Raw genomic sequence first — 57,671 nt, 5'->3', positions numbered from 1 at the left:
CGACAGGCGCAGGGAATCGATTCCGTGGCACGGCACGTCTCGAGTACCAGCCTGGCGAACTGATGGCAATCGGCGTCGACGCGGAGAATCGGTCGGGACGTCACGTCCTGCGGTCAGCGAACGGTCGACGTCGACTGGAAGTGCGCCCTGATCGTGTTGAGCTTCTCGCTGACGGACGGGATATCTCGTTCGTCAACATCGAGGTCGTCGATGAACACGGTGTCGTTGACACGTCCCAGAACCCAGTGGTGGCGGTTGAGGTAGACGGACAAGGCGTGCTTCAGGCACTCGGTAGCGCTGCCCCGGCGACCGACGAGTCCTTCGTCGACAGCACGCACACGTTGTTTGAAGGCCGAGCGCTCGCCGTGATTCGAGCGGTCGACACAGGTCGAATCACGCTTCGGGTCGCCGCCGACGGTTTCCAGACGGAGGAGGTGACCCTTACCGTACGGGACTGATCGCCCTTTCCGGTTAAAACGTACGTCGGCCACGGTCTCGATGGGGTCTTTGCGCGCCATCGGACGAGGACGACGTGCGTCCGGCCGGCTCCCGTCAGACTGCCTTCACCCTCAGCGCGATATGCGGTCGCGCCGGCAGGTCGACCCGGACTGTGCCTTCATGGGTTCCGGGCACGGCGTCGACCGTCATGTTCCAGGCGTCGATGATCTCGATAGTCCCGCGAACGCCTTCGGGGAGCGTGACATGGCGGAATCGTGGCCGGTGGCGGCCGAAATAGATGAGAACGTACTCGTCCTTCACGCCACCCCATGTGGCATCCCAATCCGACGCGAGTGGTGCGAGCCGGCCCGTCGGTGATTGCTCGACAATGCCGCGGAGGAATGCGATCCGGGCGACGCTGTCGCCGATGAGGGTTCCGCCTTTCGACCACCAGATGATCTCGTCATCCCGGTAGAACGTCTCGCCGTGGCTCAGGTAACCGCCGCGGAGCATGCCAGACCAGAACCGATCCACGACGTCCTCTGAGGTCAAGTTGCCCCAGCCCTGGTCGAGGTCGCCGTCGTAGCCGAACTCGTCGACCAGGACCGGCTTGCCCCAGGCATGGCGCCACTCGTCGATGCGCTTGCCCATCTCGGCGTCGCCACGCTGAATGCTGGCATGGGTGGCCCAAGGCGCGGAGTAGTCGAACAGGTCGGACCAGTTGTGGATCGAAAGGAGGTGATCGGCGTGGTCTTCGGCTTGGACCAGTTCGGCCAACCGGTTCCAGTCCTCTGCGCGCTTGCCGAGGAGGAGGTCGTACTCGTTGGCCATCGACCACCACACATTGGGGAAGCTGGCTAGCCTACGCACGACGTAGCGCACGTAACGGTCGTCTGCGGCTTTGCCGAGCTTGGCGAAACCCCAGCGGTCGTAGGGGTGGAAGAGGATGATGTCGGCCTGGATACCGAGATCGTTCAGTTGCTGGATCCGCTTTTCGAGCTTGCGGAAGTACCCGGTGTCGAATCGCGTCGTGTCCCAACTACCGTCCGCGTTCCCAGGGAAGACGTAGTCGTCGGGCTCGTTGGAGTTGTAGAGGAAGTCCTTCGGGAACAAGCCCATGCGGATCTTGTTGAACGGCGCCGATGCCAGCGTTGCCAGAGTCTGCTCCTGCAGTTCCTCGGGCTGATGAGTCCACGCATATGCGGTGGTTCCGATGGGGACGTACGGGGTGCCGTCGGCATGCGCGAACGCGAATGAGTCCACGACTCGCACCGGGCCCGGCTCGGTGCTTGCCTCGACCGCAATAGTCCCGCGAATCCCGTTCAACGAGCGTGCGTTCGAGCGCGTGACGAAGGTCCACTCGCCATCGCGCGGGGGCAGGAACCGCAAAACGTAGCGGCCGACGCCGTCATAGAAGCCCCCGACATTCAGTCGGGTGTCTTCGAGTACGAACTCTGCAGTGAGATCGACATCGACGAAAGGATTCCCGTGATCAGGCCCGATCAGGGTGAGATCCGCCGGGCGGTGTGCGTACGCCGTGTCAGGGAACACGACGCTCGCGCTCGCTTGCTCGACGTCAGAGAGTTCGTAATCAGGCCGAGGAAGGATCGGCTCCGGCTCTACTGGTAGGGGAGCGGTGTCTTCGATCCGGGAGAGCTGGTCGAGCAGCGATTCGATCTTGGCGGTATCGGGCGCGAGCGCAAAGCGGAGAAAGCCACCGAGCGGGAATCCCCGGAGGGCAGTCGTCAGCGACGAATTGAGAATGTCCGGGATGGAACGCTCGAGCAGATCTCGAGCCTCCTCGTTGTCGAGCGCATCTCCAAAGCTGGCGTACTGGTCGAACGTCCGCACCGTCACGTCTCCGTTTCTTGTAGCTCGCCTTCGTGGGGCGACGTTTGTGATTACGAACTGAATGAGTGCCGCATCCGACTGGTCGCTCATGGACTGTAGGTCACTCCCCATTCGCGCCGAAAGCTATTTGCGCAATTCACCTGTCGATGATCCGAAAACCGGCCGCCATATGGCACAATGAATGGAATTCTACTACTGAATAGCTATGCACGATTCTTGAGGACCAATGAAGCGCCGACTAATCATCAACACCGATGCCAAGAACGAGGCCGACGATCAGTTCGCGATCGTTCATGCGTTGCTCTCCCCTTCACTGCAGATCGATGGGGTGATCGCAGCGCATTTCGGCGAACATCGGACGACTCGGAGCACCGAGGAGAGCCGGGAGGAGATCGACCTCCTGCTGCGCCTGCTGAACCTCGAGCACCCACCAGTCGTTGCGAATGGCGCGGAGCGCGCGCTGGCGAACGCCGAAACTCCCCAGGATTCGGCCGGCGCCCGACTCATCGTCGAGGCCGCGCATCGACCCGGGCCACTTTTCGTGATCTTCCTCGGGCCGCTGACGGACATGGCGTCAGCCCTTCTCCTCGACCCGACGATTGCGGACAACCCTGACCTGACGGTCGTGTGGATCGGCGGGACACCCTACGACGACATCGTGGGTGGCGAGCACGGAGAGTTCAACCTGTCCAATGACATCGCTGCCGCGAACGTGGTGTTCCAGTCGCGGCTGCGTGTCTGGCAGATCCCCATGAACGTCTATCAGATGGTCTCGGTCGGTTATGCAGAACTCGACGAGAAGGTCGCACCTGCAGGCGAACTCGGCGCGTATCTCGTCCGTCAGCTGAAGGAGTTCAACGAGGCGCACATCGACGTGGAGCTCGAGTACCGCTCGCTGGGCGACTCACCCGCCGTGAGCGTGGTTCTCAACCCTCTCGGAGCTGTTTGGCGCGACCGGCCCGTCCGAGTGTTCGACGAGAACGCGCGTATGACCAACGTCTCAGTCGAAGGCCGATCGGTGCGTGTCGCCGACAGCGTCGACGTGCGCTACCTCCTCGAGGACATGTTCGCCAAGATCTCTGCACACGCCCGGAGAGAAGAACGATGACCGCCGTGCTGAACCCACCACCCCTCACCGTCGACCAGGACGCTCGCAGCCGTTGGTTCGCGGCACGCATCGCGATCGCCGGAGCCGATCCCGCAACGAAGGGCGAGTTGCTGCGCCAGTGGGCGAACGGCATCCGCCGCTCCATCGTGACGATGATCGACCGAGCACAGCTGGGCCACATCGGGGGGGACTTCTCCGTCACCGACATCCTGACTGTCGCCTACCTCTCCGCGCTGAACGTCGATCCCGCTGAACCCACCGCCCCCGACCGTGATCGATTCATCCTGTCCAAGGGCCACTGCTCGGCGGCCCTCTACTCCACGCTCGCATATGCCGGTTTCTTCTCCACGGAACGCCTGTCTTCCTTCATGGAGCCTCTCTCGCCCCTGAACGGCCACCCGAACCGAAATAAGGTTCCCGGCGTCGAGACGAACACGGGGCCCCTCGGTCACGGCCTGCCAGTCGGCGTGGGTGCCGCGATCGGGGCCAAGCTCAAAGAGGACGGCAGCCGGGTGATCGTAGTCACCGGTGACGGAGAACTACAGGAAGGCTCCAACTGGGAGGCGTTCATGTCCGCCGCGCACTTCGAACTGGACAACCTCACCGTGGTGGTCGACCGCAACCGCCTGCAGCAGGGCGCCCGCACGGAGGACACCAACCGGCTCGATCCGCTCGACGCCAAGCTCGATGCTTTCGGCTGGGAGGTCCGCGAGATCGACGGCCATGATTACGCGCAGCTGCTTTCTGCATTCGGTCCTTCGACCACCGGCAAGCCGGTCGCGGTGATTGCGAACACCATCAAGGGCAAGGGCGTCTCGTTCATCGAAGACCGGGTCGAGTGGCACCACAAGGTGCCGTCGGCGGAACAGGTTCAGCAGGCATTGGAGGAACTGTCATGACCGTCACCACTGACACCACCGTTCCGACCTATGACAACCGCGTCGCGTTCGCGGACGAACTGATCGCGCTCGCCCACGTCGATGAGCGGATCGTGGCCGTCTGCAACGACTCCGTCGGCTCCAGCAACCTCGGCGGATTCCGCGAACGATTCCCCGACCGGCTGATCAACGTCGGCATCGCCGAGCAGAACATGGTCGGCGTTGGTGCCGGACTGGCCAACGCCGGGCTCATCCCCTTCGTGTGCGGCGCCGGCCCGTTCCTCACCGGCCGCGCGCTCGAGCAGATCAAGGCCGATGTGGCCTACAGTCAGCTCCCGGTCATCCTGTGCGGAATGAGCCCTGGCGTCGCCTACGGCGAACTCGGCCCGACCCATCACTCCATCGAAGACTTCTCCTGGCTCCGCGCCCTGCCCGGCCTGGACATCGTGATCCCGGCCGACCGCAGCCAGACCCGGGCCGCGATCCGACAGGCCGTCGAGAACCCTCGCCCCACCTACATCCGCGTCGGCCGGTTCAAGGTCCCCGACCTGTCCACGCAGACCGACACACTCGAACGCGGCAAGTTCCAGCAACTCACCAACGGCAGCGATGTCACCATCATCGCGACGGGGACGACCGTCTCCCGTTCCCTCGAAGCCGCCGCGGCTCTGAACGGAGAAGGCATCTCCGCTCGAGTGCTGAACGCCGTCTACCTCGCCCCCTTGGACGAGAACGCAATCTCCCGTGCCGCTGCGGAAACCCGCGCGATTGTGACGGTCGAGGAGGCCAACGTCGCCGGAGGCCTTGGTGCGGCAGTCGCCTCCACCGTCTCGGCCGGCAGCCATCGAGTCCCGGTGGAGATCCTCGGCTTCCGCGAGTTCGCACCCACCGGCGGTGCCTCATTCCTGCTCGAGCACGCCGGGTTGACCGCCCCTGCTATCCGCGCCGCCGCCCTGCGAGCATTGTGGAGATGAAAGCACTTCGGGACGGCGTGATCTTCACCGTCGACCAGGGGACCGGGTCGACGAAGGGGCTTGCGCTGGACAGTGAGGGTCATGTCCTGGCCACAGCAAGCATCCCGCTCAGGCAGACTCATCCGGAGCCAGGGTGGGTCGAACAAGACGCACTGGAGGTCGCCAGCTCGGTCGAGTCGGTGCTCAGCACCCTCCGTGATCAGGTCGATCTCGCCGTTGCGGGCGTGGCGCTCAGCACGCAGCGCGAGTCCGCCGTCGCCTGGGACACCGAGACCGGAGAGCCTCTCAGCCCGATCCTCGGTTGGCAGGATCGCCGGACTGCGTCGGTCGCGGAGCGATTGAATACTTCGATGATCGGCCAGGAAATCCGGGACATCTCAGGGCTGCCCGTCGATCCCATGTTCTCGGCGCTCAAGTTCGCGTGGATCCTCGACCGGATCGACCCGGACCGCCGCCGCGCCGGCAACGGTGAGATCACACTCGGCACCGTCGACGCCTGGCTCCTGCACCGACTGACCGGCGAACGTCGCATCGAACGCGGCAATGCCAGCCGGACGCAGCTCCTGGACCACCGCTGTGGTGAATGGAGCGACATCCTCCTGGACGCGTTCGGCATCCCATCCGCCGCTCTCCCGCCGGTCACCGACTCCGACGCCGCGAGCGCCCCGATTCGAGGCCTCGACCTCGGTGGATCAGCCGTCCTGAGCGTCCTCGGCGATTCGCACGCCGCGCTCTTCGGCCACGGGATCCGCGAAGCCGGATCGGTCAAGGTCACCTACGGCACCGGATCGTCGATCATGGGTCTGGGCTCGAGACAGTTGGTCACCGGCCTGACGGACACGATCGCCTGGTCGCGCAGCGGCCGCCTCGCGCACGCATTCGAGGGCAACATCCTGTCCACCGGTGGAACACTCATGTGGCTGGCCGAACTCCTCGGCACCGACGCAGCCGAGATCGTGCGTCTCGCAGAGAACGCGGCCCCGGCGGAGGTGGACCTCGTCCCGGCGTTCGCGGGACTCGGGGCACCCTGGTGGGACGAGCACGCCGTCGGTGTCGTCAGCGGGCTGACCCTCGGCACCGGCCGTTCGCAGTTGGCGCGCGCGGCCGTCGAATCGATCGCGCTGCAGATCGAAGACGTGCTCGCCGCGGCAGACGACGGAGCTGAGTCTCGTATCGAGCGGGTTCACGTCGACGGCGGCCCAGCAGGCAACGACTTCGTCATGCAGCTGCAGGCGGACATCTCCGGACGCAGCATCGTGCGGCCACAGCACACATCGCTGTCCGCACTCGGCGCCGCATGGCTTGCCGGGCAGACCGCCGGGATCTGGGGCGAGGAAGCCCCGCCCTGGGGAGGACGATCCGTCGTCTTCGAACCAGAGACCCTCTTCGCCGAGCGAAGAGCTCGCCGGGCGCGATGGCATACCGCTGTCGACCGTGCGCGACGACAAACCACCGACCGTCCTGACTTCACCCACGACACGCTGAAGGAGATCCCATGAGCAACCAGAAGTACGGTGCCGGCATCTGGCACTTCGCCACTTACGTCGACCGTTACGCCACGGACGGCTACGGCGAGCCGCGCACCATTCTCGACGCCATCGACTTGGCCGGGCAGGTCGGCGACCTCGACGTCGTCGACCTGAACTATCCGTTCTTCGGGGGCGACTTCAGCAACGAGCAGATCAAGGAGGCGCTGGACCGCAACAAGCTCTCCGTCATCGGCATCACGCCCGAGATCTATACCCGCGTCTTCGCCAAGGGGTCCTTCACCAACCCCGACCCCGGCGTCCGCCGGCTCGCGCACGAGCTGATCTCCGACGCCGCGAACCAGGTGCGCGCGTTCGACGCCGACTACGTGAAGCTGTGGCCGGGCCAGGACGGCTGGGACTATCCGTTCCAGGTGGACCACGGCGCGTTGTGGAAGGCCTCCCTCGACGGCGTCGGGCAGCTCGCCTCCGAGAACCCCGACCTCAAGTTCGTCATCGAGTACAAGCCCCGCGAGCCGCGCGTGCACATGAGCTTCGACTCCGTCGCCCGTACGCTCCTCGGCATCGAGAAGATCGGGCTGCCCAACGTCGGCATCCTTCTCGACTTCGGCCACGCCCTCTTCGGTGGCGAGTCGCCGGCGGACTCCGCGCAGCTCGCGATCGACTACGGCCGCCTCTTCGGGATGGACGTCAACGACAACCTGCGCTCGTGGGACGACGACATGATCGCCGGCACGGTGCACCCGATCGAACTGTTCGAGTTCTTCGTCACGCTTCGGAAGAATGGCTGGGAGGGCGTCTGGCAGCTGGACCAGTTCCCCTTCCGCGAGGACTCTGTCGCTGCAGCGAAGTCAGCGATCCGGTTCCTGAAGAAGGCGGAGCAGGGGCTCGACCGGCTCGACTTCGCCGCGCTCGCCGAAGCGCAGTCGCGGCAGGATGCCGTGGCGGCGATGGAGCTCGCCCAGGATGCGCTCTACGGCTGGTGAGCCCGCCAGACGCCTGGCACTCGCCGGTTAGAGTTGGCGGCATGACCGAACCGGCGAGCCCCGCCTCCAGTGCGCTGTCGTCGCCCGCTCTCAGGACGGACGAGCGGCTGTCGCTCGTCACCAAGGTGGCCAAGCTCTACCACGAGGCCGGGCTGCGCCAGCCGGAGATCGCCGAACGTCTCAACCTCTCGCAGTCCCGGGTCTCCCGTCTCCTGAAGCAGGCGACCGAGTCCGGCATCGTCCGCACTGTGGTCGTGTCGCCCGAGGGCCTCTACTCGGATATCGAGGAGGCCCTCACCGAGCGGTACGGGCTCATCGACGCCGTCATCGGCGAGCCGATCGCCTCCGACGAGCTGTCGCTGCTCGCCGCGCTGGGCTCCGCCGCGGCGGTCTACCTGGAGAACACCCTGTCTCCCACGGAGCGCATCGGGATCTCCTCCTGGTCGCAGACGCTCCTGGCGACGGTGAACTCGATGGCGCCGTCGGCACCGGTGCGCGCCGCGCGCGAGCTCGTCCAGGTGCTCGGCGGGGTCGGGCGTCCGGAGGTCCAGGTGCAGGCGAATCACCTGGCCGATCAGTTCGCCCGTGTCACGGGAGCCTCGCCGAAGTTCTTCCCCGCGCCGGGCATCGTCGGTTCGAAGTCGGCACGCGACGCGCTCATGGACGATCGCTACCTCGGCTCGCTGGCCGGGGAATGGCGCAACCTCACTCTGCTCCTCGCGGGCATCGGCACCCTGGAGCCCTCCGCGCTGCTGGCCTCGTCCGGCAACGCGGTCGACGAGTCCGAGAGCACGGTGCTTCGCGCGGCCGGCGCAGTGGGCGATGTCTGCCTGCGCTTCTTCGACGAAGCGGGGCTCCCCGTCGCGACGGACCTCGACGACCGGGTGCTCGGCGTCGACCGCGACACCCTCCTCACCATCCCGCGCCGGGTCGGCGTAGCGGGCGGAGCGCGCAAGTACTCCGCGATCCGCGGAGCGATCACGGGTGGCTGGATCAACATCCTCGTCACGGACCGGGCGACGGCCCTGCGCCTCATCGACGACGCGGACGTTTTGCGCAAAAGCTGAGCGCCCGTTTGTCGTCGCCCCTCCGGTTTCGTAGGTTCGAAGCACTCCGCCGGTGTCAGGGCAGCCACGAAGGCGCGCCGGCTGCGGCGGTCGAGTCCGAGTGGATTACTCATGACCCTCACCTCAGAACATCTCGACGCCCGTCTGCCCGCCGAACAGCGGGCCAGCGCTCTGCTGGCCCGGCTGTCGATGCGCGAGAAGTGCTTCCAGCTCGTCTCGGTCCCCGTCTGGTGGCTCGTGAAACCCGACGGATCCGAGCCGGCCGAGCGCGCGGACATGCTGCTGGCCGGTCCGGGCAGCGTCGCCAACTTCGGCGTCGACGACCCGGCGACGATGGCCCGGATCGTCGGCGACCTCCAGCGCACGATGATCGAGGGCACACGCCACCGGATCCCGCTCCTCGTCCACGCGGAGGCGCTGAACGGCGTGCTCGCCGGCGGCCACATGGTCTTCCCGACCGCCGTCGGCCTCGGTGCAACGTGGAGCCCGGACCTCGTCGAGGAGATGGCCGGCGTCATCCGCGCACAGCTGCGACGGGTCGGTGTCCGGCAGGCGCTGTCGCCGAACATGGACATCGCCCTCGACCCGCGTTGGGGTCGTTTCCACGAGACATACGGCGAGGATCCGTACCTCGCGGCGGCGCTGAGCGTCGCCTTCACACGCGGCCTGCAGACGGGCGACCTGGCGGACGGCGTGCTGGCAACGGCGAAGCATTTCATCGGCTATTCCGCTCCCGAGGGCGGTGTGAACCTCTCGGCGTATGAAGGCGGCCCGCGCCGCACCAGGGATCTGTTCGCCTTCACCACCGAGGCCGCCATCCAGGTGGCGGGCCTCGGCTCGGTCATGAACGCGTACTCGGACGTCGACGGCGTCCCGGCGGGCGGCAACAGGCAGATCCTCACCGAACTCCTGAGAGGGACACTGGGCTTCGACGGTTTCGTCTCGTCGGATTACATGACGCTCGAGCACATGGTCACGCGCCAGCGTGTGTCCCGCACCCCTGCTGAGGCCGCCCGGCTGGCGATCCACGCCGGTCTGGACACCGAGTTCCCCACGCCCTACGGTTACGGCGACGTGCTCGCGGCGGAGGCGGAGGCCGGCCGGGTGGACGTCGACGACATCGACCGGTCCGTGCACCGCGTTTTGACTGCGAAGTTCCGCCTGGGGCTGTTCGAGAACCCGTACCCGCAGGAACGGATCGACGTGGCCGCGGTCGCGATGGAGGGGCGCGAGCTCTCCCGCGAGCTGGCGAACCGATCGGTCGTGCTGCTGAAGAACGACGGGATCCTCCCGCTGGCCGAGCGCGACCCGAGCGTGGCGGTGATCGGCCCGCATGCCGACGCGGTGAAGCTGCAGTTCCCGACTTACACGTACCCGGCGTTCCGGGACATGACGGTGTTCATGTCCTCCGGAGGGATGGGCAACATGGTCGGGATCGACCCGGGCATGGCGGAATGGAACTCCGCCCTTTTCCCGCAGACGCCCGTCGAGGATTTCGTGCGGACCACGCTCGGGGCCACGTCCCTGATCGACGAGATCGCCTTCCGTTCCTCGAACGCCGCGGCGTTCGAAGGCAGCACTCTGACCTGCGACTTGGGCGACGATGAGCTCGGCGCCGCAGTGGAGGCCGCACGTGCCTCCGACGTCGCCGTGCTGGCACTGGGCGGTGCGAGCCTGTGGTTCAACGGGGAGCGCACGGAGGGCGAGGGCAGCGATTCGGCCGACATTGCGCTCCCGGCTGCTCAGCGGCGCCTTGTCGAGGCAGTCGCGGAGACGGGGACCCCCCTCGTCGTCGTGCTGTTCCAGGGGCGACCGTACGCGCTGCCGCCCGCGGTCCTCGACGCGGCCGCGATCGTCGTCGCGCCCTACGGTGGTCCGTTCGGTCCCGCCGCCGTCGCGGACGTCCTCTTCGGCCGTGTGAACCCGAGCGGGCGGTTGCCGTACAGCATCCCGCGGCACTCCGGGCAGATCCCGGTGTACTACCACCAGAAGGCCGGGACCGGCCACCGGAACCCGTTGCCGCCGGACGTCGCGACGCTGTATCTCGATATGCCGGCCACTCCACTGTTCCCCTTCGGGGCAGGAGAGTCGTACACGACGTTCGATCTGTCGGACCTCGCGAGCGAGCACGCGACGTCGACGGACGGCGTCTGGCGGGTGTCGACCGCCGTCAGAAACTCGGGGGAAAGGAACGGTGTCGCAACGGTCCAGCTCTACGCGCGCGTCAATGCGTTCGGCGTGACCAGGCCGGCTGAGCAGCTCGTCGGCTTCGTGCGCGTCGAGCTCCCCGCGGGCACGGGCGGTCGCGTGGAATTCACGGTCGACGCCACCCAATTCGCCTTCACCGGTCTCGACGACCGGTTCTCCGTCGAGCCGGGGGAGGTCGACTTCTTCATCGGGTTCGACTCCGACGACCGACGGCAGTCCGGCTCATTCGAACTGCAAGGGGAGCGTCGGGTGGTGACGTCGGCCGAGCGAGTGTTCTTCGCGGAGGTCGCGGTCACGGTGTGACGACGGAGCGGCCCTCCCCGCCTGGGGAGGGCCGCTCGCTCGGTCGGGCCCGGATCAGCCGTTCCGTTTGCGCCCCGATCGTGCGAAGGGAGCGTTCCGCTCCCTCCGCACCACGCGGACCGCCTCCGTGCCGGTCAGCGGCGCTCCGGCGATGACCGCCGACTCGACCAGCACTTCGCGGCGCGCGAGCACGTCGGCGGTGATCGTCTTCATGTTCTGCTCGAGGCGGTGGTAGCGCAGGGCGACGACGCCGGTGGCGACGGCGAAGATCGCGGGGATCCAGCTGTTCAGGGCAATGATGCCGTGTACGGCCGTCGCGCTCTGCGTGTTCGCGGCGCCCGAATACCCCGTGACAGCGAGCACGGAACCGAGCACGCCCGCCGCGATCGCAGCGCCCACGGTGCCGGAGAACGAGAACAGCGCGCCGCCGACGCTCTCCAGCCGGCGGTTGCCCTTCCACTCGTTGTAAGTGGCGTTGTCGATGATGAGGATCGGCGCGAGGAAGTTGATCGGGAGCGCAGCGAGGCCGGTGAGCACAGCGGACGCCATGATCAGCGGGAGGTTCGCGCCGGCGAAGAGCATCACCAGGTAGCCGACCGCGCCGATGAAGCTGGAGACGGCGATCATGCGGGAGATCGAGAACTTCCGGATCAACGCCGGGAAGAAGAACATCAACGGGATGAGGGCGACGTAGGAGATCGCGACGATGCCCTGCAGCCCGATATTGCCGACGATGTAGCGGAAGTAGTACGCGCCGGCCGCGATACTGCCGTACACGCCGACGAGGATGGACATCGCCGACAGCACCCAGATGTATGGGTTGCGCCGCAGCGTGCTGAAGATCTCGCGCATGCTGACGCGTTCGGCCTGGATCTCAGCGGCCTCGGGGGATTCGCGGAAGACCCAGAAGCGGATGAGGCCGATGAGCGTTGCGGGGGCGGCGATGCAGATCGCGACGAGCGACCATGCCGCGGGGTCCTTGCCGGCGGCCTGGATCGCGATGGGCATCCCGACCGTGATGATGATGGCGACGAGGACGGTGACGAGTCCGGTCTTGGCCGAGACGTCGCTGTAATGCTCGCGGCGGGGGAAGACGCGGGCGGTGAAGAGCGGGTTGTTGGCCTGGTAGAGCGGCATGAACAGGGCCGTCAGCAGGATGTATGACGAGAAGATCCAGGCGTACTTCGCGACGTCGCCGAGGCTGCCCGGGGTCGAGAACAGGAAGGCGGTGGCGGCCCAGCAGGCGATGATGATCAGGTCGAATGGGCGGGCCTTGCCGAGCTTTGTCTCGGGCGCCCGGTCGACGATCCAGCCGGTGAGGAGGGCTCCCGCGGCGTCGAGGATCTTGCTGACGACGAGGAGACCGCCGACGATAGCGGGGTTGAGCTTGAGGGTGTCGGTCGCGTAGATCGTGAAGTAGCCGGTCATCACGATCAGCGCGTTCATTGAGAACGAGTGCGCCGACCACGGGATCACCCGCCAGATCGAGACGCGGTCGCGCTGCTTCTCGGCTTTGGCCTCGGCCCGCTGTTCTCTGGTCGGCTTCTCGGCCACCGGTGCTTCCTTCGTAGACGCCATCGTCATCGTTCCCTGCATTATCGGACGCCGAAGCGGCGCGTGAGTCTGTGGTGAGAGAACTGTACGACCGACCCAGCCCCAAAAGCAAGCCGAAACTTGAGTGAGGTGGGGTTTTCATTCGTCCGAGGACATTCCGGCGGGGCAAGGTGGTACGTCGCTGCGCTAATCGACACGCAAAAATCGAGCACACGAGAGTATTTGGCCCCTTCTTCGTCAGCTCCGAAAGTTCGGTCGGTAAAGTGATCGAATGAGCAACCCGGGTGCGAAGCGCGGCCCATACGCGCGATCTCGTCAACGCCGCGAGGACGTCGCCACCGCCGTCCTGGAACTGATCGACGAGGTGGGCCACGAGGGCGTCACGACGACGCTCGTTGCGGAGCGCTCCGGCATCAGCGAAGCGACCGTCCTGTACCACTTCCCGACCAAGGACCACCTTCTGGTGGCGGCCTTACAGCGAGCGGACGAGCTGACGGCCGCCGAATCGGGTGTCGCGAACCACTTCAGCGGTGAGTTCGAGCCGGATCCGAACAGCCTCGAACTCTTCGAGGCGACGCTCGCCGCCTCTCGCGGGATCGACACGAGCCCGCGCGCCCGCCTCCTGTATATGCTGCGCGGGCAGGCGGCGACGCCCGGCCATCCCGCCGCGGAGTATTTCGAGGAGCGCGACGCGCAGGCGATCGGCATCTTCGCCAAACTCATCCAAGCCCGGCAGGAGATCGGGCTCGTCCATCCGAAGATCGACCCTCGCGACGCCGCGACGCAGTTCGTCGCCATGTGGAACGGACTGGGCGCGATGGCCTACCTGCACGAAGACATCGACGTCAACCGGCTTCTCCTCGCCGGGCTGCGTCTCCTGATCGGCGAGCAGGTGATGGCGGCGCGGGCGCAGCTGGACGAGCTAGAGCTCTGAGCCGTGCACGCGCCGCCGGATGCGCGGTCAGCTCACCACGATGCGCACGCGGCCCAGGTTCTGAACACGGGCAAACGGACTCGTCGCGTCTCCATCACCCTGCGCGGTGACCCGAGCGGTCACGAAGTAGGTGCCGGGGGAGTCGAAGGCGAACGACTGGCGGGACGTGACCATCTCGGCCGCTGCCACTGGCTCCGCGTCCACGAATGCACCGCTGCCGTCGAGGTCCCAGGCGAGTTCGACAATCGCGCCGGAATGAGGCGGGACCTTCGCGGTGGCGGTGACCGTCACGGTCTGACCCGCGGCGACGTCTGCACGGTCGCTGCCCGCGACCACGAGCTCGATTGTCGGTTGCACGCCGCGGCGGTCCGCCGCAGCGGCCGGAGCGACGATCTGCCCATCGTCGACGCGGTAGTGCGTCGAGGACGCTGGTGCGATGCCCTCTTCCGCCCAGCGGGCGACCTGCCGCAGGGCGATGTGGAGCGCCCCGAGGTAGGACACGGTGTGCGTCGGGTGCTCCTGCTCGCCGATATCGGCGTGCAGAGCGCGGTCGATCATCCAGACGCGCAGCTGGTCGTCGGTGGCATCGCCGAGCCGTTCGCGGACTTTGCCTGCGTACCAGTCGGCCTGCCAGGGGAAGGCCTCACGGTCGTGTAGAGCCTCCACGATGATCATCTTCCCGGCGATGTCTCCCGATTGCAGCGTTCCCGAGGCGCCCCGGGTCATCAGCGGGCCGACGAGGACGTCGCGCTGCGGGAAGATCGGGTCGCCACCCGCGTCGCGGAACTGATCCCACACGGCGAACTCCGCCGCGGGAACCTGATGGCGATGGTAGGTCTGGGCGGCGAGGAAGTTGCTGTTGTCGACGGTGACACGGTCCCCGGGCCGGAGTTCGCGCAGCGCCGGGTACAGGTCGGGGAAGTCGACGACGGCCAGATCGTCGGTCACCCGCTGGAGGTTGGCGCGTGTCCCGGATGCGGGGCCGTCCAGCACGGTCAGGATCGCGTTCGCCGGGTCGGTGCGGGGTGCGTCGGCGAGGCGGACGGCCACGACGATGTCGCCACCGGCCCGTGGGCCCTTGAACGCCTCGTCGACACCGCCTGACGGGCCTTCGGTCGCGGACTCGCCGAGCAACCCGAGGCGACCGGCCTCGGCGCGGGTGTAGGTCTCGGCAACACCGGTTGTGAGGATGACTCGGTCGCGGTGCACGGAGGAGTCCGGGTCGGCGCCGAGGTAGCCCGGCACGCTCCAGAAGTCGTCGAAGTAGGTCGGATCGATGGCCTCGAGCGATTGGTAGAGCACGCCGAAGGCCTGCGTCCCCATCGTGCGGTGGCCGTGCCACGCCCGCGGGGGGAACCCCATCCTGGTGACTTCGGCCAGGGCCGCGCGCTGTTCGGGATCCAGTCCCGCGTCGATCGCAGATGTAGCTCCGGGCTCTGTCGCGTCGACGATCCCGTCGAGCACGTCGCGCAGCACGCGCATCGCGTGCATGCGCACGGTGAAGACGTTCGGGATGGCGACAGGGCTGCCGATCACGTGCGGCACGAAGCCCTCCCACGCGCCGCGGGTGTTCTCGGCGCACGCAATAGTGCGGAAGCCGCCGCCCGAGCCGCCGTAGGCGTAGCCGAAGGTGCGGTGCTCACCGTAGATCTCCTGCGCCAGGATCTTTGCGTAACGGGCGACCGCGGCGTTAGCGCGGTAAGCGCCGATGGTCGGGTCGGTCTCCAGCTGCGGGCGGGAGAGGTCGATCGCGCCGCCCCCGTTCGTCTCGACGAAGAACGCGCCGGAGCTGAAGGCGAAGCCGATCTTGTCCTCGGCTCCGCTGAGCCCGAGGGCGAGATGCTCGCTCTCGGGGACGGGTGTGATGTGCTGGAAGAAGCGGCCTTCATAGGTCTGCTCGGGCGGCAGGTAGAACGAGAAGCGCGTCTCGGTGCCCTCGAACCCGCCGTGCACGTAGCGGTACGGATACGGTTCGGTGCGTTCCTCGTCGACGTCGACATACGGTCGATCGAAGATGGTGTCCTCGAGGTCGGTTCGAGTGATGGTGTCGGACATGGATCCTCCCTGCGTCGCGTCGTCGCGTGAGGGACACTGTACGGCGAAACTTGAGTGAATACCAAGTTTAACCGGTTCAATCGCGCACTTACCAGCCCAAAACTGACCAGCGCACTGTGAAAATGAGGCGACCGGCGCAGTTCGCCGGGTGTCATGGCGCAGTCAGATCTCAGCGCAGATCAGCAGGACCCAGTCACCGGCAGTCGGCGCGAGGGGAATGGCGATCGCACCCGCCTCGGGATGCACGGACCGCGCGGCCTCCAGCCGCTCCCCGGTGCGCGGGTCGAACCAGGCGACCGTGAACGGCTCCTCCGGGAGGCCGGTGATCCACGCGCTCCCCTCGTCGTGACGGTAGGTCTCGCCGAAGTAGACGACGACGGTCGTGCGCGCCGGGTTCGTGGAGACGAGCGGTGGGTAGAAGTACTCGTTCGTCCAGAAGTCGGTCCGGTACGCCTCCGGAGCCGGCCTCAGCGTCCACCACTCCAACCCCTCGTAGAACCGGCGGAGGTGTCCCAGCTGGGTCGCGCCGGGGAGCTCGACGCCGTCGAACCAGGGCAGTCCGCCCCACATCGACGTGCTGTCGCGCCCGTCCCAGGCGCCGTTCCAGATCCCCTGGCCGCCGTATGAGTATCCGCAGCACCCGGACTGGATCGCGCGGTAGGCCACCTGGCGCACCATCGTGTCGGTGACGGTGCGGCGCCCGTTGGGCTCCACACTGGTGAGGCCTTCGTAGAAGCTCTCGCCCTCCACGAGCGGCTTGCCGGGGTGCGCGGCGAGATGGCCGGCCCAGTGCGCCCGGCCCGCGGCCTTGTCGCCGTGCCCCAGCTGGCTGAGCGAGAATGCGAACCACTCCTCGTCCTGGAAGTCGGCCGGCATCGGACGCTCGTTGGTGAGGTGCGCCGTGATCGGGTGGTGGTAGGCGTCCGCGCTGTCGATCGCGCGCGCCACGTCGCCCCAAGCGGAGAGACGCTGCGCTCGGAGGGCCGGGTCGTAGCCGGCGACCTCGCCGCCGAGCGTCCACACCGTCGGATAGGCGCCGTAGCGAGCCACGACCTCGCGGGCGAAGCGCAGCATCGCCTCCGGCCGGGCGTCCACGGCGTCGTACCAGCCGAGTCCGACCGCGTGGATCAACCCGCGCTCAGCGATGTACGCGAAGCGCGGATCGAGCACGTCGCGGAAGAACGACAGGTCGAGCTCGTCGTCCGCGACGAGGCGGTCCCAGAACTCCGGTGGGCTCCACGACAGGATGTTCGACTGGTAAACGCTGAACCCCTGGTGGACGCGCTTGTCGACAGTGCCACGGAACTGCGAGGACCATCCCGGCCGGTTGGACTCGTCCCAGCGTTCCCAGGCGAAGCGCCAGTGGGTGTCGCCGAGCCAGAAGAACGGTGCGCCGTCGTGGTGCGCGAGGTGCGTGCCAGAGTCGGATGCTCTCAGGAATCCGTGAGCGTACACACCGAGCTCCGTGACCGGCTTTTCGCAGACGATGGTCCCTGTCCGGTCGTCCAAGCCCGTGTCTTGCGGGTCAGAGCAGCTCGTGCGATACGACCACTCGCCTGTCACCGGAAAGGCGACGCGGACCCGCCAGGTGCTCCCGCCATCCCAGAATGCGGTTCTGCGAAGGGACTCCGACCCGGGGCCACCGAAGACGACCTCGACCGTGCGGCCGTCGTGCGGCCGCCCGGCCGAGCTCTCGAACGCGATCTCATGCACTCGCCATTGCGCGACCTTCGTCATGGGTCTCCTCGCTCTTCCGGCGTCGGTCGCCGTCTGCACCATCGTGGCCGAGCGCCGGCGCGGGTTCATGTTCGAGAGGTCTCGTTGCGCAAAAACCTCGCCTCCGGTGTCCCGTAGGGTCGGGTGGTGCTGAGGGCGTCAGCGTGGATTCGACGTCGTAGCGCGGACTCTGAGCGTCGGCGGGATAAGGAACCGGATAGGGTCGGTACGGCCGCCGATCCGTTCCAGCAGCAACCGAGCGCTGGCCCGGCCGGTCTCACTCGCCGACTGGTTCATCGTCGTCAGGCCGACGCGAGGGAACCCGGCCAATGCGATGTCGTCGTATCCTGCGATCGCGACGTCCTCGGGGACTCGGAGTCCGGACTCGTCGAACGTGCGGAGTACTCCGAGCGCGGCGATATCGGCGCCCGCGAAGACCGCGGCGGGCAGTTCCGCGCGGCCCAGCAGTATCTCCGCGGCCCGGACTCCACCCTGCTCGGTGTAGGCCGTCGAGACGACATCGGGCTGGAGTCCGTGCGCGCGCATCGCGCTCTCGTATCCGCGCTGGCGCTCCGTGTGCGAGAGGACATGCTGGCCTCGGAGGCCGCCAGAAGGCTGACTCGTGTGGACGATCGTGCGGTATCCCGTCTCGACGAGGTGCTCGACCATCAGCTCGGCACCGCGGAAGTCATCCGTGACCACCGTGTCGAAATGGCGCGCCGAACCGTGGCGCGCCACGACCACGGTGGGGATGTCACGGCCTAGGTCCTCGAGCCACGCCTGTGACGTCCACGGCGCTATCACCACGAGACCGTCCACCTGACGGTCGAAGAGCGCCTCGATACTTCGTCGCTGCTGGGCAGGATCGACGCCGCCACGCACGACGATCTCCTGAAACGACGTGCCATCGAGGGCAGCGGAGATTCCTTCGACGATCTCGGGCTGGAACGGCGAGGAGAAGTCCGTGAGCATGACGCCGATGGTGTACGACGTGCCGCGCATCCCGCGGGCTCCCGCGTGCGGTCGGTACTGAAGCATGTCGATCGCGTCGGTCACCCGTTGGCGCATCTGTGCGCTCACTCCCGGGGCGGACCGTAGGACCTTCGACACCGCCGACGTCGATACGCCGGCTGCGGCCGCGACGTCCCGGATCGTCGCGCGACGCTTCGGCAGCGCCAGGTTGGGTGAGTCGCCGGCGGTCATGAGCTGACGGTAGCCGAGCTTGGAACTCGAAGCAACGTGACCAAACCGAGACCCGTTTGCGCAAAAAGAGGCTCGTGGATTGCTTATGAAAGGCGACGTTCTTACCTTCGATCTGTAGAACGATGCACGTCGAAGATCCACCACGGCAGGTGCCCCCTCACCGGGTTCGGCGACATCCCCCCAACAAAGGAGTTGCAATGCGAAGCACCCGACGACGAGCGCTACTCGCGCTCGCGGCCCCGGTCCTGATCACAGCAGTCGCACTCAGCGGCTGCACCTCCGGATCCGGCTCCTCCTCGGCAAGCAAGTCGAAGGACACACTCACTCTGGGTATGACCCAGGACATCACCGGCTGGGATTCCACCAACCAGCCCTCGTACCAGAACTACCCGATGATGGCGGTCTGGGACACTCCGCTCCAGTGCGACAGCCTCGGCAAGCCGCTGCCCGGCCTGGCCAAGAGCTGGACCATCAGCAAGGACCAGCGCACCCTCAGCTTCACGCTGCGCGCGGGACAGAAGTTCACCGACGGCAGCCCGCTCGACGCCGCCGCAGTGAAGGCGAACTACGAGTATGCCGCGACCTCCGGCGCCGGCTCCGCCCGGTACAAGGACATCAAGGTCGACGCTCCCGACGCCACCCACGTGAGTGTCACCTGGCCGACCGCGAACCCGCTGATGATCCTGAGCACCTGCTACTTCAACCTCACCAGCGAGAAGGCGCTCGCGTCCAAGGATCACTCCACCCCGGTCGGCTCCGGCCCGTACATCCTCGACCAGGATCACTCAACGACGGGATCCGTCTACACCTTCGACAAGAACAACGCGTACTGGGGTGCCGGCGAGTACCCGTACAAGAAGCTCGTGGTCAAGGTCATCACGAGCGACACCGCCGTCCTGAACGCGCTGAAGACGGGACAGATCGACGGCTCGCTCGTCACCACCTCCACCGTCAACCAGGTGAAGTCCTCCGGGCTCAACCTGACGACCCTGAAGGCGCCGAACACGACGCGGTTGCTCATCACCGACCACCTGGGCAAGGTGATCCCGGCGCTCGGCAACCTCAAGGTACGCCAGGCGATGAACATGGTCTTCGACAAGAACGCGATGTCGAGCAAACTGTACCTCGGCCACGCGACTCCCGCCGACCAGATCTTCCGACCGGGCAGCGACGCGTACATCCCGAACATGAAGGACCCCTACCCCTTCAACGTCTCCAAGGCCAAGCAGCTGATGAAGGATGCCGGCTACGAGAACGGCTTCACCCTCACGATCCCGGTGATCGCCAACACGGGCGTGGACAAGCTGCTCCCGTACGTCACCCAGCAGCTCGGCCTGATCAACATCAAGGTGGAACAGCAGACGCTTTCGGGTCCGAACATGTACAGCGACCTGCTCGGCGGCAAGTTCCCCGTGCCGCTGTGGGGCCTCGGCAACTACGGCGAGTCGCTGCAGGACATCTACGACTACGTCCTGCAGGGCGGTATCTGGAACGTCGAGCACCAGCCGGACGCGACCGTCGACTCGCTCTGGGCCAAGATCACCACCACGACCGGCGCCGACCAGAAGAAGGCCGAACAGGACCTCAACAAGTACATCACCGACCAGGCGTGGTTCGTTCCGATGGTCTACCCGGACAACTTCTACGCCTACCGCAACGGCATCACCGTCAACAAGACGTCTGACTTCGCCGGGCTCAACCCGCTGCTGCGGGACTTCAAGTAACACCGGGAAGAGGTTCGAGTCCCATGCTGGCACTCTCCATCACGAAGAAGCTCGCCCGAGCGATCGGCGTCTTCCTCGTCGTCACCTTCGTCACGTTCTGCATGATGTTCGGAAACGCTGAGGGCATCGCCCGCGGCGTCCTGGGCCTGCACGCACAGCAGTCCGATGTGGCGAAGGAAGTCGTCAAGCTGGGACTCGACCAGCCTCTTCTCGTGCAATACGGGAAATGGCTCCTCGGAGTCTTCACCGGGGACCTGGGTCACTCGTACTTCACAGGCCAGTCTGTGAACAATGCGTTGGCGACCCGGGTCCCGGTGACCCTCTCCCTCGTGCTGGTGACGCTCCTGCTGACGCTGATCATCAGCGTGATCGTCGGCGTCGCAGCGGCCATATTCGGCGGCTGGATCGACAGGGTCGTCCAGTTCCTCACCGTCCTGGGCGCCGCGGTCCCTGCCTTCATCATCGCCGTCGGACTGGTGTTCACGTTCGCGATCGCCATTCCGCTCTTCCCCGCGACGGGATACGTAGCCCTCACCGACGATCCGTCGGGCTGGACCCGATCGATCGCACTGCCCGTGCTCGCACTGTTGATCGGTTCGATCGCCGGCGCCGCGACGCAGGTCCGAGGAGCCGTGCTCGACGTCCAAGGGCGCGACTTCGTCCGAACGTTGCGAGCACGCGGGATCTCGAACACTCCTCTGCTCTTCCGGCACGTGCTCCGAAACGCATCGGGCCCGGGACTGACCGCACTGAGCCTGCAGAGCATCGCCCTCCTCGGCGGGGCCGTGTTCATCGAGCAGATCTTCGCGCTGCCCGGCATCGGACAGTTGGCGAACATCTCCGCGCAGCAGGGCGATGTTCCCATCGTCATGGGCGTGGTGCTCGTGACCATCATCTTCGTCCTGGTCGTCAATCTCCTCAGCGACCTGGCCAACGCAGCTCTCAATCCGAAAGCACGAACGCGATGACTCTCCATCCCACGACCGAATCGATCCTCGCCGTCGAGCGCCAGGCCCGGCGTCGTCGACCGCTCGTCGTCCGCCTCCTGGCCAACCCGCTCGGCGCGATCACCATCGCCTTCTTGCTGCTCGTCGTCGTCCTCGGCGTCTTCGCTCCGTTGATCGCGCCCATCCCGCCGAATGAGACGAACCTCGACGCAGTCAACGCGCCGCCGTTCTCAGGAGGACACCTGCTGGGCGCCGACCAGTCCGGACGCGACATCTTCTCCCGCCTGGTGTGGGGGACCCAGCCCACGATCGTGGGAGCGATCATCGTTCTGGTCGTCTCTGTCATCCTCGGTGTCAGCACGGGCCTCCTCGCCGGCTTCTTCCGGGGACGCTTCGAGGCCATCAGCGGATTCTTCTCCGACGTCATCATGTCGCTGCCCGGAATCGTTCTGCTGATCGCGCTGTACACACTGACCGGGCCCAACATCCCGGCCGCGATGGCCGTCTTCGGTATCCTCGTCGCCCCGACCTTCTTCCGTCTCGTACGTGCCGTCGTCTTCGGTGTCCGCAACGAGCTTTACGTCGACGCCGCCCGCGTCGTCGGCCTGTCCAACACGCGCATCATCGGACGGCACGTGCTCTGGGCTGTCCGCGGCCCGGTCATCATCCAGAGCGCCTTCATCATCGCCGCCGGCATCGGCATCCAGGCCGGTGTCGACTTCCTCGGGCTCGGCGACCCGCGGCAGCCCTCCTGGGGAAGCGTCATGCAGGACGCGTTCAACAACATCTACAACAACCCGGTCGGCGTCTGGTGGCCGGCCCTGCTGATCAGCATCACCATCCTGTGCCTCGTACTCCTCGGCAACGTGCTCCGCGACGAGCTCCAGTCCACCGGCGTCAAGCCGCTGACCGTCCGCGGGCGCCGCCGCCTCAGCGTCCAGCAGGAGCACACGCCGGTTCGAGCTCTGCCTCGCGGAGACTTCGCACTCGCCGTTCGCGGGCTCCGCGTCGGATACCCGGAAGCCAACGGAGAGGTCAAGGAAGTCGTCCACGGCGTCGACCTCGATGTCCGTCCGGGCGAGATCCACGGCCTGGTCGGCGAATCGGGCTCCGGCAAGTCCCAGATCGCATTCTCCACTCTCGGCATTCTCCCCCGAGAGGCGGTGATCCTCGGCGGCAGCATCTGGCTGGACGGCGAAGACCTCCTTGCCGACCCCAAGCGGCTGGCGAAAGTGCGTGGAAGCCGGATCGGCTACGTGCCCCAGGAGCCGATGTCGAACTTGGACCCCTCGTTCACGATCGGGGCGCAGCTCACATACGGGCTCCGCGCCGTCACCTCGCTGTCCAAGAAGGAAGCGCGAACGAAACTCCTGGCGCTCCTCACGAGGGTCGGCATCCGGGACCCCGAGCGCGTCTTCGGTATGTACCCGCACGAGATCTCCGGAGGCATGGCGCAGCGCGTCCTCATCTGCGGTGCCATCGCATCCGGCCCCGACATCATCGTCGCCGACGAGCCCACCACCGCACTCGATGTGACCGTCCAGGCGGAGGTCCTGGAACTGCTTCGCGAACTGAGCAAGGAGCGCGGACTGGCGATGATCCTCGTCACCCACAACCTCGGCGTCGTCGCCGACATCTGCGACGTGGTCAGCGTCATGCGCAACGGCCGGATCGCCGAAGAGGCGGCCGTCGAGTCCCTCTTCGCCGACCCGCAGGAGGCCTACACCAAAGAGCTCCTCGACTCCTCCCGGAGCGTTGAGATCATCGAGGAGGCATCGTGAGCGAAACCATCCTTCGCGTTCAGGACCTGGACGTCACGTTCGGCTCCGGGCGTCACTCCAAACAGGTCATCGACAACGTCTCATTCGACCTGCACTCCGGAGAGACCCTGAGCCTGGTCGGCGAGTCCGGGTCCGGCAAGACCACGATCGGGCGCGCCATCCTGGGCCTCGCCCCGGTCACCGGCGGCTCCATCGACTTCCGCGGTCAGACCATCAGTAATCTGCGCCGCGCGGACCGTCGCAAAATCGCCCGCGACATCCAGGTCGTATTCCAGGACCCGTATTCCTCGCTGAACCCGTCGATGACGGTCGAAGACATCCTGGTCGAGCCGCTGAAGACGGTCGGAATCCGCGACGGTCGCAAACGCGTGCGAGCTCTCCTGGACTCCGTCGGCCTGCCGGCGGACTCCGGGGGCCGGTTTCCGAAGGAGTTCTCCGGCGGACAGCGACAGCGCATCGCCATCGCCCGTGCCCTGGCCTTGGAGCCCTCCGTCATCATCTGCGACGAGCCGACGAGCGCTCTCGACGTGACGACGCAGGCCCGCGTGCTCACCCTGTTGCGGGAGCTTCAAGATCGCACGGGCGTGGCGTACCTCTTCATCAGTCACGACCTCGGCGTCGTCAACGCGATCAGCGACCGAATCGCGGTGCTGTATCAGGGCAAGATCGTCGAACTCGGCGAGGCGACGCAGGTCGCCCACCACCCGCACCACGACTACACCCGGCGACTGCAGATGTCCGCGCCGGTCGCAGACCCCCAGCAGCAGCGGGAACGGCGCGAGGAACGCATCCGACTGTTCGCGTCGGAAGCGCCCGCGATCGCTGGTTGACCTCGCCGCGAAACCGTACTCGCCTCCGTCGGTCCGACGCGCTCGCCCAGCTCTAGAACCTCACCACCAGAACGGACCACCATGACGTCGACCAGCCCGAACCGCCTCGTTACCGAATCTCCGCTCGGCAAGGAACAACTGCGGGTTCCCGCGTCAACCGAGCCGATCGTGCCCGGCTTCTACCCCGATCCCACCATCTGCCGCGTTGGTGACGACTACTACCTCGCGAACTCCAGCTTCGAGTACTTCCCTGCCGCCCCGCTGTTCCACAGCACGGACTTGGAGACCTGGACCCAGATCGGCAACATTCTCACCAGGCGCAGCCAATTCCGACACGGTGTCGACCTGCCCTCGACGGGAATCTACGGATCGACCCTCCGATTCCACGATGGACGATTCTGGTTCATCACCACCAACGTCAGCGACTTCGGTGGCGGTCAACTGATCGTCTCTGCGGAGGACCCGGCAGGGGAGTGGAGCGACCCTGTCTTCGTTCCCGAGGCCACCGGCATCGACCCCGACCTGTGCTGGGACGAGGATGGGACGTGCTACCTGACATGGAACGCGCTGGATTTCCGCACTGCCGGCCGGGGGATCCGTCAGGCGCCGATCGATCTCACCTCCGGGCGGCTTCTCGCCCCGGACTACCCGCTCTGGCAGGGGACCGGACTGCTCGCGCCCGAGGGCCCCCATCTGTATCGGATCGATGACTATTGGTACTTGATCCTGGCCGAAGGCGGCACCGAACGCGGCCACTGTGTCACGGCGGCCAGAAGCACGAGGCCGACAGGGCCCTTCGAACCGTGCCCATGGAACCCCGTTTTCACTCACCGCAGCACCGGCCATGCGGTCCAGAACGTCGGCCACGCGGATCTCGTCGAGACTCCGGACGGCGGCTGGGCCGCGGTCTACCTGGCCGCCCGGCCCACAGGTCCGACACCGGGCTTCCACGTGCTCGGACGGGAGACCTTCTTGACCGGCGTCGACTGGCTCGGCGGCTGGCCGGTTTTCGATGAGGATCGCTTCACGCACCCGGCGGTCGAGACGGCATTCGCCGACGACTTCAGTGGAGACGACCTCGCGTTGCGTTGGGTGACTCCCGGCGGCGAGCCCATGGCCGTCGTCAGCCGCCTACCACGCGAGGGGATCGCATTCACGGGCGGCGAGAACGGTGGCGCGGATCTGCTGTGTTGTCGGGTACAGGATCTTCGCTGGGCTGCAGAGGCGCTCTTCGAGACCTCCGGCCGGTTGCAGCTCAGGATCGATGAGCGTCACTGGTACGAATTGACCCTTCAGGCCGGACGCGTGAGCGTTACCGCGCGTATCGGCGACCTGGAGCAGGTCGTCGCGTCGGAGGAGGTCGGGGACGGTGAGATCCGTCTGCGGATCGCGGCCCTGGACCCGGCGCACGGAAAGCTACCGTTCGGCCAAGGCGGCCCCGATGACATCGGGCTCTCATACGCGCGAGCGGATGAGCTCCATGAACTCGCGCGACTCGACGGGCGTTACCTCTCTACGGAAGTCGCAGGAGGGTTCACCGGGCGTGTGCTCGGCGTCGGGGCGGCAGACGCGGACTCGATCCTCCACCGGTTCGACTACCGACCGACGCCACGCCCTTGAGCTCCTTTCGCAGCCCGAGTCACGCTGCGGGGAGCGGTGGAAGCGTGGACTGACGTACCATCAGCCGGGTCGCCAGCTCGATGCGCTCGAACTGTTCGGGCTCGCGCACCCGCAGTTCGCCGACGAGCTGGACTGCACGCGCGGCCATCGCCTCCAACGGCTGTCGGACAGAGGTCAGTGGGGGAGTTGCCGCTGCGGCGCGGGCTTCGTCGTTGAACCCGATCACGCTCACGTCCTGCGGGATGCGCAGCCCGAGAAGTGCCGCGGCGCGGTAGACGTCCAGCGCCATCTCGTCGTTGCAGGCGAAGACGCCGACGGGGGACTTGTCGTCGGCCATGAGGCGCCGGAAGTCGCGGGTGACGTCCGGTGCGGTCCAGCGAGCGTCGATACGGGTCACCGGCGCGTCGCCCAAGGATTCGGCGATGGCCGAACGGAAACCTTCTTCTCGTGCCTTGCCGAAACGGTAGTGCGGGAGTCCAGTCACGACGAAGAACCGCTGGAGCCCTGTCGACGCGAGGAGCATGCCGGCGTCGTAGCCGCCCTGCCAGTCGGTGGTCCCCACACTCGCGAGTTCTCCATGCGGGTCTGAGCGCGGGTCGAGGAGGACGATCGGGATGCGGGCGCCGCTCAACTCCTCGAGCTGGCGTTTCGTCGGCTTGATCAGGCCCAGGATGACGCCCGACGGCCGGCGTCGGGCGACGCGGGCGGGCCAGTCATCCGAAGGGTCGTCTCGTTCGAGCGTGAGCACCAGGTCGAAGCCGTGATCGAACGCCCCTTGGCGTGCCCCGGCGACCATCGCGTCCGTCCAAGCGTCATCGAAGCTGCCCAGAACCAACTCGATCAGACGCACGTCGAGCGTTGTCGGCCGCCCCTGGGACGTGGCGGCCGGGTCGTAGCCGAGCTCGCGCGCCACGGCCAGGATTGCATTCCGCGTACTCGACTTGAGGTCTCCTCGGCCTGAGAGGGCGCGCGAGACCGTCGAAATCGACACGTTCGCCGCTCGCGCGATGTCCTGGAGCGTCACTGCGTTCGAAACCACACTCCATTGTCGCAAAGGCGAGATGTTTTTGCGCAATCGTTCGTCGCCGCGAAGCGAGATGTGATTGCCTACTGGAGACGCTTGCGGTCTCGACCCGCCAGAAATCTGTAGAAGGCAAAGGGACCTGATGAGCGCTACCTACACGCGACCCACGTCGGCTATCACTGGGACGGCCACCGATCTGCCGCCCGAAAGGCGCTGGCTTCTCGTAATCGTGCTCGGTGGACTGACAATGCTGGGGCCGTTCACGATGGATCTCTACCTGCCGGCATTCCCACAGGTCCAGCACGATCTGGCCACGTCGCAGGCAGCGGTCCAGCTGACGCTGACGGCGACCGCAATCGGCATGGGCATCGGTCAGCTCGTGGTCGGTCCCGTGAGCGACTCCTTCGGCCGCCGACGGCCCCTGCTGGCCGCAACGGCACTCCATATCGTCTCGAGCCTGCTCGTCGCTGCGGCCCCGACCGTTGCCGTCGTCACGGCCGCGCGGCTGGGCCAGGGCCTCGGCGCCGCAGCGAGCTCCGTTGTCACGGTCGCCATGGTCCGGGACCTCTTCGGTGGATACCGCCTCGTGCGCATGCTCGCCCACATCGCGCTGATCAGCGGTCTGGCCCCGATCATCGCACCGGTCCTCGGTTCGCAACTTCTCCTCATCATCTCGTGGCGCGGAGTGTTCGCAGCGCTCGCCGTCTACGGGGTGATAATCCTCTTGCTGTGCGCGTTCATCGTCCCTGAGACGCTCTCTCCGAGAACGAACACATCCGGCGACCGGGAGCGCACGTCGGCGCGGCTCGCGCTCGTTCTGGGCGACCGGGTCTACCTCGGCGCCGCCCTCGCAGGTGGGATGATCTTCGCTGCGATCGTCACCTACCTCTCCACCTCACCGTTCGTCTTCCAGGCGAGCCTGGGCCTCGACCCGCAGCAATTCGGACTCCTGTTCGCCCTGAACGCCGTCGGCCTCCTCCTCGCCACACAAGTCTCCGCTCGACTCATGCGCTTCCTCGAACCTGCCTGGATGCTCGCCGCCGGGCTCGCGACGCTTCTGGTGAGCGGAATCGCTCTCGCCGTACTCGGCCTGACTCATGCCGGACTTGTCGGCGTGGCCATCGCCAGCTTCGTCTTCGTGTCATCGACCGGATTCGCGAACCCTTGCGTGAGCATCCTCACGCTGAAGGACCAGCACGGACGGGCAGGGACCGCGGCCGCACTCAGCGGCTTCGTCAACTCCCTCATCGGAGGACTGGTCTCGCCCCTGCCAGGACTGTTCGGCGGCGGGACCGCGACCGCACTCGGCCTCGTCATCATCAGCGCAATGCTGGTCGGGCTGTCAGCGCTGTTCTTGCTGGTCCGGCCGTGGTCGGTCCCACGATTGAATCGCGACTGAGTTTTTGCGCAAACTGCGATCGGTCGAGTGAAGTCCCGAGGCTCGTGCGGAGACCGTGCCTCGACGGGCACCCTCAAGGTCACCGCCGTGCGGATGGCTCTCCGACATCTTCAAGCGACGCAAGCCATTCGTCTGGGCCGCGGCCGTCATCGCTGGAGTGGGGCTGCTCGTCATCGGTGTCTCGAACAGCTTCGAGCAGTTCCTGATCGGCGCGGCGATCACAAGCCTCGGAACCGGCCTCTACTACGCGGTCGACCTCGCCCTCGTCGCAGCCGTGCTCCCCAATCCGGACGACGCCGCGAAGGACATGGGCGTCTTCCAGATCGCCAACAGCCTGCCGCAGTCCCTTGCGCCCGCGATCGCACCCCTGTTCCTCGCGATCGGGGCCGTCAGCGGAGGTAACTACCCGGCCGTCTTCATTGCAGCGACGGTGTTCGCGGTGATCGGCGCCTTCCTGATCGTGCCGGTGAAGAAGACACGCTGACCCGCCCGGAACATGAGAGGAGACGGATCCCTTCTACGGTTCTGGGGACGACTCGCTGTCGGATTGATTGCGTCGCAGAACCGATCGGATGCGAAACAATTGCCCAGACTCCTCGTCGGAGTTGCGATTGGACCGATACACGATGAGCCCCAGTTTCCGAAACGGCAACCCGAGCATGTCGGACGTCGCGCGCCGGGCAGGCGTATCGCTCGGCACCGTCTCCAACGTGATAAATCATCCCGGCAAGGTGTCACCGAGGACGCGTGCGCGCGTACAGCGAGCGATCACTGCACTCGGCTTCGTCCGCAACGGGGCCGCGGGATCGCTGGCCAAGGGGACGAGCAGCATGATCGGCTTCGTGATCGTCGATCTCGGCAACACCTTCTTCCTCGATGTGGCGCGCGGGGCAGAGGATGAAGCGCAGGGGTCGGGCAGGTCGTTGCTCCTGGCCAATTCGGACATCCAGCGCGCGAAGCAAGACGGTTACCTCTCGTTGTTCGACGAGGAGCGCGTTGCCGGCATCCTCGTTGCACCGCTTCCGCACACGCTGGCGCATGCCGAGAGGGTGAGGGCGCACGGGAGGCCGGTCGTCGTAATCAACGATGCGTTCGAAGATCCGGAGAGCTGCGCCGTCCTCATCGACAACGAGCACGGCGGCTACCTCGCCGCAAAGCACCTCATCGACCGCGGTCGTACGCGGCTCGCGTTCGTGGGCGGTCCCGACGAGCTGACCCCGGTGCACGATCGGCATACCGGAGTCGAGCGCGCGATCGCCGAGACGCGCGGGTCGGTCTCGCTCGAGTACATCCCGACCGGTCAGGTTCAGACCGTCGACGGGCGCGAGATCGGGCAGCAGATCGCTGCGCGAAAACGCGACGGCATTCCCGATGGCATCGTGGCCGCCGCGGATCTGCTCGCGGTCGGAATAGTGCAAGCGCTCCTTCAGGACGGGAGTCTCTCCATCCCTGGGGATGTGGCGATCATCGGCTACGACAACAACCGGATGGCCTGGGACAGCTCGATCCCGATCTCGACAGTGAGCCAGCCGGGCCGCGAAATGGGCAAGGCGGCCGCAGCCCTCCTACTCGATGAGATCGCGAACCCGGAGGAGCACGTCCATCGAAGGATCATTCTCGAACCGACGCTGATCGCCCGTCGAAGCACGATCGCCGACTGAGCTTTTCACCCCCACGCGGGGGATATCCGCAAATTCCTTGCGACTGTCTGCGCGACGACTGTATGCTCGGCCCGAGAAATTGAAGCGCTTCATTAATGATGCGTTTCAATGCCTGATCCGGCGACTGGCCGGACGCACTCAAAGGAGAGGAAGGCAAGATGACACTCAGTCGTCGGATGCGTCGGGTCGTGCGACTCGCCGTGCCGGTCGTTGCAGCAGGTGCGCTGCTCGGCGGGCTGCAGATGGCACCAGCATTCGGATCGCCCGCTGCTGGACACCAGACGGTGCCCGCCGGCTGCCCCTGGATGGATCCACACGAATCCGCCACCAAACGAGCGAATCAGCTCCTCGCGGCGAGCACCCTCGACCAGAAGCTGCGCTGGCTCGACGAGCAGGCGGCGAACAGTCCGGCTCAGACGACGTTCACGGGCGGTCCCTTCGGCGGCGGGGCGACCTATCCGGCGCAGGTCGCCTGCACCCCCACCGTCGTCTACACCGATGGCCCGGACTACGTTCGCGGCACGAAGGGAGCCACCGTCTATCCGTCGCAGATCGCACTGGCAGCGTCCTTCAGCACCGACCTCGCCTACCAGAAGGGCAAGTCCCAGGCGGATGAGGCGTTCCGGTCGGGCAAGAACGTGATCCTCGGCCCGGGCGTCTCGAGCTCGCGCACCCCGCTCGCGGGCCGCACCCCCGAATACCTTGGGGAGGACTCGCTCCTCAGCGGGACCATGGCGGCCGGCGACATCAACGGCATCCAGCAGGGCAACCCGGACGAACCGGTGATGGCAGTCGTCAAGCACTACATCGCCAACGAGCAGGAACTCGACCGGCAGACCAGCTCGTCGAACATCGACGGACGCACCCTGCGCGAGCTCTACAGCATGCCGTTCCAGATCGCGCTGAGCAAGAGCGCACCGGGCGGCATCATGTGCTCGTACAACCAGGTCAACGGCGTCTACGCCTGCGAGAACCCGATCCTGAACAACCTCCTCAAGGGCGCGGACACGAACTTCGCCGGATATGTCACGTCGGACTTCGGTGCGGTGCACTCGACGGCTCCGTCTCTGAACGCCGGACTCGACCAAGAGCTCAACGCTCCGAAGTTCTACACGCCGGCCAACATCAACGCCGCGATCGACAACGGGTCGGTCACGGTCGCCCAGGTCGACCAGGCGGCCTTCCGGGTCGTGCGGGCCTACATCGCCGCAGGGCTCTTCGACCACCCGCTGCCGACGACCCCGACGGCGACCCCCTCGACGGCCGCCAACAAGGCGGTCGCCGAACAGATCGCCGAGCAGGGCTCGGTGCTCCTGCAGAACACCGACAACATCCTGCCGCTGTCGAAGTCGTCCGCGTCGGTCGCCGTCATCGGCCCGACGGCCTCGAACACGCCGACCAACGGGGTCAGCGCGGCGACGGTCTGCGCCGAGGGTTCGCCGAACGCCCCCTTCGGCGGCGGCAACGCCTGCGTGAACCCGGTCGCGCCGCTCGACGCGATCACGACCCGGGCAGCACAGGTCGGTGCGAGCGTCACGTTCAACAACGGATCGGACCCGACCGCTGCGGCGGCGGCTGCGGCATCCGCGAAGGTGGCCATCGTCTTCGGTTACGCCAAGATGGGCGAGTTCGCCGACTCGACCAGCCTCGCTCTGGACAACAACGGCGACGCGCTGATCTCCGCGGTCGCCGCGGCCAACCCGAACACCATCGTGGTGCTCGAGACCGGCACGGCGACGACGATGCCGTGGCTCAGCCAGGTCAAGGGCGTCATCGAGGCGTGGTATCCGGGCGACCAGCAAGGCACGGCGCTCGCCAAGCTCATCTATGGTGACGTGAACTTCACCGGTCGCCTGCCGATGACGTTCCCGAAGTCGCTGGCCGATATCCCGACATCGACGCCGGCCCAGTACCCTGGCCTCCTGTCGAACGGCACCACGACCCGTGCAGCCGGCGACACGTCGATCCGTCAGGTCAGCTACAGCGAAGGTCTCGCCGTCGGTTACAAGTGGTACGAGAGCAAGGGCATCCAGCCGTTGTTCGCGTTCGGCTCCGGCCTGTCGTACACGAGCTTCGCATACAGCAAGCTGCAGATATCGCCCGCGGTTCAGAACAACCCGAAGAAGCCCATCACCGTCTCGGTGACGGTGAAGAACACGGGTGCGAAGACCGGCGTCGAGTCGCCGCAGGTCTACCTGACCCTGCCGACCGCCACGGGTGAACCCGGGCAGCGGCTCGTCGGCTTCACCAAGGTGACCCTCCGGGCCGGTGAGAGCAAGAAGGTGTCGATCACGATCGACCCGTCCTCGGCCGACAAGCCCCTGTCGTACTGGGATTCGACCGCCCACGCCTGGGCGACCGCTCCTGGAACCTACGGCGTGAACGTCGGCGGCTCGTCGACGGCCTCCCTGTCGGCCAGCTTCACGGTCGCTGTCAAGTAGCCACGGCAGAACAGGAGGGCGAGGTGCTTCGGCACCTCGCCCTCCGGCACAACCGAGTGCGGTCATGCGAGGTTGGAGGAGCTCCAGGGCGCTCGAATCCCAGGCCCTCCGCACCGCAAATCGCGCGAGCTATCATGAGCCTGCAGGGGCAGCCCCGGGTGCCCTGAGGCGATCATGACGGAGGACCGGATGGCCTATTTGGAACGACAGACTCCGCTGCCCGATTTCTCGACCGACACCATCCATGCCGACGAAGTGCTCGCGCCGGAAAACGTGGTCTCCACCGGAACCCTTCCTGCTGTCGAGCGAGTCCACGAGCTCATCGAGACCGCCCACGAGCGTTACCGGGGCCTGGATGACGGAGACGTCGCCGACTACATCCCCTCCCTCGGCCGAGCGGACCCGGCCCTCTTCGGTATCAGCGTGTGCAGTGTCGGCGGGCTCACGACGAGTGTCGGCGACTCCGCCCACGCCTTCTCGATCCAATCGATCTCGAAGGTGTTCGTGTTCGCCCTGGTCTGCCACGAACTGGGCCACTCCGAGGTGTCGCGTCGCGTCGGCGTGAACAACACGGGACTCCCGTTCAACTCGGTCATGGCCCTCGAACTGAGCGACGGCGACCCGCGGAATCCGCTCGTCAATGCCGGCGCGATCACGACGACCAGTCTTGCGCCAGGCTCGACGGCCGCAGAGAAGTGGGACTTCGTGCAACGTGGGCTCTCACGTTTCGCCGGGCGACCGCTCGAGATCGACGACGAGGTCTACGCGTCGGAGTCCGCCACCAACCAGCGCAACAGGGCGATCGCCCGGCTGCTCCAGAGCTACGGGCGGATGGAGTTCGACCCGGCCGAGGCGACCGACGTCTATACGAGGCAGTGCTCGCTCCTGGTGACCGCAGAGGATCTCGCCGTCATGGCCGCCACGCTCGCCGATGGAGGTGTCAACCCGATCACCCGCGAGAAGGTGATCGACGCCTCCGTCTGCCGTGACACGCTCGCCGTGATGGCCACGAGCGGACTGTACGAGTTCTCGGGGGACTGGCTGTTCGAGGTGGGCATTCCAGCCAAGAGCGGCGTCTCGGGCGGAATCGTCACGGTCGCACCGGGCAAGGGCGGCCTCGGAACGTTCTCCCCGCGGCTCGATCCCGCAGGCAACAGCGTGCGCGGGCAGCGCGCCGCGCGATTCCTCTCCCATTCGCTCGGGCTCGACATTTTCGCGTCGGTCCCGGGTGAGTTCTGAACCGTTCACTAGTCCGCCGCGATCACCCTAGACACATACGCCGACCTCTTCGACGACGACCTCGACGAGGTCGCGGTGCGCCTCAACGAGGGAGGTCATCAGAAAAGTGTGGGCTCGGCGGGCCGAATCGGCTGGCTGAGGAAAGAGCGAAGGCCCAGACTTCCGCGTGATCACGCGGATCTCGGGGCCTTCAATCACTCAAGAGGATGGCGGAGAATGGGGGATTCGAACCCCCGAGGGCTTGCACCCAACACGCTTTCCAAGCGTGCGCCATAGGCCACTAGGCGAATTCTCCTGGGTTGCCACCGCTTGTGGGCGACGGCTCACAATATCTTAGCGGACGCCGGAGCCGGTGGCGTGCACGGCCTCCCAGCCGGAGCCGCTAGACTGTTTGGCGGCTCCCCACGTGGCGCCATCCAGGCCAACTCCCCCAGGGCGGAAACGCAGCAAGGGTAACCAGGCTCTGGCGGGTGCGTGGGGGGTCTTTTTCGTGTCCGGCATCGCATGGTTCGTCTTCAGGATCCGGCGGAGCGCGCCGCGTAGAGTGTGGGCAGCACAGCAGCTGTCCAACACCCTCCCAATTGTTCTACGCTTTGTAGAATGACACTCCGACGAGTCGAGGTGCGCGAATGACCGAGCAGGTTTCCGTGGAGCAGGGGATCGCCGAGCTGGCGTCCGAAGCGTACGTGGTCGGCTTTCCGCTCGTGTTCGATCTCGAGCAGGTCGACCGCTTCACGCGGGAGGGGCTCGGGGCCGTGCCGCCCACGCCCTACAACACGTTCGGCCACGCGCGGGTGCTCGCCGGCCCGGAGACCGAGTTCGTGTCGGTCAACAACGACACCGTCTACTCGATCGCACAGCTCGACCTGGGCGTCGGGCCGCTGCTGCTGGAGGTTCCCGCCGTCGGCGACCGCTACTACGTGCTGCAGTTCGTCGACGCCTGGACCGACAACTTCGCCTATGTCGGCACGCGCGCGACGGGCTCGGAGGCGGGCAGGTTCCTGCTGGTCCCGCCGGAGTGGGAAGCCGGCGAGGCCGACGAGGCCGACGAGGCGACCGTCATCCGGTTCCCGACCCGCATCGGCACCATCGTCGGCCGCTGGGCGGTCGCGGGGCTCGACGACCTCCCGGCCGTGCACGCCCTCCAGGACGCTCTGACGCTGACGCAGACACGAGAGTCGTTCGCCCCTCCCGCTGGTGTCCCGGAGGTCGAGAGCACGAACAGCGAGGCGATCACGTTCTTCGAGCGGATGCGGGTCTGGTCGCAGGAGTTCCCGCCGGCGGAGCACGACCGGCTCGCGCTCGCGACCTACGAATCGATCGGGCTCACGGGCTCCACGCCCATCGCCGACCTGCACGACGGCGTCCGCGATGCGCTGGAGGAGGGCTACGCCGTCGGCAAGCAGGCCTTGGAGTCGGCCCTGCACACCGCTGTCCCGCTGGTCGACGGCTGGCAGGTCAACCTCCATGTCTTCGACTACAACACCGACTTCTTCGAGGTGGGTGCTCTCGACAGCCCCGCCTGGCAGCTGGCCGACCCCACCACCCGCTACGCGCACCGCGCCGCCGCGGCCCTCGGCGGCCTCTGGGGCAACCACGGCTACGAGGCCGCCTACTTCCCGACGTACGTCGACGCCGACGGGGAGGCCCTCACGGGAGACCACGTGTACCGCCTGCGCCTGAGCCCGACCCCGCCGGTGGGCGCCTTCTGGTCGATCACGATGTACGACCTCCCGCACTACTACCTGGTCGAGAACCCGATCGGGCGCTACTCGCTGGGCGATCGCACGCCGGGGATCGTCTACGACGACGACGGCGGGCTGACCGTCACGATGAGCGCCGACCGCCCGGCGGGTGCGACGGCCGCGGCCAACTGGCTCCCGGCGCCGCGGGGCGCGTTCCGCCCGCTGCTGCGGCTGTACGCGCCGGGGCCGGCCGTTCTCGACGGCAGCTACCGGCTCTCGCCGATCGAGCGAGTTGCGACAGAAGACCACGAAGACCACGAAGACCACGACCACACACCGCCGATCGACGAGGAGACCCGCTGACCGTGGCCCGTTCGCTCTACATCACCTCCGCGGAGGGGCACACCGGTAAATCGACCGTCGCCCTCGGCGTGCTCGAGTCGCTGCGGCACTCCGTCGAACGCGTCGCCGTCTTCCGGCCGATCGCCCGCTCGGCCGTCGAGCGCGACTACGTCCTCGAGCTGCTGCTCGACCGGGTGAGCGCCGAGCTCACCTACGAGGAGGCCATCGGTGTCACTTACGAGGACGTCCACGCCGACGCCGACGCCGCCCTCGGCGAGATCGTCCGGCGCTTCCGCGACGTGGAGGCGCGCAGCGACGCTGTCGTGATCCTCGGCTCCGACTACACCGACGTCGGCAGCCCGACAGAGCTCGGCTACAACGCCCGCATCGCCGCGAACCTCGGGGCGCCGGTGCTGTTGGTGCTGGGAGGCCGCATCGGCCAGGGCTTCGGCGAGAGGCTCGGTCAGGCCGACCCGCGCTCGCCGGAGGAGCTGCGCCAACTGGCCGAGCTCGCCCTCGCCGAGCTGCGCGAGGAGCACGCCGGCGTGATCGCGGTCATCGCCAACCGTGCCGACTCCGAGCGCCTCGACGCGATCGTGGGCGCCGTCGGCGAAGCGGTCGCCAGCGCGGGGCCGGCGGTCGCGGCAGGTCCGGAGGAGCCTCCGGTGTGGGCGATCCCGGAGGACGCCTTCCTGGTGGCGCCCAGCATCCGGTCGATCATGGAGGTCACCGGCGGGACGCTCATCGCAGGCGACGAGGAACTGCTCGCACGCGAGGCACTCGGGGTCGTCGTGGCCGGCATGTCGATGAACAACGTCCTGCCGCGTCTCGTGGAGGGGGCGGTCGTCGTCGTGCCCGGCGACCGCACCGAAGTTCTCCTGGCCGTGCTGATGGCGAACGCGTCCGGCACCTTCCCCTCGATCGCGGGCATCGTGCTGAACGGCGGGTTCGACCTCCCGGAGCCCATCGAGCGACTCCTCGCCGGCCTGCGGTCGCCGCTGCCGATCGTGCGCACGACGTTGGACACCTACGAGACGGTGGTGCGCATCACGCACGCGCGGGGACGGCTGGCCGCCGACTCGCAGCGCAAGTACGACACCGCGCTCGCGCTGTTCGAGCGGTTCGTCGACGCCGACAGGCTGCTGGCGCTGCTCGACGTCTCGCGGCACCAGGTGGTCACGCCGCTCATGTTCGAGTACGACCTCATCGAGCGCGCCCGCGCCGCCGACAAGCACATCGTGCTCCCGGAGGGCGAGGACGATCGCGTCCTGCGCGCCGCGGCGACCCTGCTGTCGCGCGGGGTCGCCCGGCTCACGATCCTCGGCGAGCCCTTCGAGGTGCGGTCGCGGGCGATCGAGCTCGGCCTCGACCTCAGCCGCGCGGAGGTGCTGAGCCCGTTCGACGACGTGCTGCGGCTGCGCTTCGCGAACGAGTACGCGAAGTTGCGCGCCCACAAAGGCATCACGGTCGACCAGGCCGCCGACACCGTCACCGACGCCTCCTACTTCGGCACGATGATGGTGCACCTCGGCCTCGCCGACGGAATGGTCTCGGGAGCGGCGCACACGACCGCGCACACCATCCGGCCTGCATTCGAGATCATCAAGACGCGTCCGGGTGTGTCCGTCGTGTCGAGCGTGTTCCTGATGGCGCTGGCCGACCGGGTGCTCGTCTACGGCGACTGCGCCGTCGTCCCCGATCCGACGTCGGAGCAGCTGGCCGACATCGCGGTGTCGTCCGCGCGCACGGCCGAGCAGTTCGGGATCGAGCCGCGGGTGGCGATGCTGTCGTATTCGACCGGCGACTCGGGGGCCGGGGCGGACGTCGACAAGGTTCGCACGGCCACCGAGCTGGTCCGTGAGCGCGAGCCGCAACTCGCCGTCGCCGGCCCGATCCAGTACGACGCGGCCGCCGACGCCGCCGTGGCTGCCGCCAAGATGCCGGGCTCGGAGGTCGCCGGGCGTGCGACGGTGTTCATCTTCCCCGACCTCAACACCGGCAACAACACGTACAAGGCGGTGCAGCGCAGCGCGGGCGCGGTCGCGATCGGGCCGGTGCTGCAGGGCCTCCGCAAACCGATCAACGACCTGTCGCGCGGGGCGACCGTGGAGGACATCGTCGACACCGTCGCGATCACGGCGATCCAGGCGGCGCTCTCATGAGCGCCGTGCTGGTCGTCAACAGCGGCTCGTCGTCACTCAAGTACCAGCTGATCGACGCAGCGAGCGAGGAGGCGCTGGCCTCCGGGCTGATCGAGCGGATCGGCGAGGCCTCCGGCCACATCCGCCACACCGGCCCGCGCGGCCGCTGGGAGACCACGCTCGCGATCCCCGACCACACGGCGGCGTTCCGGGTGATGCTCGACGCGTTCGGGTCGGAAGGGCCGAGCCTCGACGAGAACCCGCTCGCCGCGGTCGGGCACCGGGTGGTGCACGGCGGCAAGCGCTTCTTCGAGCCGACGATCGTGACGCCGCTCGTGGAGATCAACATCGAGGATCTCTCCGACCTCGCGCCGCTGCACAATCCCGCCAACCTCCAAGGCATCCGCGCGGCGAAGGCGGCCTTCCCCGACGTGCAGCACGTCGCCGTGTTCGACACCGCCTTCCACCAGACGCTCGCGCCGGAGGCGTACACCTACGCGATCGACGCGGCGCTGGCCGACAAGCACCGGGTGCGCCGGTACGGCTTCCACGGCACCTCGCACAAGTACGTGTCGGGAGCGGCGGCGGACTTCGTCGGCCGCGCGCTCGGCGAGCTCAAGCAGATCGTCCTCCATCTCGGCAACGGCGCGTCGGCCTGCGCGGTCGACGGAGGCCGCTCGGTGGACACGTCGATGGGTATGACGCCGCTGGAGGGGCTCGTGATGGGCACGCGCTCGGGCGATCTCGACCCCGCCGTGCTCGTGCATCTGGCGCGCCGCGCCGGCCTCGGGATCGACGACCTCGACGAGCTGCTCAACCGACGCAGCGGGCTGCTCGGGCTCTCCGGCCACGGCGACATGCGCGACGTCCGGCACGCCGCGGAGTCGGGGGACGTCGCCGCACGGTTGGCCCTCGACACGACGGTGCACCGGCTCAAGCACTACATCGGCGCCTACACCGCACTGCTGGGCGGTCTCGACGTGCTGACCTTCACTGCGGGGATCGGCGAGAACGACTGGAGGCTGCGCGCCGAGGTGTGCGCCGGCCTGGAGGTCCTGGGCATCCGGCTCGATCCCGAGCGCAACGCCGACGGCTCGAGCGAGGCCAGGCGGATCTCCGCCGACGACTCCCGCGTGACCGTGCTCGTCGTCCCCACCGACGAGGAGCTCGAGATCGCGCGCCAGTCCCTGCAGGCGGTCGGCGCGGGCTGAGCGGGCGGGTGCGGCATGCGGCGGCGCGGCGACGAGGCCGAGCGGGTCGGACGGCCCACCCGGAGGGCATCCCTGCGCACCGCGGTCGCGACGGCCGTCGCAGCGGGCTTCGCCCTGGTCGCCGCGCTGAGCGGGTGCGCGACGATCGACGGCCCGGCCGGGCCCCGATTCGTCACGCCGCCCCTGATCCGGTTCAGCTCCGTGCTGTGGCCGGTTCCTCTGCAACTGGTGGGGGCGCAGCCCGGCACCCGGTTGCGGATCACGGCCTCCCTCACTTCGGCGCGCGGCACGTGGACGTCGAGGGCCACCTACGACGTCGGCGGCGACGGGACGATCGACTTCGCCCATGACCGACCCCAGCTCGCTCCGTTCACCCGGCCGGACTCCGCCGGCCTGTTCTGGTCGCTGCGCGGCCCGTCGCTCGGCGCGGTGGATCTCGCCCGGCAATGGATGCGCGACACCAGTCCCGTGACGCTGACCGCGGCCGACGGGGATCGCGTCGTCGCGCGCCGGACGTTCCGGCTCCAGGGGCTGGGCTCCAGCGCGCGATCCGACACGGTCTACACGCACGACCTTTCGCCGGACGGCGCCGGCAGCCAGCCGCCGCCGCACGAGACCCACGAAGACGGGCCGATCGGCACCTTCTGGAGCGCCGCCTCGATCGAGCGGCCGACCGGACCGGCCGTGCTCATGTTCGACGACCCGTCGCCGGGGGCGTCGTCGGCGTTCACGGCTCCGGTGCTCTCGCAGTTCGGGGCATCGGTGTTCGTCATCCCGGTCAGCTCGCCGGACGGGGTGCACGTCTCGACGGTGATCGACAGCGGCACAGTCTCGGCGGTGCTCGAGTGGATGCACCACCGGGTCGGCGTCGATCCCCGGCACATCTTCGTCTACGGAACGGGAGCGGCCGAGCAGCTGGCGGTCTGGGCGGCCACCACCTTCCCGAAGCAGTTGCACGGACTGTTCGGGGGCGGCGGCGCGTCATCGTTGTTGTGCCTGGCCGGGTCGAGTGCGTCACCGGTCTTCGCCGGGAGCGTCGGGCTGCCCTGCGAGCGTGAGCCCGGGCCGGCGGTCGCTCCTCCGTCACTGCAGGAGGTCGCCGGACCGGTCGTCCTGATCTGCGGCCGCGACGACGGCGTGTTCGCGAGCGCGTGCGACGACCTCCAGGTTCTCTCGCGCACCCGCACGCTGCGCGCCGGCGATCAGCTCCTCCTGGAGGCGCGCGCGGCTCACGCCGTCACGGTGCCTCCCGGTCTCCCCATCGCGTTGCCGATCGGCGGCGACTCCTCCGGCGCGGACGCCCAGGCGACGCAGGGCGCACGCATCGCGTTCTGGAACGCGGTGGGGCAACAGCTGCTGCGGGCGGTGCTCTCGTGACCGGGAGGTCGCGCTCGGCCAGGCGGGGGCGCGGGTGGGCCGCGCTCGTGGCGACAGGCGTGCTGTCGGCCGTGGCGGCGCTCAGCGGCTGTGTGACCGCCCCGGCCGGCGGCACCCAGATCGTCGTGGCGCGCTTCGGCAACGCGACGGCCGATCCCGTCGTCGTCTCGGTGACCGGCCTGCGACCGGGGCAGGACGTCGTCCTCACCGCCACGGCGACGACTCTGGCGGGGGAGTGGAGATCGCGGGCGCTCTACGCGGTGCCCCCGACCGGAATCGTCGACACCTCCTCCCAGCAGCCGATCACCGCGCCGTTCGTGCGCCCGGATGCCGCCGCGCTGTTCTGGAGCATGAGCGGCCCCGCCGTGAGCCAGACCGACCTGGAGCGCGCCTGGGCCGAGGGACCCGTGCGGATCGCGCTGACCGCGCAGCAGCAGGGGGTGCAGGTCGCGACGACCGAGGTGCAGCGCTCGCCGCTGGCGGCGCAGAGCGTCGAGCGTGATGTGAGCGTGGCCGATCTGACCCGGGACGCGGCGGCCGGCGACGCCGTCCCGCCGGCGACAGGCCCGGGCCTGCGCGTCGGCACCCTTTTCACTCCGCTGCCGACGCTCGTCCATCCGCGCCCGGGAGTGCTGCTGATCGACGGCGACGACGATGCGGCGTCGGGTGCGTTCGCGGCACGGAGGATCGCTGCCATCGGCTTCCCCGTGCTGACGCTTCCGGCGTTCGGCCCGGAGGGGCAACTCCCCGGGTCGGCGGCGCTCTCGGTGCAGACCTTCGACGCCGCGCGCGCCTGGCTTTCCCGTCGGCCGGGCGTCGACCCCGACCGCATCGTCGTCTACGGCACAGGACCGGCCGCCCCGATCGCGCTCTGGTTCGCGGCGAACGAGCCGGGAGCGGTCTACGGCGCCATCGCCGCCAGCGGTCCCACCGCGGGACTCTGCGCGTCGTCGGCCGGCGCGCCGACGCTGCTCGACGACGGCCGTCCCGTTCCGTGCGCCGACCCGTCCCGGACGATCGCCGACACCCCGATCCTCCCGCTGGGCCGCATCCCGGGACCGCTCCTGCTCGCCTGCGGCACAGCGGACGAGCTGCTGCCGACTGCCTGCGACTGGACCAGCGCGGGCGCCGCGGCCCGGGGGCCTCGCGCCACGGGCGAGACGCTCTTCGCCGACGGATCGGCGGACGAGCTGAGCGCGCCTCCGATGCTCCCGATCGGGCTGAGCGACCTGCCGCCCCAGACCGCGCAGGCGACGAAGGACGCCCGCGTGGCATTCTGGTCGCGGGTGACCGCACTGTTGGAGGGAGCGATCGGGCCGTGAACACCGCGCGGATCCGCACGACGCGCCGCCGTCTGCTCGCGGCGCTGGCCGGCGTCGCCCTCGCGGCGGTCGCGCTGGCCGCCTGCAGCTCGCAGACCGCCGCGGCGGGCCCGCGCTTCCAGCTCAGCGCGAATCCCAGCCCGGTCTGGCAGCCGGTCGGCATCCGCGTCGTCGCCCTCCCTCCCGGTCAGCAGGTCACCATCCACGCTGTGCTGCGCCCCGGCGGCCAATGGTCCTCGCAGGCGGTCTACGCCGTGCCGGCCGACGGCGTCGTCGACCTGGCCAGAGACGCGCCGATGAAGGCCCCGTTCACCGGGGCCGACGGGATGGGGTTGTTCTGGACCCTGCACAGCACCACCGGCGAGGCGGCGACGTCGGACGTGACCTGGGGCGGTTCCTCGTTCTCCGTCGACCTCCAGGCGTCGGTCGCGGGCCGCCCGGTCGCGGAGGCGCGTGTGCAGCGCACCGGCCTCACGGTGGCGGCACCCGCGCGGGCCGTGTTCGACGACGGGATCACGGGCGACTACTTCCAGCCCACCAGCTCGGCGGAGGGCGTGCGGCCGGGAGTCATCGTGTTCGACGGCACCGACCCCGGCTCGCAGACGGGGGTGCTCACCGCGGCGACGCTCGCCGCGCTCGGCTTCCCGACGCTCGACCTGTCGACCTACGGTTCGGCCGGTCAGCTCGACCCGGTGCGCAGCTTCCCGGCCGAGCGGTTCCTCTCCGCTCTGAGCTGGCTGCGGTCGCAACCGGGCGTCGACGACCAGCGCATGTTCACGTTCGGCACCTCGCGCGGTGCGCAGCTCGCGCTCTGGGCGGCGGCGGCGTATCCCGGCACGGTCTACGGGGCGATAGCGCCGGGAGGCACGACCGGCCTGATCTGCCCGTCGCAGGTGCCGAGCCCCACGGTGACGGTCGACGGCGCCTGGGTGCCCTGCACGACCGGCACCCACGACCCCGCTTCCGCCGCGGTGCTCGACCTCCAGAGGATCCCCGGGCCGGTCGTGCTCGGCTGCGCCGGCCACGACGAGGAGCTCGCCAACGGGTGCGCCTGGCTCGACGCCGCCGCGGCCAAACGGCCGCAGCGCGAGGGCGACGCCTACCTGCGCGCCCCGGACGCGACGCACCTCTTCTATCTGCCGCCCTACACGCCGCTGCTGCTGCCGACGGGGTCGGCCGCGCAGCCGACGGAGCGTGCCAGGGAGGCTCTCTGGGCGGACATCCTCTCCGCGCTCACCGCGCCGTCGTCGGTCCCGGGCCACTGAGGCCGATTGTCGGCGGCGGCAAGTAGCATGTGTGGGTGGTAACCGCTCTCTATCGCCGCTATCGGCCCGACACCTTCGCCGAGATGATCGGCCAGTCGCAGGTGACGGAGCCGCTGATGACGGCGCTACGCACCAACCGGGTCAACCACGCCTACCTGTTCTCCGGTCCGCGTGGCTGCGGCAAGACCACGTCGGCGCGCATCCTGGCCCGCTGCCTGAACTGCGCCGAGGGCCCAACCGACACCCCGTGCGGAAAGTGCGCCAGCTGCGTCGAGCTCAGCCGCGACGGCTCCGGGTCGCTCGACGTCGTCGAAATCGACGCCGCCAGCCACAACGGTGTCGACGACGCCCGCGACATCCGCGAGCGCGCCATCTTCGCCCCGGCCCGCGACCGCTACAAGATCTTCATCCTCGACGAGGCGCACATGGTCACACCGCAGGGCTTCAACGCCCTGCTGAAGATCGTGGAGGAGCCGCCGGAGCACGTGAAGTTCATCTTCGCGACCACCGAGCCCGAGAAGGTCATCGGCACGATCCGCTCGCGCACCCACCACTACCCGTTCCGCCTGGTGCCGCCCGCGCAGATGCTCGAGTACATCCAGGGCCTCTGCGACAGCGAGGGCATGACCGTGGCGCCCGGAGTCCTGCCGCTCGTCGTGCGCGCGGGAGGCGGCTCGCCGCGCGACACCCTCTCGCTCCTCGACCAGCTGATGGCCGGTTCCGAGGGCAGCGCGATCGAGTACGAGCGGGCCGTCGCGCTGCTCGGCTACACCCACGCCGCACTGCTCGACGAGGTCATCGACGCCATCGCCGCCCGCGACGCCGCCGGTGCGTTCGCCGCGGTCGACCGCGTCATCCAGACCGGGCAAGACCCGCGGCGGTTCGTCGACGACCTGCTGGAGCGGCTGCGCGACCTCATCGTCGTCGCCGCGACCAGCGTCGAAGGCGCCGCCGCCGTGCTGCGCGGGGTGCCGCAGGACGAGCTCGACCGCATGGGCGTGCAGGCGATGAAATTCGGCGCCGCCGAGCTCAGCCGATCGGCCGACATCGTCAACGCCGCGCTCACCGAGATGACCGGCGCCACCTCGCCCCGCCTCCACCTCGAGCTGATGATCGCGCGCGTGCTGGTGCCGTCGAGCGACGACACCGAGCGCGGCGCGCTCGCCCGCGTGGAGCGCCTCGAGCGCCGCGTCGGCGTCAGCGACGCGAGCGGGCCCGATGAGGTGCGCGCCGCGGCTCCGGCTCGGGCGGCTGCGCCTGCCACCGCGCCGGCCGCTCCCGCGCCGGTTACGCCTGCGCCAACCGCTCCCGTTGCGACCCCTCCCGTCTCGGAGGCGCCGCCCAGGCCCGAGCCGGTCGAACGCGCGGCGGAGACGCCGAAGCGCTCTGCGGCTGCCGCAACCCCGACCGCGGCGACTTCGGCCGAGGAGCCGGCCCCGTCAGCTCCCGCTGCCTCCGCACCTGCCGCACCTGCACCGGTCGGCGCGGTGACCACGCAGCAGGTCAAGGACTCCTGGCCGCAGATCCTCGATGCGGTCCAGCGCGCCAAGCGCAGCGCGTGGATGGTCGTGTTCACGGCCCAGGTGCGCTCGCTGAAAGAGGACGTGCTCACCCTGTCGTTCCCGAGCGACAACGACGTGCAGAGTTTCCGACAGCCGCAGACGGCGGGCGGCCAGAGTGTGAGCGAATACCTGCGTCAGGCGATCATCGAGATCCTGGGCATCCGGGTCAAGTTCATCGCGCGCGCCGACGGAGCTCCCGCCGGCGGCGCTCCTTCGCGGCCGAGCGGCGGAGCATCCTCCGCTCCGGAGGCCCCGACCTGGCCGGGCGCCGGCGGCGACGCGGCCGGCGTGGCCGCGCCCGCGCGCCCCGCCTCGCAGACGTCTGTCGCCCCGCCCGCTCCGTCCACGTCCGCGTCGTCGGCTTCGTCGTCGGCGCCCTCGTCTGCCGCAGCGTCCGCACCGTCGGCGGCTGTGACCGAATGGGCGACCGTCGCCATTCCGGCGTCGGTGCCGTCCGCTGTCGCCACCCTGGAGCGACCGCAGGTCGACGCCGAGCGCGCGAGCGCCCCGAACGCCGAGCCGTCGACGATCGCCACTGCCGACGATGTGCCGCCGGACGACCTGGAGGCCCCGGAGGAGACCGAGCCTCCCTACGAGTCCGTGGTTCCGGAGGAGCCTGCCGGCGACTGGAACGCCGCACCCACCGCGGGAGCGGTGGCGTCACCGCAACCTCCCGCGCGCGCGGCCGCCCCGCAGCGTGCCGCAGCGCCCGCCGCCGCCGACCGTCCGGCGGCCGACCGTCCGGCGGAGCGCACCGCGCCGGCCGCCGGGTCGCGCACGCCCACTTTCCAGGCGCCGCAGCGCTACGGCGAGGCCGTCGTCCGCGAGATCCTCGGGGCGACCTTCCTCGAGGAGCAGCCTGCGCCTCCTTCGCCGGGGATGAGGTAGCGGCGTGTACGAAGGCATCGTCCAAGAGCTGATCGACGAGCTCGGGCGTCTTCCCGGCATCGGCCCGAAGTCGGCGCAGCGCATCGCGTTCCACATCCTCCAGACCGAGAGCTTCGACGTCACGCGTCTGGCGGAGGTACTGCTCGAGGTGCGCGACAAGGTGCGGTTCTGCGAGATCTGCGGCAACGTCTCCGAACAGGCGACGTGCTCGATCTGCCGCGACCCGCGTCGCTCGCCCGAGCTGATCTGCGTGGTCGAAGAGGCGAAAGACGTCGTCGCGATCGAGCGGACCCGTGAGTTCCGCGGGCTCTACCACGTGCTCGGTGGCGCCATCAGCCCGATCGACGGTGTCGGCCCCGACGACCTCCGCATTCGCCAGCTCATGCAGCGTCTCGCCGACGGCACGGTGCAGGAGGTCATCATCGCGACCGACCCGAACCTCGAGGGGGAGGCGACGGCCACCTACCTCAGCCGCCTGCTGACCACGCTCGAGATCCGGGTCACGCGCCTGGCCTCCGGCCTCCCGGTCGGCGGCGACCTCGAGTACGCCGACGAGGTCACCCTCGGCCGCGCCTTCGAGGGCCGTCGCCAGGTTTCCTGACCTTCCGCCCCTCCCGCCTGCAGCGGGGAACCCCGTCACATGGCCGATCGGGCATATCCCCGGCCGGTAGAATGGTCACTCCCGTGAGTTCTGGAGAGCCTGTGGCCCTGATCGTTCAGAAGTTCGGCGGCTCGTCCGTCGCGAATGCCGAGAGCATCAAGCGCGTCGCCAAGCGCATCGTCGAGACCCGCAAGGCGGGCAACGAGGTCGTCGTCGCCGTCTCCGCGATGGGAGACACCACTGATGAGCTCGTCGACCTCGCCCACGAGGTCACGCCGATCCCGGCCCCGCGCGAGCTCGACATGCTGCTCACCGCGGGGGAGCGCATCTCGATGGCGCTCCTCGCCATGTCCATCAAGAGCATGGGATACGACGCGCGCTCGTTCACGGGCAGTCAGGCCGGCATGATCACCGACGCCCAGCACGGCGCAGCGCGCATCGTCGACGTGACCCCCGGCCGCATCCAGGACGCCCTCGACGAGGGGGCGATCGCCATCGTCGCCGGCTTCCAGGGCTTCAACCGCGACACCCGCGACATCACCACGCTGGGTCGCGGCGGCTCCGACACCACCGCGGTCGCTCTCGCTGCCGCGCTCGGCGCCGAGGTCTGCGAGATCTACACCGACGTCGACGGCGTCTTCACCTCCGACCCGCGGCAGGTGCCGCTCGCCCGCAAGATCGACCGGATCACCAGCGAGGAGATGCTGGAGCTCGCCGCAGCGGGCGCCAAGGTGCTGCACATCCGGGCCGTCGAATACGCCCGCCGTCACAACGTGACCCTGCACGTGCGCTCCTCGTTCTCGAACAAAGAGGGCACGTACGTCCTCAACGAAGCAGCGGCGGCCGAGGCCGCCAAGAAGGATGGAACCGTGGAAGAGCCCATCATCTCCGGAGTGGCCACCGATCTGAGCGAGGCCAAGATCACCGTCGTCGGCGTGCCCGACGTGCCGGGCAAGGCCGCGCAGATCTTCAAGATCGTCGCGAAGGCCAACGCCAACGTCGACATGATCGTGCAGAACGTGTCCGCGGCGGCGACGAGCCTCACCGACATCTCGTTCACCCTGCCCAAGTCGGAGGGCCAGCGCGTGCTGCAAGCGCTCACTTCCGAGAAGGACGAGGTCGGCTTCCAGTCGCTGCAGTACGACGACCAGATCGGCAAGCTCGCGCTCGTCGGTGCGGGGATGCGCACGAACACGGGCGTCTCCGCCGCGCTGTTCGAGGCGCTGTTCGAGGCCGGCATCAACATCGAGATGATCTCGACGAGCGAGATCCGCATCTCCGTCGTGACGCGCGCCGACACCGTCGCCGAGGCCGCCCGGGTCGTGCACACCGCATTCGGCCTCGACGGCGACGAGAAGGCGGTCGTCTACGCCGGTACCGGCCGCTAGACGCGGCCGCACCTCCATGCCCAGGGAATGCGCCGGCCCGCCCTCCCGTTCGACACTTCAGACCACGACTCGAAGGAACACACCATGAGCGAGACCGCCCCCGGATTCGACATCGCCGTCGTCGGCGCCACCGGCCAGGTCGGCAGCGTGATGCGCCGCCTGCTGGAGGAGCGCGACTTCCCGGTGAAGAGCATCCGCTTCTTCGCCTCCTCGCGCTCGGCCGGCACGACGCTGCCCTTCCGCGGCCAGGAGATCACCGTCGAGGACGTCGCGACGGCCGACGTCTCCGGGATCGACATCGCGCTCTTCTCGGCCGGGGCCACCGGCTCGAAGGCCCACGCGCCGCGGTTCGCCGAAGCAGGCGCCATCGTGATCGACAACTCCAGCGGCTGGCGCATGGACCCGGACGTTCCGCTCGTGGTCTCCGAGGTCAACCCCGAGGCGATCGCCGACGCGCGCAAGGGCATCATCGCCAATCCCAACTGCACCACCATGGCCGCCATGCCCGTGCTGAAGGTGCTGCACGAGGAGGCCGGCCTCCAGCGACTCATCGTGAGCACCTACCAGGCCGTCTCGGGATCGGGTCTCGCAGGGGCCGAGGAGCTCGCCGGGCAGATCCGCACCGCGGTCGCCGACGAGAACCTCCTGCAGCTCGTGCACGACGGCTCGGCCGTCGCGATGCCGGAGCCCGTCAAGTACGTGCGCCCGATTGCGTTCGACGTCATCCCGCTGGCCGGCTCGATCGTCGAAGACGGCCAGAACGAGACCGACGAAGAGAAGAAGCTCCGCAACGAGAGCCGCAAGATCCTCGGCCTCCCCGATCTGCTCGTGAGCGGCACCTGCGTGCGCGTGCCGGTGTTCACCGGCCACTCGCTGTCGATCAACGCCGAGTTCGGGTCGGCGATCTCGCCCGAGCGCGCCACCGAGCTGCTCTCCGTCGCCCCGGGCGTGCAGCTCACCGACGTGCCGACGCCGCTGGAGGCCGCGGGCCAGGACCCGAGCTTCGTCGGCCGCATCCGTGCCGACGAGGGCGCCCCGGAGGGCCGCGGCCTCGCGCTATTCATCAGCAACGATAACCTCCGCAAGGGCGCAGCGCTCAACGCGGTGCAGATCGCGGAGCTCGTCGCCGAGCGCCTGAGCACCCGCGTCGCCGGCTGACCATCCGCCGAAGGGCACGCAAACGCCCCTAAAACCCCGTTTTAGGGGCGCTTACGTGCCCTTCGATGCCGCTCCGCGCGAGATCTGTCTTGATGTCGAGACAGATCTCCGCGCGACGAGAGGTCGGGAGCGCCGCTCACCGTAGGATTGTCTGGTGAGCACTGATCCCATCGACGTCGTCCTGATCGGCGGCGGCATCATGAGCGCCACGCTGGGCTCCCTGATCCAGCGCGTGCAGCCCGACTGGAGCATCCGCATCTACGAGTCCCTGGGCGCCGTCGCCCAAGAGAGCTCCAACCCGTGGAACAACGCAGGCACGGGCCACGCCGCTCTCTGCGAGCTCAACTACATGCCGGAGGCCGCCGACGGCTCCGTCGACCCGGCCAAGGCCATCAGCATCAACGAGCAGTTCCAGCTGAGCCGCCAGTACTGGGCCTCCCTCGTCGCCGCCGGGCACCTGCCCGACCCGCGCTCCTTCATCAACGCCACCCCGCACATGACCTTCGTGCGCGGCCGCGACAACATCCGCTACCTCCGCAAGCGCTACGAGGCGCTGAAGGACCAGCCGCTGTTCGAGGGCATGGAGTTCTCCGAAGACCCCGCGACGATCGGCGAGTGGACGCCGCTGCTCACCAAGAAGCGCAGCGCCAAGCAGCGTATCGCGGCGACCCGGCAGACCGCGGGCACCGACGTCGACTTCGGCGCGCTCACGCGTGCGCTCGTCGACGACCTCGTCGACAACGGCGCGGAGCTCGCGCTCAACCACCGCGTGCGCAGCATCAAGCGCACCTCCGACGGACTCTGGCGCATCAAGGTGCGCCACGAGGTCGGCCACACGCCGCACGAGGCCACTGCGCGATTCGTCTTCGTCGGCGCCGGCGGCGGCGCCCTGCACCTGTTGCAGAAGTCGGGCATCCCCGAGATCGAGGGCTTCGGCGGGTTCCCGATCTCCGGGCAGTTCCTGCGCACGTCCGACCCGAAGATCGTCGCCCAGCACCAGGCCAAGGTCTACGGCAAGGCCGCAGTGGGCGCCCCGCCGATGTCGGTGCCGCACCTCGACACCCGCGTCGTCGACGGCGAGGCCTCGCTGCTCTTCGGCCCGTACGCCGGCTTCAGCCCCAAGTTCCTGAAGAGCGGCAGCTGGTGGGACCTCCCCGGCTCGGTTCGCGCGGGCAACCTCGGGCCGATGCTCGCCGTCGCGCGCGACAACTTCGACCTCATCAAGTACCTGGTCGGCGAGCTGCTCGCCAATCGCGCCAAGAAGATGAAGGCGCTGCAGGAGTTCATGCCCACCGCCAAGTCGGAGGACTGGGAGCTCATCACGGCCGGCCAGCGCGTGCAGGTCATGAAGAAGGACCCGAAGAAGGGCGGCGTGCTGCAGTTCGGCACCGAGGTCATCGCCTCGGCCGACGGCTCGATCGCCGGCCTCCTCGGTGCATCGCCGGGCGCGTCGACCGCGGTCCCGATCATGATCGACCTGCTGCAGACCTGCTTCCCCGACCGCTACGCGGGCTGGCTGCCGACGATCAAGAAGCTGATCCCGACCGTCGGCTCGACGCTCAACGACCGCCCGAAGGAGGCCGCGCGCGTGCTCGCGGAGACCGCGGCGGTGCTCGACCTGGAGGAGCAGCCGGCCGGGCAGGTCGTCCGGGCCTGACCTCCTCTCGAGCAGTCGGTCCGTACCGTGCGGTACGGACCGACTGGACAGCCGCGCCGTCGACCTGTTAGAGTCGGCGGCGCTATGAAGTGAGAACCTCCTCTCGTCCCGCGCCCGAGGCGCCGTCGATCGAGTGAGCGACCCCATAGGTCCTGCGCCGCCTGGTCATTCCAGCACCGGGCGCTCCGGCGCAACTCGTCCACGGAAGTCCGCCCGGCGGGAATCTGCTCCTGACGGAGCGCCCGGAAGGTGGTTCTCATGCATACCCTCACCCTCTCCCCGCTGCGCGCGGACGGCGTCTCAGTGCGCTACGGCGACCGGCGCGTGCTCTCCGACGTGTCGCTGACGGTGCCTCCCGGCGCCCGGATCGGCCTGATCGGCGAGAACGGCGTCGGCAAGTCGACGCTCCTGCGCGTGCTCGCCGGCGCCGAGTCGCCGGACTCGGGGATCGTCTCACGCCCCCGGCGCGTGGGCTTCCTGTGGCAGGAGGTGCGCTTCCTGCCGGAGGACACCCTCGCTGCCCTGATGGAGGACGCCCTCGCGGAGGTTCGCGCGATCGAGCGCGAGCTGGAGGCCGCATCGCTCGCCCTCGCGGACGACGATCCGGCCGCGGCGGCGCGCTACGACGACGCGCTGAGTGCCGCCGAGCGGGCCGAGGTCTGGACGGCGGAGTCGCGTCGCGATGCTTTGCTCGACGGTCTCGGCGTCGGCGGCATCCCGCTGGCCCGGCGGCTTTCCGAGGTATCCGGAGGGCAGCGCAGCCGGTTCGCGCTGGCCGCGCTGCTGCTCGGCCGGCCGGATGCGTTGCTGCTCGACGAGCCGACGAACCACCTGGACGACGCGGCTGCGGCGTTCCTGGAGTCGCAGCTCCTCGGCTGGCACGGCCCGGTGCTCTTCGCGAGCCACGACCGCGCGTTCCTCGACTCGGCGGCCACCGGACTGCTCGACCTGGATCCGACGCGCACCGGCACGACGGTCTTCGGCGGAGGGTACAGCGCCTACCTCGCCGAGAAGGCGGCCGAGCGCGCCCGCTGGGACAAGCAATACGCCGACGAGCAGGCCGAGCTCGCTGCGCTGAAACACGCGGTCGACGTCACGGCCCGCTCGATCGCCTGGTCGGGCAAGGTGCGCGACAACGACAAGTTCGTCAAGTCGTACAAGGGCAACACGCTCGACCGGCAGATCAGCCGGCGCATCCGCAACGCGGACGGCCGGCTCGACGAGCTGACGAAGACGCAGGTGCGCAAGCCGCCGAAGCCGCTGGGCTTTACCGGGATCCCGTCGGGATTCCAACGCTTGACCGAGGAGGCCGGGTCGCTGCTGCAGGCGGAGGACCTCCACGTGCCCGGGCGGCTGACGCTGGGCCGGTTCGCGGTCGAGGCCGAGTCGCGCGTGCTGGTCACCGGGCCGAACGGGGCGGGCAAGTCGACGCTGCTCTCCGTGCTGGCGGGCAGGATCGTCCCGTTGGTCGGGACGGTCCACCGCCGTCGCGGGCTGCGGGTCGAGCTCCTGGAGCAGGATGTGCGCTTCGCCGACCCGACGCAGACGCCGCGGCGGATCTACGAGCTGGCGCTCGGCGAGCGGCGTGCGGAGACGGTGCCCCTGTCGGGGCTGGGGCTCATCGCGCCGCGCGACCTCGACCGGGAGGTCGGAGTGCTCTCGGTCGGACAGCAGCGCCGGCTGGCGCTCGCGCTCATCATGGCGCGGCCGCCGCACGTCTTCCTGCTCGACGAGCCGACGAACCACCTCTCACTCGGACTCGCGACCGAGCTGGAGGAGGCGCTGGGCGGCTACCCCGGCGCCGTCGTGGTGGCGAGCCACGACAGGTGGCTGCGGTCGCGCTGGAACGGGGAGGTGGTGGCATTGTGAGCGCCACCGCGCGGCGCGGCTTGACGAAGATTCGAACATATGTTCGAATAGGTTCATGAGGTGGAGCGGGCAGGAACTGGCGGTGGAGACGCCGTCGGCCCTGCCCGGTCTCGCCCGGTTGAACAACCTGGTGAGGTCGGTGCGTACGCCCGAATTCGCGGGCATCACCTTCCACGAGGTCCTCGCCAAGTCGGCCCTCAACAAGATCCCGGGCGGGGGAGGGCCGATGCCGTTCGGGTGGACCATCAACCCGTACCGTGGGTGCTCTCATGCCTGCGTGTACTGTTTCGCCCGCCCCACCCACAGCTATCTCGAGCTCGATCAGGGCAAAGACTTCGACCAGGAGATCATCGTCAAAGTCAACGTGGCCGACGTGCTGCGCAAAGAGCTCGCGAAGCCGAGCTGGGGGCATCATCCGGTCGCGCTGGGCACCAACACCGACCCGTACCAGCGCGCTGAGGGGCGCTACGCGCTCATGCCCGGCATCATCGACGTCCTCACTGATTCCGGCACACCCTTCAGCATCCTCACCAAAGGATCGCTGCTCCGGCGCGACCTCGACCGGCTCGCCGAGGCAGCGCGTCACGTGCCCGTCGATCTCGCCATGTCGATCGCCGTCTACGACGACGAGTTGCAGCAGTCGGTCGAGCCGGGCACACCGACGACGAAGGCGCGCCTGGCGACCGTGACGGCTGTGCGCGAGCACGGTCTCGACTGCTCGGTCTTCCTGATGCCGATCCTTCCGTACCTCACCGACACACGCGCCCACCTCGACGAGGCGCTGCGGCAGGCGAAGGAGGCCGGCGCGACGAGCGTCCTCTACACGGCACTGCACCTGAAGCCCGGCGTCAAGGAGTGGTACTACCTGTGGCTCGGGCGCGAGCATCCCGAGCTGCTGCCGCAGTACCGGAGCATGTACGGCCGCGGAACGTACGCGCCCAAAGAGTACCGGGCCTGGCTCGCCGCCCGCATCAAGCCGCTCATCCGAGCGCACGGTCTCGAGCGCGGGCGCGAAGATCCGCTGACCGGAGGCGTGCGCTCGTCGGCGCTCGGCATGCTGCGCGACGGCGAGGGCGAGCGGCGAACCCTAGAGCCTGTGGCGCCTCAGGAGGTCGCCCCCGAGTCGGCTCTCGTGACGCTCGGAGTTCAGCCGACGCTGTTCTGAATAGGCCGCGCACTCGCGCGGGGTACAACACGCCCGAACCTCCGGGGTACACAGCGGCCGGGTGGAATGCCATAATCCCCTCTGGGGCGTCGCGGTCGAGCGGCGCTCTCCGGCGGGTCCGCCGGCCCCCCACTCGCGCCGAAGGAGCCCGGTGTCGCTCGGTCTTCCCAGCCATCTCTCGCGGGCGGCCAACTCCAAGGCGTTGGCGGTGGCAGCCCGCTGGGCCGCGCTGGTGTGCCTGGTGATGGCGATCGTGAACGTAGCGGTATCGACGGTGGGCGGGACGACCGGGGTCGGGTCCTGGATCAGCACGCTCGTGCTGGTGCCGATGATCCTGCTGCTGCTTCTGCTGTCGCGTGGGCGCACCGTGGTGCTGACCGTCGCGTACCTGCTCGTCGGCGCCGTGTGCACCTTCTTCTACGTCTACCTCCTCTTCGAGAGCACGCCCACCTACCGCGACACCAACCTGTTCGTGGTCGCCCTCCCGGTCATCGCTATGACGCTGGTGGGCGGAACGGGAACCGGGGCGCTTGCGGGGATCCTCTGGGCCACGCTCGGGTTCGCGCTCGCCGAGGCTGCCGTGCTGCTGGGCGCGAGCGCGGCGGAGCGCGTCTTCCGGCCCGACGCGATCTCGCTCGGCGCCTACCTGCTGCTCGTCGGCGTGCTCGCGTTCGACGGGCTCACGCGCGGCACACGATCGCGACCCCAGTCGGCCATCCACCGGGCCGTCCGCGACGCCCGTCTCGTGGACCTGCGGCGGGAGCTGCTGGCCGAGTCCACCGCCGACCTCCACGACACCGTGCTCAGCGAACTGGCCGCCGTCGCCGCGACCGAGTCCGGCGACCTCCCGCAGCGGCTGCGCGCTCGCATCGAATCCGACCTGCGCGTGCTCGGAGGAGCCGCCATCCCTGCCGACGCCTCGCCTCCGATGCTGCAGGCCGACGACGACCTCTGGTACGAGAGCGAGCTGCGGCGTGCCATCGAGGACGCCCGTGACGAGGGGCTCGCCGTCGACGTCTCCGGCGACCGCGACGCCGTCGCCCGTCTCGCCGACGACTCGCGGCGCGCCGTCGGGCTCGCCGTGCGGCAGTGCCTGGTGAACGTCCTCCGGCACTCGGGCAGCGCGACAGCCGAGGTGGCCGTGTCTTCCAGCGACCGCTCCGTCTCCGTCATGGTCGTCGACGGAGGTCGCGGCTTCGCCGTGACGTCCATGAGCGCCGACCGGCTGGGCTTGCGGCAGTCGGTGCACGATCGCATCAGCAAGGTGGGCGGCACGGTGACGGTCTACTCGAGCGAGGACGTCGGCACGACCGTGATCATGACGCTGCCCACGGCGGAGGACGTATGAACCCCGTGATCACCGAGACCATCGTGCGCTACCGGTCGATGCCGGTCGAGCGCACACCGCAGCGGCTGGATCCGCTGGGAGTGCAGTCGGCATGGCTGTTGGTGCCGCTGATCGGCGTGGTCGCCGTGGGTTACGCGCTGTACTCGACACTCGTTCACCTGGGGCAGCTGCGCAGCCCGGCGCTGGTCGTGTGGGCGCTCGTCGTGCTCCTGGTGGCGGTGGTCGTCGCCGCGATCCGCACGCATCCCGGGCTCGCGCCCGTCGGCCTGTGGTCACATCTGGCGATCATCGGCGTCGCGCTCGCCTCGGCCGTGCTGTTCGACGCTGCCGTATGGGGCGACAACCAGCGCATCCAGGACGACTGGGGCCAGATCGCTGTCGCCCTCCTTCTGACGGCGATGCCGCTCTACCGCCCCGTGGCCGAGGTGCTCACGACCGCGACAGTCTCCGCAGTGGTCCTCGGAGCGCTGGCCGCTGCGCAGGCGTCGTCCATCATCATCGCGAACCATCCGGCGGTGTACGCGACGGTCGCCGCGACACCGGTTCTGGCGCTCGCGTTCGGGGGCGCAGGCTACGCCTGGACGATGACGGGCGAGACCCTGCGCTGGCGCGAGGTCGCCCGCGGTGGTCAGCTGCGGTTGGAAGGCGAGCTGAGGCAGGTAGCCGAACGGATGGTGGCGCAGGAGCGTGCGACCGCTCTCAACGCGGAAGCCGTTCCGTTCCTCACCGAGCTCCTGGCCTCCGGTCGTATCACGCCGGAAGACCGCGAGCGGGCGCGGGCCATCGCGACCAGCCTGCGCCGCGCGGCGGTCGACGCGGTCGGTCGCACCTGGCTCGCCGAGACGGTGGACCTCGCTCTCGCGGGCCGCGGATCAGCCGGAGGCACCCAGCGCCGGTCGCGTATCGACGATCCCGATCGGCTCGAGCGGGTGCTGAGTGAAGAGCAGCGCGCGATCGTCGGTGCGCTGATCGGCACCGTCGCCGACCTGCCCGGGCTCGACCCGTCGAGCGTCACCGTCGCGGTCTCGGAGCCGGACCGCCCGGTATTCGTGCTCACCGCCCGAGCGCACGAAACCCGTCGGGTGCTGCGTTCGGCGCTCGTCCCATTCCTCAGCGCGCTGCAGTCCGTGTCGATGGAGGCGTCGATGCGGGTGCGCGAGGGGGGATTCACCGTGCGGTTCGCATACCCTGGGAGGCGGACACCATGAGCACCGCAGCAGCACGCCCCGCACCATCGTCGCCGCCGATCCGGCTGGCCATCCTCGACGACCACGAAATCCTTCTCGACAGTCTCGCCACCTGGATCGAGCGCAACGCGCCGGAGTTCGACCTCGTCGTGCGCGCGGAGAGCTGGCTGGAGCTGGTGCACAGCGATGCCTTCCCGACCGACCTCGTCATCATGGACCTCCAGTTGCGCGAATCGGTCTCGATCGGCGCGCGGGTCCGCACCTGCCGAGCGGCGGGCGCCAAAGTCGTCGTGTTGAGCGCGGTCGACACGCAGGAGGACCGCGATGCGGCGCTCGCTGCCGGTGCGGTCGCGTACGTCACGAAGACCCAGCCGATGGCCGAGCTGATCGCCGTGTCGCTCGCCGCGATGGGCAGGGACGGCTCCGCCGGAGAGCCGAAGCCGGCCTGGCGTCCGCGCCCGACGGTTCCGGAGGCCTCCCGACCCAAGTTGAGCGACGGCGAACGGCAGGCGCTCGTGCTGTACGCCGACGGCCGCACGACCTCGGAGGTCGCTCGGGCGATGAACGTCCAGTACGAGACCGCCAAGACGTATCTGCGGCGCGTCCGCGAGAAGTACGGCAAGGTCGGCAGGCCCACGAGTTCGCGCGCCGACCTCATCCGCCGCGCCGCTGAAGACGGCTACCTCACCTAGGTATCCGCCGCCCGCATAGGATTGCTCCGTGGCAAAACTGTATTTCCGCTACGGCGCGATGAACAGCGGCAAGAGCACGGCAATGCTGCAGGCGGCGTACAACTACGAAGAGCGAGGGCATCGCGTGCTGCTCGCCAAGCCCGAGATCGACACCAAGGGCGACATGGGCATCCTGTCGCGGCTCGGCGTGACCCGGCAGGTCGACTTCCTGATCGCTCCGGAGACCGACGCGTACGGCAAGTTCCAGCAGCACAGGGAGCGCACGATCAAGCGCTTCGACCGCGACGTGAGCGCATTGCTGGTCGACGAGGCGCAGTTCCTCACCGAGACGCAGATCGACGACCTGCTGCGGATCGCGCTGCTCGACGACATCCCGGTGCTCGCCTATGGCATCCGCACCGACTTCCAGACGGTCGCTTTCCCCGGCAGCAGGCGCCTCCTGGAGGTCGCCCACAGCCTCGAGGAGCTGAAGACGATCTGCCGCTGTGGGCGCAAGGCCATCTTCAACGCGCGCAAGATCGACGGCATCTTCGTCTTCGACGGCGACCAGGTAGCCATCGACGGCGCCGAGGTGAGCTACGAGGCGCTCTGCGGCAACTGCTACCTCGACGAGAGTCAGGGCGTGCTGAACAACGGCCGGCGGCACTGGCCGGTGAGCGCGGCGACCGCGTACGACAGCGAACCGGATTCGGACTTCACCTGATGCGTATCTCCGTCATCGGCGTCGGCTACCTCGGAGCCGTGCACGCCGCCGCCATGGCCGACCTGGGTCACACCGTGGTCGGCGTAGACGTCGACGAGGCGAAGATCGCTGCGTTGTCGGAGGCGCGGGCGCCATTCTTCGAGCCCGGCCTCCCGGACGTGCTCGCCTCCGCCACCGCCAGCGGGCGGCTGCGGTTCACGACGGACTTCGCCGCGATCGCGGATGCCGACGTGCACTTCGTCGCCGTGGGCACGCCGCAGTCCGCGGAGGGCGACGCCGCCGACCTCCGGTTCGTGGACGCCGCCTTCGACTCCCTCCTGGAGCACGTCTCGCCCGGCGACGTGATCGTCGGCAAGAGCACCGTCCCGGTCGGCACCGCCTCCCGGCTGGCGGAGCTCGTCGCCGAGCGCGTGCCCGGCGCGACGCTCGCCTGGAACCCGGAATTCCTGCGCGAGGGCTTCGCCGTCAAGGACACCGTGAGTCCCGACCGGCTGGTCTACGGCGTCCCCGAGGGTGAGCGGGGCGAGCGTGCCGCGCGCATCCTCGACGAGGTGTACGCCAGCGCGGTGGCGAACGGAACACCTGTCATCGTCACGGACTACGCCACGGCGGAGTTGGTGAAGGTCGCGGCGAACGCGTTCTTAGCCACGAAGATCTCCTTCATCAACGCGATGGCCGAGAT

Annotated in this window: 43 protein-coding genes, 1 tRNA gene, 1 other RNA gene and 1 pseudogene (1 of these 46 running past the window's edge); 38 read left to right on the top strand and 8 right to left on the bottom strand. The window is 68.4% G+C overall.

Going from position 1 to position 57,671, the window contains the following annotated elements; all coding sequences use genetic code 11:
• Positions 1-458 carry the 3' portion of a glycoside hydrolase family 2 TIM barrel-domain containing protein gene (locus tag AC0HS0_RS09785; protein ID WP_472963621.1) on the top strand. 1,975 nt of this gene lie to the left of the window's left edge, so 458 of the gene's 2,433 nt are visible here — the last part of the coding sequence; its start codon lies off the left edge, out of view; the stop codon is at positions 456-458.
• A 94-nt stretch (positions 459-552) separates the two neighbouring features.
• Here the strand turns inward: AC0HS0_RS09785 and AC0HS0_RS09780 are convergent, their stop codons facing one another.
• On the bottom strand, positions 553-2,295 hold the full coding sequence (locus tag AC0HS0_RS09780; RefSeq protein WP_472963620.1) for a DUF5605 domain-containing protein: 1,743 nt from the start codon (positions 2,293-2,295) through the stop codon (positions 553-555).
• A 220-nt stretch (positions 2,296-2,515) separates the two neighbouring features.
• On the opposite strand from AC0HS0_RS09780, the gene AC0HS0_RS09775 reads away from it, so the two are divergent.
• The 7 genes from AC0HS0_RS09775 (at position 2,516) to AC0HS0_RS09745 (ending at position 11,300) form a co-directional block, all read left to right on the top strand.
• Entirely contained in the window at positions 2,516-3,397 is an 882-nt protein-coding gene (locus AC0HS0_RS09775; protein WP_472963618.1) for a nucleoside hydrolase, read from the top strand.
• Positions 3,394-4,296: a transketolase gene (locus AC0HS0_RS09770; protein ID WP_472963616.1), complete on the top strand. Its 903-nt coding sequence runs from the start codon at positions 3,394-3,396 to the stop codon at positions 4,294-4,296. Before AC0HS0_RS09775 ends, AC0HS0_RS09770 begins: the two co-directional genes overlap by 4 nt.
• Positions 4,293-5,249 (top strand): transketolase family protein, encoded by a 957-nt coding sequence (locus AC0HS0_RS09765; protein ID WP_472963614.1) that lies wholly within the window; start codon positions 4,293-4,295, stop codon positions 5,247-5,249. Before AC0HS0_RS09770 ends, AC0HS0_RS09765 begins: the two co-directional genes overlap by 4 nt.
• Positions 5,246-6,748 (top strand): FGGY family carbohydrate kinase, encoded by a 1,503-nt coding sequence (locus AC0HS0_RS09760; RefSeq protein WP_472963612.1) that lies wholly within the window; start codon positions 5,246-5,248, stop codon positions 6,746-6,748. The genes AC0HS0_RS09765 and AC0HS0_RS09760 overlap by 4 nt, the downstream gene beginning before the upstream one ends.
• Positions 6,745-7,722, top strand: coding sequence for a sugar phosphate isomerase/epimerase family protein (locus AC0HS0_RS09755; RefSeq protein ID WP_472963610.1), 978 nt, complete (start codon positions 6,745-6,747; stop codon positions 7,720-7,722). Before AC0HS0_RS09760 ends, AC0HS0_RS09755 begins: the two co-directional genes overlap by 4 nt.
• A 41-nt stretch (positions 7,723-7,763) precedes the next feature.
• Positions 7,764-8,789, top strand: a complete 1,026-nt coding sequence (locus tag AC0HS0_RS09750; protein ID WP_472963608.1) for a sugar-binding transcriptional regulator — start codon at positions 7,764-7,766, stop codon at positions 8,787-8,789.
• A 111-nt stretch (positions 8,790-8,900) separates the two neighbouring features.
• Positions 8,901-11,300 carry a glycoside hydrolase family 3 N-terminal domain-containing protein gene (locus AC0HS0_RS09745; RefSeq protein WP_472963606.1) on the top strand — a complete coding sequence of 800 codons (2,400 nt, stop codon included), beginning with the start codon at positions 8,901-8,903 and terminating at the stop codon, positions 11,298-11,300.
• A gap of 54 nt (positions 11,301-11,354) precedes the next feature.
• On the opposite strand, the gene AC0HS0_RS09740 is transcribed toward AC0HS0_RS09745, so the two are convergent.
• Positions 11,355-12,854 carry an MFS transporter gene (locus AC0HS0_RS09740; RefSeq protein WP_472963605.1) on the bottom strand — a complete coding sequence of 500 codons (1,500 nt, stop codon included), beginning with the start codon at positions 12,852-12,854 and terminating at the stop codon, positions 11,355-11,357.
• Between the two features lie 271 nt (positions 12,855-13,125).
• Between AC0HS0_RS09740 and AC0HS0_RS09735 the strand changes: the two genes are divergently transcribed.
• A complete protein-coding gene (locus AC0HS0_RS09735) occupies positions 13,126-13,788 on the top strand; it encodes a TetR/AcrR family transcriptional regulator (protein ID WP_472963602.1) in 663 nt (220 codons plus the stop codon).
• Between the two features lie 27 nt (positions 13,789-13,815).
• On the opposite strand, the gene AC0HS0_RS09730 is transcribed toward AC0HS0_RS09735, so the two are convergent.
• The 4 genes and pseudogenes from AC0HS0_RS09730 to AC0HS0_RS09715 all read right to left on the bottom strand — a co-directional run bounded on the left by AC0HS0_RS09730 (position 13,816) and on the right by AC0HS0_RS09715 (position 18,906).
• Positions 13,816-15,843, bottom strand: coding sequence for a hypothetical protein (locus AC0HS0_RS09730; protein WP_472963601.1), 2,028 nt, complete (start codon positions 15,841-15,843; stop codon positions 13,816-13,818).
• Positions 15,844-16,005: 162 nt separating this feature from the next.
• Positions 16,006-17,298, bottom strand: coding sequence for an apiosidase-like domain-containing protein (locus AC0HS0_RS09725; protein ID WP_472964174.1), 1,293 nt, complete (start codon positions 17,296-17,298; stop codon positions 16,006-16,008).
• A gap of 87 nt (positions 17,299-17,385) precedes the next feature.
• Positions 17,386-17,580 (bottom strand): annotated as a pseudogene (locus AC0HS0_RS09720) (DUF5060 domain-containing protein); the annotation flags it as partial.
• A 138-nt stretch (positions 17,581-17,718) separates the two neighbouring features.
• On the bottom strand, positions 17,719-18,906 hold the full coding sequence (locus AC0HS0_RS09715; RefSeq protein WP_472963600.1) for a LacI family DNA-binding transcriptional regulator: 1,188 nt from the start codon (positions 18,904-18,906) through the stop codon (positions 17,719-17,721).
• A 188-nt stretch (positions 18,907-19,094) separates the two neighbouring features.
• Between AC0HS0_RS09715 and AC0HS0_RS09710 the strand changes: the two genes are divergently transcribed.
• The 5 genes from AC0HS0_RS09710 (at position 19,095) to AC0HS0_RS09690 (ending at position 25,664) form a co-directional block, all read left to right on the top strand.
• Entirely contained in the window at positions 19,095-20,486 is a 1,392-nt protein-coding gene (locus tag AC0HS0_RS09710) for an ABC transporter substrate-binding protein (RefSeq protein WP_472963599.1), read from the top strand.
• A gap of 23 nt (positions 20,487-20,509) precedes the next feature.
• Positions 20,510-21,454 (top strand): ABC transporter permease, encoded by a 945-nt coding sequence (locus tag AC0HS0_RS09705; RefSeq protein ID WP_472963597.1) that lies wholly within the window; start codon positions 20,510-20,512, stop codon positions 21,452-21,454.
• The gene (locus tag AC0HS0_RS09700; RefSeq protein WP_472963596.1) at positions 21,451-23,214 is read left to right on the top strand and encodes a dipeptide/oligopeptide/nickel ABC transporter permease/ATP-binding protein; all 1,764 of its coding nucleotides are present in this window, start codon (positions 21,451-21,453) and stop codon (positions 23,212-23,214) included. Before AC0HS0_RS09705 ends, AC0HS0_RS09700 begins: the two co-directional genes overlap by 4 nt.
• Positions 23,211-24,044, top strand: a complete 834-nt coding sequence (locus AC0HS0_RS09695) for an ATP-binding cassette domain-containing protein (RefSeq protein WP_472963595.1) — start codon at positions 23,211-23,213, stop codon at positions 24,042-24,044. The genes AC0HS0_RS09700 and AC0HS0_RS09695 overlap by 4 nt, the downstream gene beginning before the upstream one ends.
• Before the next feature lie 81 nt (positions 24,045-24,125).
• Positions 24,126-25,664, top strand: coding sequence for a glycoside hydrolase family 43 protein (locus tag AC0HS0_RS09690; protein ID WP_472963594.1), 1,539 nt, complete (start codon positions 24,126-24,128; stop codon positions 25,662-25,664).
• A 19-nt stretch (positions 25,665-25,683) separates the two neighbouring features.
• Here AC0HS0_RS09690 and AC0HS0_RS09685 read toward each other — a convergent pair whose 3' ends face one another.
• Positions 25,684-26,688, bottom strand: coding sequence for a LacI family DNA-binding transcriptional regulator (locus tag AC0HS0_RS09685; protein ID WP_472964173.1), 1,005 nt, complete (start codon positions 26,686-26,688; stop codon positions 25,684-25,686).
• Between the two features lie 142 nt (positions 26,689-26,830).
• On the opposite strand from AC0HS0_RS09685, the gene AC0HS0_RS09680 reads away from it, so the two are divergent.
• From AC0HS0_RS09680 to glsA, 5 genes are all read left to right on the top strand, one after another.
• Positions 26,831-28,087, top strand: coding sequence for a multidrug effflux MFS transporter (locus AC0HS0_RS09680; RefSeq protein WP_472963592.1), 1,257 nt, complete (start codon positions 26,831-26,833; stop codon positions 28,085-28,087).
• Between the two features lie 55 nt (positions 28,088-28,142).
• Positions 28,143-28,571 (top strand): MFS transporter, encoded by a 429-nt coding sequence (locus AC0HS0_RS09675; RefSeq protein ID WP_472963591.1) that lies wholly within the window; start codon positions 28,143-28,145, stop codon positions 28,569-28,571.
• 142 nt (positions 28,572-28,713) lie between these two features.
• Complete coding sequence (locus tag AC0HS0_RS09670; protein WP_472963589.1) at positions 28,714-29,748, top strand: LacI family DNA-binding transcriptional regulator; 1,035 nt, start codon at positions 28,714-28,716, stop codon at positions 29,746-29,748.
• Positions 29,749-29,906: 158 nt separating this feature from the next.
• Entirely contained in the window at positions 29,907-32,189 is a 2,283-nt protein-coding gene (locus AC0HS0_RS09665) for a beta-glucosidase (protein WP_472963588.1), read from the top strand.
• Positions 32,190-32,363: 174 nt separating this feature from the next.
• Positions 32,364-33,428 (top strand): glutaminase A, encoded by a 1,065-nt coding sequence (glsA, locus tag AC0HS0_RS09660; protein ID WP_472963587.1) that lies wholly within the window; start codon positions 32,364-32,366, stop codon positions 33,426-33,428.
• Between the two features lie 207 nt (positions 33,429-33,635).
• Here the strand turns inward: glsA and AC0HS0_RS09655 are convergent.
• Positions 33,636-33,723 (bottom strand) — tRNA-Ser (locus AC0HS0_RS09655).
• 98 nt (positions 33,724-33,821) lie between these two features.
• Here AC0HS0_RS09655 and ffs point away from each other — a divergent pair.
• The 19 genes from ffs to AC0HS0_RS09560 all read left to right on the top strand — a co-directional run.
• Positions 33,822-33,918: signal recognition particle sRNA small type (gene ffs / locus AC0HS0_RS09650), an RNA gene on the top strand.
• Between the two features lie 139 nt (positions 33,919-34,057).
• Positions 34,058-35,476, top strand: a complete 1,419-nt coding sequence (locus tag AC0HS0_RS09645) for a DUF1254 domain-containing protein (protein ID WP_472963586.1) — start codon at positions 34,058-34,060, stop codon at positions 35,474-35,476.
• Positions 35,477-35,478: 2 nt separating this feature from the next.
• Positions 35,479-37,617 carry a phosphate acetyltransferase gene (pta, locus tag AC0HS0_RS09640; protein WP_472963585.1) on the top strand — a complete coding sequence of 713 codons (2,139 nt, stop codon included), beginning with the start codon at positions 35,479-35,481 and terminating at the stop codon, positions 37,615-37,617.
• The gene (locus AC0HS0_RS09635; RefSeq protein WP_472963584.1) at positions 37,614-38,807 is read left to right on the top strand and encodes an acetate/propionate family kinase; all 1,194 of its coding nucleotides are present in this window, start codon (positions 37,614-37,616) and stop codon (positions 38,805-38,807) included. Before pta ends, AC0HS0_RS09635 begins: the two co-directional genes overlap by 4 nt.
• Positions 38,808-38,822: 15 nt before the next feature.
• Entirely contained in the window at positions 38,823-40,184 is a 1,362-nt protein-coding gene (locus tag AC0HS0_RS09630; protein ID WP_472963583.1) for an acyl-CoA thioesterase/BAAT N-terminal domain-containing protein, read from the top strand.
• A complete protein-coding gene (locus AC0HS0_RS09625; RefSeq protein WP_472963582.1) occupies positions 40,181-41,506 on the top strand; it encodes an acyl-CoA thioesterase/bile acid-CoA:amino acid N-acyltransferase family protein in 1,326 nt (441 codons plus the stop codon). The genes AC0HS0_RS09630 and AC0HS0_RS09625 overlap by 4 nt, the downstream gene beginning before the upstream one ends.
• The gene (locus AC0HS0_RS09620) at positions 41,503-42,771 is read left to right on the top strand and encodes an acyl-CoA thioesterase/BAAT N-terminal domain-containing protein (protein ID WP_472963581.1); all 1,269 of its coding nucleotides are present in this window, start codon (positions 41,503-41,505) and stop codon (positions 42,769-42,771) included. Before AC0HS0_RS09625 ends, AC0HS0_RS09620 begins: the two co-directional genes overlap by 4 nt.
• Positions 42,772-42,806: 35 nt before the next feature.
• Complete coding sequence (locus tag AC0HS0_RS09615; RefSeq protein WP_472963579.1) at positions 42,807-45,221, top strand: DNA polymerase III subunit gamma and tau; 2,415 nt, start codon at positions 42,807-42,809, stop codon at positions 45,219-45,221.
• Between the two features lie 4 nt (positions 45,222-45,225).
• Complete coding sequence (gene recR, locus AC0HS0_RS09610) at positions 45,226-45,822, top strand: recombination mediator RecR (RefSeq protein ID WP_208039964.1); 597 nt, start codon at positions 45,226-45,228, stop codon at positions 45,820-45,822.
• A gap of 101 nt (positions 45,823-45,923) precedes the next feature.
• Positions 45,924-47,210: an aspartate kinase gene (locus tag AC0HS0_RS09605; protein ID WP_241704658.1), complete on the top strand. Its 1,287-nt coding sequence runs from the start codon at positions 45,924-45,926 to the stop codon at positions 47,208-47,210.
• An 84-nt stretch (positions 47,211-47,294) separates the two neighbouring features.
• Positions 47,295-48,368 (top strand): aspartate-semialdehyde dehydrogenase, encoded by a 1,074-nt coding sequence (locus AC0HS0_RS09600; protein ID WP_472963577.1) that lies wholly within the window; start codon positions 47,295-47,297, stop codon positions 48,366-48,368.
• A gap of 154 nt (positions 48,369-48,522) precedes the next feature.
• Positions 48,523-50,025, top strand: coding sequence for a malate:quinone oxidoreductase (locus AC0HS0_RS09595; RefSeq protein WP_472963576.1), 1,503 nt, complete (start codon positions 48,523-48,525; stop codon positions 50,023-50,025).
• Between the two features lie 258 nt (positions 50,026-50,283).
• Positions 50,284-51,894, top strand: coding sequence for an ABC-F family ATP-binding cassette domain-containing protein (locus AC0HS0_RS09590; protein ID WP_472963575.1), 1,611 nt, complete (start codon positions 50,284-50,286; stop codon positions 51,892-51,894).
• Between the two features lie 55 nt (positions 51,895-51,949).
• Positions 51,950-53,059 carry an Rv2578c family radical SAM protein gene (locus AC0HS0_RS09585; protein WP_472963574.1) on the top strand — a complete coding sequence of 370 codons (1,110 nt, stop codon included), beginning with the start codon at positions 51,950-51,952 and terminating at the stop codon, positions 53,057-53,059.
• A 151-nt stretch (positions 53,060-53,210) separates the two neighbouring features.
• On the top strand, positions 53,211-54,407 hold the full coding sequence (locus AC0HS0_RS09580; RefSeq protein ID WP_472963573.1) for a sensor histidine kinase: 1,197 nt from the start codon (positions 53,211-53,213) through the stop codon (positions 54,405-54,407).
• On the top strand, positions 54,404-55,615 hold the full coding sequence (locus tag AC0HS0_RS09575; protein ID WP_472963572.1) for a hypothetical protein: 1,212 nt from the start codon (positions 54,404-54,406) through the stop codon (positions 55,613-55,615). Before AC0HS0_RS09580 ends, AC0HS0_RS09575 begins: the two co-directional genes overlap by 4 nt.
• On the top strand, positions 55,612-56,286 hold the full coding sequence (locus AC0HS0_RS09570; RefSeq protein ID WP_472963570.1) for a response regulator transcription factor: 675 nt from the start codon (positions 55,612-55,614) through the stop codon (positions 56,284-56,286). The genes AC0HS0_RS09575 and AC0HS0_RS09570 overlap by 4 nt, the downstream gene beginning before the upstream one ends.
• Positions 56,287-56,314: 28 nt before the next feature.
• Positions 56,315-56,989: a thymidine kinase gene (locus tag AC0HS0_RS09565; RefSeq protein WP_472963569.1), complete on the top strand. Its 675-nt coding sequence runs from the start codon at positions 56,315-56,317 to the stop codon at positions 56,987-56,989.
• Positions 56,989-57,671, top strand: a 683-nt coding sequence (locus AC0HS0_RS09560; RefSeq protein WP_472963567.1) for a nucleotide sugar dehydrogenase, incomplete at its 3' end; no start/stop codon positions are given. The genes AC0HS0_RS09565 and AC0HS0_RS09560, both read left to right, overlap by 1 nt.

The organism is Leifsonia sp. PARNA 1/14 (assembly GCF_055720965.1).
This window is presented reverse-complemented; position numbering and strand designations above follow the sequence as displayed.

Coding starts and splice junctions, on each gene's coding strand:
- AC0HS0_RS09690 (WP_472963594.1), top strand. CDS start 24,126: ATGACGTCGACCAGCCCGAACCGCCTCGTTACCGAATCTCCGCTCGGC.
- AC0HS0_RS09585 (WP_472963574.1), top strand. CDS start 51,950: ATGAGGTGGAGCGGGCAGGAACTGGCGGTGGAGACGCCGTCGGCCCTG.
- AC0HS0_RS09760 (WP_472963612.1), top strand. CDS start 5,246: ATGAAAGCACTTCGGGACGGCGTGATCTTCACCGTCGACCAGGGGACC.
- glsA (WP_472963587.1), top strand. CDS start 32,364: ATGACGGAGGACCGGATGGCCTATTTGGAACGACAGACTCCGCTGCCC.
- AC0HS0_RS09635 (WP_472963584.1), top strand. CDS start 37,614: ATGAGCGCCGTGCTGGTCGTCAACAGCGGCTCGTCGTCACTCAAGTAC.
- AC0HS0_RS09645 (WP_472963586.1), top strand. CDS start 34,058: ATGACCGAGCAGGTTTCCGTGGAGCAGGGGATCGCCGAGCTGGCGTCC.
- AC0HS0_RS09730 (WP_472963601.1), bottom strand. CDS start 15,843: ATGTCCGACACCATCACTCGAACCGACCTCGAGGACACCATCTTCGAT.
- AC0HS0_RS09575 (WP_472963572.1), top strand. CDS start 54,404: ATGAACCCCGTGATCACCGAGACCATCGTGCGCTACCGGTCGATGCCG.
- AC0HS0_RS09670 (WP_472963589.1), top strand. CDS start 28,714: ATGAGCCCCAGTTTCCGAAACGGCAACCCGAGCATGTCGGACGTCGCG.
- AC0HS0_RS09775 (WP_472963618.1), top strand. CDS start 2,516: ATGAAGCGCCGACTAATCATCAACACCGATGCCAAGAACGAGGCCGAC.
- AC0HS0_RS09665 (WP_472963588.1), top strand. CDS start 29,907: ATGACACTCAGTCGTCGGATGCGTCGGGTCGTGCGACTCGCCGTGCCG.
- AC0HS0_RS09770 (WP_472963616.1), top strand. CDS start 3,394: ATGACCGCCGTGCTGAACCCACCACCCCTCACCGTCGACCAGGACGCT.
- AC0HS0_RS09700 (WP_472963596.1), top strand. CDS start 21,451: ATGACTCTCCATCCCACGACCGAATCGATCCTCGCCGTCGAGCGCCAG.
- AC0HS0_RS09755 (WP_472963610.1), top strand. CDS start 6,745: ATGAGCAACCAGAAGTACGGTGCCGGCATCTGGCACTTCGCCACTTAC.
- AC0HS0_RS09590 (WP_472963575.1), top strand. CDS start 50,284: ATGCATACCCTCACCCTCTCCCCGCTGCGCGCGGACGGCGTCTCAGTG.
- AC0HS0_RS09745 (WP_472963606.1), top strand. CDS start 8,901: ATGACCCTCACCTCAGAACATCTCGACGCCCGTCTGCCCGCCGAACAG.
- AC0HS0_RS09705 (WP_472963597.1), top strand. CDS start 20,510: ATGCTGGCACTCTCCATCACGAAGAAGCTCGCCCGAGCGATCGGCGTC.
- AC0HS0_RS09735 (WP_472963602.1), top strand. CDS start 13,126: ATGAGCAACCCGGGTGCGAAGCGCGGCCCATACGCGCGATCTCGTCAA.
- AC0HS0_RS09600 (WP_472963577.1), top strand. CDS start 47,295: ATGAGCGAGACCGCCCCCGGATTCGACATCGCCGTCGTCGGCGCCACC.
- AC0HS0_RS09680 (WP_472963592.1), top strand. CDS start 26,831: ATGAGCGCTACCTACACGCGACCCACGTCGGCTATCACTGGGACGGCC.
- AC0HS0_RS09630 (WP_472963583.1), top strand. CDS start 38,823: ATGCGGCGGCGCGGCGACGAGGCCGAGCGGGTCGGACGGCCCACCCGG.
- AC0HS0_RS09765 (WP_472963614.1), top strand. CDS start 4,293: ATGACCGTCACCACTGACACCACCGTTCCGACCTATGACAACCGCGTC.
- AC0HS0_RS09750 (WP_472963608.1), top strand. CDS start 7,764: ATGACCGAACCGGCGAGCCCCGCCTCCAGTGCGCTGTCGTCGCCCGCT.
- AC0HS0_RS09710 (WP_472963599.1), top strand. CDS start 19,095: ATGACCCAGGACATCACCGGCTGGGATTCCACCAACCAGCCCTCGTAC.
- AC0HS0_RS09570 (WP_472963570.1), top strand. CDS start 55,612: ATGAGCACCGCAGCAGCACGCCCCGCACCATCGTCGCCGCCGATCCGG.